Annotated in this window: 27 protein-coding genes and 1 pseudogene; 3 read left to right on the top strand and 25 right to left on the bottom strand. The window is 72.9% G+C overall.

The genetic code is table 11. The features are described 5' to 3' along the window. Positions 1-1441 (top strand): annotated as a pseudogene (locus tag NBZ83_RS06800) (WD40 repeat domain-containing protein); the annotation flags it as partial. An 18-nt stretch (positions 1442-1459) separates the two neighbouring features. Here NBZ83_RS06800 and NBZ83_RS06795 read toward each other — a convergent pair. Both NBZ83_RS06795 and NBZ83_RS06790 read right to left on the bottom strand, forming a co-directional pair. Continuing rightward, positions 1460-2488, bottom strand: coding sequence for a DUF916 domain-containing protein (locus NBZ83_RS06795; protein ID WP_261569038.1), 1029 nt, complete (start codon positions 2486-2488; stop codon positions 1460-1462). Positions 2489-2501: 13 nt separating this feature from the next. After that, positions 2502-3041, bottom strand: a complete 540-nt coding sequence (locus tag NBZ83_RS06790; protein ID WP_261569039.1) for a hypothetical protein — start codon at positions 3039-3041, stop codon at positions 2502-2504. 264 nt (positions 3042-3305) lie between these two features. Here NBZ83_RS06790 and NBZ83_RS06785 point away from each other — a divergent pair, with 264 nt between their 5' ends. Further along, a complete protein-coding gene (locus tag NBZ83_RS06785) occupies positions 3306-3839 on the top strand; it encodes a hypothetical protein (RefSeq protein ID WP_261569040.1) in 534 nt (177 codons plus the stop codon). 100 nt (positions 3840-3939) lie between these two features. On the opposite strand, the gene NBZ83_RS06780 is transcribed toward NBZ83_RS06785, so the two are convergent. The 22 genes from NBZ83_RS06780 to trpC form a co-directional block, all read right to left on the bottom strand. Next, positions 3940-6447, bottom strand: a complete 2508-nt coding sequence (locus tag NBZ83_RS06780; RefSeq protein ID WP_261569041.1) for an Hsp70 family protein — start codon at positions 6445-6447, stop codon at positions 3940-3942. Between the two features lie 183 nt (positions 6448-6630). Next, positions 6631-7689 carry a methylmalonyl Co-A mutase-associated GTPase MeaB gene (gene meaB, locus NBZ83_RS06775; RefSeq protein WP_261569042.1) on the bottom strand — a complete coding sequence of 353 codons (1059 nt, stop codon included), beginning with the start codon at positions 7687-7689 and terminating at the stop codon, positions 6631-6633. Positions 7690-7736: 47 nt separating this feature from the next. Then, the gene (scpA, locus tag NBZ83_RS06770; RefSeq protein WP_261569043.1) at positions 7737-9986 is read right to left on the bottom strand and encodes a methylmalonyl-CoA mutase; all 2250 of its coding nucleotides are present in this window, start codon (positions 9984-9986) and stop codon (positions 7737-7739) included. Then, complete coding sequence (locus NBZ83_RS06765) at positions 9986-11902, bottom strand: methylmalonyl-CoA mutase subunit beta (protein ID WP_261569044.1); 1917 nt, start codon at positions 11900-11902, stop codon at positions 9986-9988. The genes scpA and NBZ83_RS06765 overlap by 1 nt, the downstream gene beginning before the upstream one ends. Positions 11903-12004: 102 nt before the next feature. Beyond that, positions 12005-13210, bottom strand: coding sequence for a type IV toxin-antitoxin system AbiEi family antitoxin domain-containing protein (locus tag NBZ83_RS06760; protein WP_261569045.1), 1206 nt, complete (start codon positions 13208-13210; stop codon positions 12005-12007). Between the two features lie 256 nt (positions 13211-13466). Next, positions 13467-14747: a lipase family protein gene (locus NBZ83_RS06755; RefSeq protein WP_261569046.1), complete on the bottom strand. Its 1281-nt coding sequence runs from the start codon at positions 14745-14747 to the stop codon at positions 13467-13469. 54 nt (positions 14748-14801) lie between these two features. Then, a complete protein-coding gene (locus NBZ83_RS06750; protein ID WP_261569047.1) occupies positions 14802-15488 on the bottom strand; it encodes an SCO family protein in 687 nt (228 codons plus the stop codon). Continuing rightward, entirely contained in the window at positions 15485-16759 is a 1275-nt protein-coding gene (locus NBZ83_RS06745; protein ID WP_261569048.1) for a glycoside hydrolase family 6 protein, read from the bottom strand. Before NBZ83_RS06745 ends, NBZ83_RS06750 begins: the two co-directional genes overlap by 4 nt. Before the next feature lie 181 nt (positions 16760-16940). After that, positions 16941-18065: a glycoside hydrolase family 6 protein gene (locus tag NBZ83_RS06740; protein ID WP_261569049.1), complete on the bottom strand. Its 1125-nt coding sequence runs from the start codon at positions 18063-18065 to the stop codon at positions 16941-16943. 92 nt (positions 18066-18157) lie between these two features. Then, positions 18158-19867, bottom strand: a complete 1710-nt coding sequence (locus tag NBZ83_RS06735; RefSeq protein WP_261569050.1) for a kelch motif-containing protein — start codon at positions 19865-19867, stop codon at positions 18158-18160. After that, a complete protein-coding gene (locus NBZ83_RS06730) occupies positions 19867-22308 on the bottom strand; it encodes a glycosyltransferase family 2 protein (protein ID WP_261569051.1) in 2442 nt (813 codons plus the stop codon). The genes NBZ83_RS06735 and NBZ83_RS06730 overlap by 1 nt, the downstream gene beginning before the upstream one ends. After that, positions 22298-22948, bottom strand: a complete 651-nt coding sequence (locus tag NBZ83_RS06725; protein ID WP_261574547.1) for a hypothetical protein — start codon at positions 22946-22948, stop codon at positions 22298-22300. Before NBZ83_RS06725 ends, NBZ83_RS06730 begins: the two co-directional genes overlap by 11 nt. Before the next feature lie 451 nt (positions 22949-23399). After that, a complete protein-coding gene (locus NBZ83_RS06720; protein WP_261574546.1) occupies positions 23400-24197 on the bottom strand; it encodes a sulfite exporter TauE/SafE family protein in 798 nt (265 codons plus the stop codon). A gap of 215 nt (positions 24198-24412) precedes the next feature. Then, the gene (locus NBZ83_RS06715) at positions 24413-24868 is read right to left on the bottom strand and encodes a tellurite resistance TerB family protein (RefSeq protein WP_011606075.1); all 456 of its coding nucleotides are present in this window, start codon (positions 24866-24868) and stop codon (positions 24413-24415) included. A gap of 169 nt (positions 24869-25037) precedes the next feature. Then, positions 25038-27314, bottom strand: a complete 2277-nt coding sequence (locus NBZ83_RS06710; RefSeq protein WP_261574545.1) for a phosphoinositide-specific phospholipase C-related protein — start codon at positions 27312-27314, stop codon at positions 25038-25040. Positions 27315-27422: 108 nt separating this feature from the next. Continuing rightward, on the bottom strand, positions 27423-28019 hold the full coding sequence (locus NBZ83_RS06705; RefSeq protein WP_261570114.1) for an adenylate kinase: 597 nt from the start codon (positions 28017-28019) through the stop codon (positions 27423-27425). A gap of 183 nt (positions 28020-28202) precedes the next feature. Further along, on the bottom strand, positions 28203-29645 hold the full coding sequence (locus tag NBZ83_RS06700) for a glutamate synthase subunit beta (RefSeq protein ID WP_261570107.1): 1443 nt from the start codon (positions 29643-29645) through the stop codon (positions 28203-28205). 104 nt (positions 29646-29749) lie between these two features. Further along, positions 29750-34333: a glutamate synthase large subunit gene (gltB, locus tag NBZ83_RS06695; RefSeq protein WP_261570106.1), complete on the bottom strand. Its 4584-nt coding sequence runs from the start codon at positions 34331-34333 to the stop codon at positions 29750-29752. 536 nt (positions 34334-34869) lie between these two features. Continuing rightward, complete coding sequence (gene lgt, locus NBZ83_RS06690; protein ID WP_261574544.1) at positions 34870-35943, bottom strand: prolipoprotein diacylglyceryl transferase; 1074 nt, start codon at positions 35941-35943, stop codon at positions 34870-34872. A gap of 102 nt (positions 35944-36045) precedes the next feature. Next, the gene (gene trpA, locus NBZ83_RS06685; RefSeq protein WP_261570100.1) at positions 36046-36873 is read right to left on the bottom strand and encodes a tryptophan synthase subunit alpha; all 828 of its coding nucleotides are present in this window, start codon (positions 36871-36873) and stop codon (positions 36046-36048) included. A 48-nt stretch (positions 36874-36921) separates the two neighbouring features. Continuing rightward, positions 36922-38244, bottom strand: coding sequence for a tryptophan synthase subunit beta (trpB, locus tag NBZ83_RS06680; RefSeq protein WP_261570098.1), 1323 nt, complete (start codon positions 38242-38244; stop codon positions 36922-36924). A gap of 56 nt (positions 38245-38300) precedes the next feature. Next, positions 38301-39104 (bottom strand): indole-3-glycerol phosphate synthase TrpC, encoded by an 804-nt coding sequence (trpC, locus tag NBZ83_RS06675; protein ID WP_261570096.1) that lies wholly within the window; start codon positions 39102-39104, stop codon positions 38301-38303. Between the two features lie 243 nt (positions 39105-39347). Between trpC and NBZ83_RS06670 the strand changes: the two genes are divergently transcribed. Further along, the gene (locus NBZ83_RS06670; protein WP_261574543.1) at positions 39348-39740 is read left to right on the top strand and encodes a hypothetical protein; all 393 of its coding nucleotides are present in this window, start codon (positions 39348-39350) and stop codon (positions 39738-39740) included. Here NBZ83_RS06670 and NBZ83_RS06665 read toward each other — a convergent pair. After that, positions 39741-40399: Trp biosynthesis-associated membrane protein (locus tag NBZ83_RS06665; protein WP_261574542.1), on the bottom strand; the 659-nt coding region annotated here is incomplete at its 5' end.

Below are 40399 nucleotides of genomic sequence, written 5' to 3'. Positions count from 1 at the left end.
GCCCCGCACCCCGCCGCCCGCCGGGTCGCCGGGTTCGGTGCCGTCCCTTCCGCCGAGCGCATCGGTTCCGCCCCGGACGCAGGGGCCGGGCGGTGCGTCCACGCCACCGGTCGGTCCGGCGGACGGCGCGCCGCCCGCCCGGCGCAGGCGCCCTCGCCGCGCGCTCGTGCTTGCCGGGGTGTTCGCCGTCCTGCTCGCCGCGGCGGTGGCGATCCCGGTCATCGTCCTGGGGGGCGACGGCGAGCCGGGCGCTGCGAACCCGGCCGAGCGGGCGGCCGCGTCGACGCGGCTGGCCACCGACGCCGCCGCGCGTCGCGCCCAGGATCCGCAGCTCGCCGCCCGGCTCAGCCTCGCGGCCTATGCGATCGCCCCGACCGCCGCCGCCCGTGACGCGCTGATCGCCTCGTTCGGGCAGTCGACCGCGGTGCGGGTGCCCGCCGGCGCGTCGGCGTACTCCGATCTCGCGCTCAGCCCGGACGGCACGACGCTCGCCGGCACCGACGACGCCGGCCGGCTGCACCTGTGGCGCCTCGACGCCGACGGCCGGCCGTCCGTCGCCGCGCAGGGCTCGGCCGGGGACCGCGCCAGCGGGGTGGTCTTCGACAGCAGCGGCCGGACACTGGCGACCGGCGGGGCCACCGACGCCGGCCGGCTGTGGGACGTCAGCGACCCGGCGAGTCCCCGCCCGCTCGGCACACTCGGCACCCAGGCGACGCCGGTGCACCGCCTGGCCCTGTCGACCAGCGCCCACCTGCTCGCCACGGCCGGGGTCGACTGGTCGGTGGGGCTGTGGGACGTCACCGACCCCGGCCGGCCCACCTCCCTGCAACTGCTGATCGGACGGTCCGGGCCGGTGACCGGGGTGGCGCTGCGCCCCGACGGGGCCGTGCTCGCCATCGCCGGGGTCGGTGGCACCGTGCAGCTGTGGAACGTGCGCGACCCGCGCCACCCCGCGCAGATGGGATCGGTGCCGGGCCACACCGGGGCCGTCAACACGGTGGCTTTCAGCCCGGACGGCAGGATGCTGGCCACCGGGGGCGACGACCGGAACCTGCAGGTGTCCGACGTTGCCGACCCGAATCGCCCTCGGGTCGTGCACCGCCTGCCCGGCCACGGCGCGCCCGTGACCACCGTCGCCTTCGCCGCCGGCGACCGCCTGCTGAGCGCGGACAGCGCCGGCAGCGTCGCCTACTCGGACCTCGCCCTCTCCGCGCCCGCACTCATCCCGGTGGGCACGCTCGACTCGCCGGTGCGGGCGATGAGCGCGACCGCCGCGGGGAGCGTCGCGCTGACCGCCGACAGCGGCACGATCCTGCTCGGCACACTGGACCCGCAGAGGCTGCGACGGCGGGCCTGTGCCAAGCCGGCGGTGGCGTTGAACCGGGCCGAGTGGGACCGGTTCGTCCCCGGCATCCCCTGGTCCGACGCCTGCGCGAGCTGATCACCGGCCGACCGCAGGTCAGGGGGCCGACCGGCGTCGGCGCCACCGGCGCACGAACATGACCACCATCCCGACGCCGAACAGCGAACCGCCGGTGACGACCGCGGAGGTGACCGCGACCCGGCGGGTGGAGGCACCAGCCATCCGGACCCGTTCGGTCGCGCCGCGGCGGTCAGGGAAACGGATCACCGCCGTGGCGGTCCCCTCGACCAGCCCGCTGTGCAGCTTCACCGTGGCGGTCCATGGCCCGGCCGGTATCTGCCCGTCGAGTGCGAACGAGACCGGGCTGACCTCCCCGGGCGCGATCGTCGTCCCGAGGTTCGCCCGGAACGGTCCGGCCTGCAGGCCGCCGGGGCCCTTGGTCAACGTCAGGTCGCCGGACATGTCCAGGGCCCGCCCGCCGGTGTTGTGGATCTCGGTACCGATCGTCAGTCGCCCGTCGAGCAGGCGGCTCGCGGTGAGCGCGGCGATGGTGAAGCCGGCGGCGGGCGGTCCGCCGGGACCGATGTCCAGGTACATCCGGATCCCGACCCGGTTGACCATCGCGAACCCGCTGCCCTTCGGCGCCCCGCTGCCTGCCTGCGCCCAGAGCACGCCGTAGTGCTCGCCCGGCGAGGCGTCACGGGGGACGACGACGGTCACCTCAGCCTTTTCCCGGGAGTGCGCGCCGACCTCGATCGCGCTCCGGTCCAGGCTGACCCAGGTGGTCAGCTCGTTGGGCTTGCGCCCCTCGGCGAAGTGGAACGCGCTCCCGCCGAGGCTCGCGGCCCCCGGATAGAGCTCGATCCGCATCGGCTCGTCGGTGTTGTTCACGACCTCCACCTGACGGCGCATCGTGGTACCCGGGTTGAGGTGGTCGACGATGTACTGCCTGGCCCGGGGATCCTTCCATAGCGACGCGGTGACCTCGCCCAGCCTGATCCCGAACGTCCCGTCGGAGTTGACGGTCCCGCTGCGGGGCGCGGCCGACACGGCAGGAGCGGTGATGGTCGGGATGAGCATCCCGACCATCACCGCCAGGGCACCGAGGAGGGTGCCTCTATTCATCCCGCAGCCCCGATCACGGCACCGTGGAATGGGTGATCGTTGCAATGTAGTTGGTGCCGGCGACGGCGGTGGGCGGGATGTCCACCGTCAGCGTCGGGTTCCACGACGCCGAGTTGATGCCGGCGCCGCCGGTGGCCGTCACCGTCGGGACCGCAACGAATTCGCCGGTGAAGTTGACGTCGGTCGCCGTTCCCGTGTTGTTCACGCGGGTGACTGTCCCCGGAGCGTAGTGGATGTTTGCGACCGGGATCGCGGGGAGACCGGATCCCCCCGGCGCGTTGAAGTTGGTGGTGGACACGCTGGCCACCCAGGACGGCGCTTCGATGCCCTGCGTGTCGGTGACCGTGACGAGCCCGAGGGGGCCCGACACGGGCGTCGTGCCGATCGCGCCGGTCAGGGTGGCGGTGGCCGGGGCCGTAATGTTCACGGCCCCTCCGGTGAGGGTCAGGGTCACCGTGGTGTCGGCGGTCGCGGCACTGGCCGGCAGCGCCGTACCGAGGAGCGCGGCGGCAGCGGCGACCGCGCTCAGAAGAAACAGCGATGGCTTACGCAATGGAGCTACTCCCCTATGTGAGGCCGGAGCGCCCGAGCTGCGGAACCGTGAGGTCCGATCCGCGGGGCACGTCGCGCAAGCTATCACCCTGAGTAGCAATTCAATACGCACAGCGACGACCGCGTGTCTCGACAGTCTTCCCCGGACACTGCTCGCCCCACACCAGCCGGACTCGTCCCCGCCAGGCCCGAGATCCAAGCCCGCCCTCGCCCGTCGTGGTAGCAAGCCAGCATCGTGCTGCGGACCTGGTCAGGAGTCGTCGAGATGCGGAGCAGCCTCCCCCCCTCGAGGCGCACGACAGGCAGGTTTTCGGCACTCACGGCCCTCGTGATCCTGCTGGTCGCCTGGTCCGGCAGTCCGGCCCGGGCGGCACTGTCCATCACCGCCCCCGCCACTGCGAACCTCGGTTCGCACGCGTTCGGCGGCGGCACGCTCAGCGTCCAACTGGCGACGACGACCGTCACCAGCACTGACCTGATCGGCGCCTGGACGGCCACCGTGACCTCGACGAACTGCACGACCGGGGCCGGCGCGTCCTACCAGACGATCCCCCGGGCGTCGCTGACCTACTGGTCCGGCCCCGCCACCGCTACGACCGGCCTGCCGTCCCTGGTCAGCCCCGGCCAGCCCACCGCCGCGAGTGCCGTGACGCTGGCAGCCTCCCGCACCGCCTTCTCCGCCACCACGATGGATCTCGACACGAGCACCGTCTCGTGGGAGCCGACACTCAGCGTGGCCATCCCCACGAACGTGATCGTCGGCACCTACACCTGCACCATCACCCACTCCGTGGCCTGAGAGCCCGTAGGCTCACCGCACCGTGCGACAGCACGGCTGGCGTCCCCCGCCCTGCCACGGAGATCGACCGGCCCGCGCGCTCTGCGGGCCGGTCGCCCGGTCAGGCGGGTACCGGCGCCACCCCCGCCGTCAGCTTCCCCAGCCTGGCGACGTTCTCCCCGACGGTGTTGTCGCTGCGGGGCACGTAGTGCGCGTCGAAGGCGATCTTGCGGCCGTTCTCCAGGAAATAACGCAGGAAGGAGGCGGTGGCCGGCTGGCGCAACGCGTCGGTGCGGGCGTAGACGAACAGCGGCTTGCACAGCGGCAGGTAAAGCCCGGTGCCGACGGCCACCGCGGTCGGCGCGACGCACCCCTCGCCATTGTTGATCTCCACGCCACGCAGCCGGTCGCCGAACGTCGCATACGTGGGGTAGTCCAGGAAGCCGATGGCCGACCGGTCACCGGCCACGTCGTTGGCAACCCCGCTCAGGTCCGCCTGCCGGTAGGCGCGCGAGCGGTCGCTGGCGTCGCTGATGGTCGCGTTGAAGACCTCCGCCTGCACAGAGTTGTGGGGCGGACCGACGAACGCGATCGGTTCGTCCGGGAACGAGCGGTCGATCTGGCTCCAGCGGGTCACCGACGAGTCGGCGCCCCAGACCTGCTTGACCTGCTTGAGGCTGAGGCAGCGCAGCCAGGTGTTCTGCGGATTGACCACGATCGGCAGAGTGTGGTGCGCAACCTCGAAGCCGACGACCTTCTTCGCGCAGCCGGGATCGGCGAGGATTCCCGGGGTGAGCTCGAAGGAGGCGTCGGCAAGTTCGGCCTTGCCGCTACACAGGGCCGCGAAACCGTCCTCGGTGCTGGTCGCCTCGATGCTGACGGTGACGTTGCGCTGGGTCTGACGGAACTCGTTGTAGGCGGTTTCGGTGATGGGGGCGACCTCGGAGGAGCCCGCGACCCGGACGAGGTTCGCCTCGGGCGCCGGCTCGGCGGTCGGCCTGGACGGCGCCGGGATCGGATCGGTGGTCGGAAAGGCAGTGGCGGCGGCCACGGAGTCCGAGCCCGAGTCGCGTCCCGTGAGCACGACCCCGGCGGTCGTCCCGACGGCGACGAACAGGACGGCGATGATCGCCGCGGCCACCATCACCCGACGGGACCCGAAGATCCCGCCCCCGCCCCCCTGCGCGGCGCGATGCGACCCCCCGGCATCCGCGGCGGCGCCCGCGAGTGAACCCGCGGCGTCCGCGGGGAGCAGCCCGGTCTCGTCGGCGCTCGCGGCCGCGGCATGGGCACCGGGGCCCGCGAGCGGCTGGCCGAGCACGCCACCGTCACCCCCACCCGGCGGGCCGGTGGCGACCGTCACCCCGTCCTCGCCGGCCGCGCCGCCGGCACCGGCCCCCGGCGGTGGCGTCCCGCCCCCGGACAGGAACGGGGGCAGCGACGTGAGGCTGGCGGCGTCTGGCGGGCGGATGACCGCGGTGACGTCATACGGCTCCTCCACGGCCCCGGCGCCCGCCGCTCCCACGGCGCCGAACACCGCCCCGCCGGTCCGGGCGGAACGATCGGCGAGGTCGGCGGCGATCAGCGCCGCGCCCATCGCCACGTCCGCATCCGGACGGCGTTCGACCCGGCCGGTCTCCGGGAAGGCCGCCCGCAGCCGGCGCGCCACCAGCGGCAGGTGCGCGACCCCACCGGACAGCAGGATGCGGGACAGATCCCCGGGACCCGCCGGCACCGAGCGCAAGGCCCGCCGGAAGATCTCGACGGTGTCGTCGATGATCGGGCCGGCGAGTGTCTCCAACTCGCCGCGGGTCAGTGTGACCGGGGTGTCGACACCGGGCAGCTCCACCGCCAGGTCGACCTCGTCCTCCTCGGCGAGGATCTCCTTCGCCTGGGCGACCTCGCGGCGCAGCCGGGCGAGCGCGGTGCGGGTGGCGGCGTCGGCCCGGTCGAGCCGGGCGGGCTCGACGTCGGCCGCGGCCAGCGCCCGGTCCACCAGCAGCCCGTCGAGGTCGAGCCCGGCGCCGTGGCGCAGCCCCGCCGGGGTGCCGACGACCTGGAACCCGAACGGCGAGAAGGACAGGATCGCGGTGTCGAGGAATCCGGCGCCGAGGTCGTACCAGCCGACGAGGTCGACCGTCTGGGTCACCGAGGCGCGGGCGAGCAGCGTCCCCATCGCGTCGGCCGCGGGAAGGGCCACGACCGGCAGCTCCAACCCGGAGAGCTGGGTGATCGCGTCGGCGAAGGTCTCCCGCCGGCCCGGAGACCAGAACGTCGGGAAGGTCACCACCACCTGGTCCGGCGGGCCGCCGAGCTGGTCGGCGGCCAGGGCGACGAGATGGGCGACCAGGCGGGCGAGCAGACCCTCACGGCTGTAGGCGGCGCCGCCGAGCAGGATCGGACCGCCCTCGCCGAGTTGGCGCAGCAGGTCGGTCCCCGCCCGGTCCGGATCGGCCTGGGCACGCCGCGCCGCCGCGCGGGCGAACTGCAGGCCACCACCCGGTGGCGCGTAGACCACGGACGGCAGCCGGCGCTGCCCGCCGAGTTCGAGCACGCGAGGCCAGCCGCCGTCCGCGACCGCGACAATCGTGTTCGCGGATCCGATGTCGATACCGAGCTGATAACCCACCGCGACTCCCGACCCCGCCTGATCACCTAAACGCCCCGGGGCACCTGGACCGCCCCCGGTCACCGGAGACCTTGCCCCTCCGTATGGTGCGATCATCGTAGACGCTTGACCAGGCAATCTTCATGTCCGGTGTAAGACAGGAAATAACCAGAACCGAAGTCAGCCGCGGGACAACGGGAGCAGTTATCGCCCGGTGTCGGAGGGTGGCGCGGGTTCACCGAAGGCGGTGAGGATCGCGTCGGCGGCGAGCGCGGGGGTGAGCGTGCCGTCGCGGACGCGGCGTTCGAGGTCGGGGGTGAGCTCCCGGACGCGCGGGTGCGCCCGCAGCTCGGCGAGCAGGCGGTCGTGGACCATTGCCCAGGTCCAGTCCACCTGCTGGCGCCGGCGGCGGGCGGCGAGCTCACCGGTGGCGTCGAGGGTGTCCTGATGCTTGATCACCTGCGCCCAGACGGTGTCGAGGCCTGTGCGCTCGGCGGCGCTGCAGGTGAGTACGGGAGTGTTCCAGTCGCGCGGGCCCGAGGAACCCTGCAGCATGCGCAGCGCCCCGGCGAGCTCGCGGGCCGCGCGGCGGGCGTCGAGCTCGTGCGGGCCGTCGGCCTTGTTCACCGCGATGACGTCGGCAAGCTCCAGCACGCCCTTCTTGATCCCCTGCAGCTGGTCGCCGGTGCGGGCCAGGGTCAGGAACAGGAAGGTGTCGACCATGTCGGCCACCGTCGTCTCCGACTGGCCGACGCCGACCGTCTCGACCATGACGACGTCGTAGCCGGCCGCCTCCATGACGACCATCGCCTCGCGGGTGGCCTTCGCGACCCCGCCGAGGGTGCCCGCGGTCGGCGAGGGCCGGATGAACGCCGCCGGGTCCACCGACAGCGCGGCCATCCGCGTCTTGTCACCGAGGATGCTTCCGCCGGTCCGCGTCGAGGACGGGTCGACCGCAAGCACCGCCACCTGGTGGCCCCGCCCGGTCAGCGTGGTGCCCAGCGCGTCGATGAACGTCGACTTGCCCACGCCCGGCACCCCGGTGATGCCGACGCGGCGCGCCTTGCCGGCGTGCGGGAGCAGGGTCACCAGCAGCTGCTGGGCGAGCTCCCGGTGGTCGGGCCGGCTGGACTCGACCAGCGTGATGGCCCGCGCGATCCAGGTCCGCGACGAGGCCAGCACGCCGTCCGCGTACTCGGTCAGATCGATGCGCCGGGTCACGACGTCAGCGACGCCATAGCCAGCGGCGCCGGCACCAGCCATGCCGAAACCGGCGGTGCCGTTGCCAGCGATGCCACAGCCCGGCCCGCTCAGGCGGCGGAGTGGCCGAGCTGCGCCGACAGGGTGGCGAGCAGCTCCAGCGCCGCGTCGGCGATGACCGTCCCCGGCGGGAAGATCGCCGCCGCGCCGGCCGCTCGCAGCTCGTCGAAGTCGCCCGGGGGGATGACGCCGCCGACCACGATGAGGATGTCGGAGCGGTCCAGCGTGGCGAGCTCCTCGCGCAGCGCGGGCACCAGGGTGAGGTGCCCGGCGGCCAGCGACGACACGCCGACGATCTGCACGTCCGCCTCGATGGCCTGGCGGGCGACCTCGGCGGGCGTCTGGAACAGCGGGCCGACGTCGACGTCGAAGCCGATGTCGGCGAAGGCGCTGGCGATGACCTTCTGGCCGCGGTCGTGGCCGTCCTGGCCCATCTTCGCGACGAGGATGCGCGGTCGGCGGCCCTCCGCGCGTTCGAATTCGGCGGCGGCCTCGCGGGCGGCGGCGACATTCCCGGCGGGTCCAGCCTCGTCCCGGTACACCCCGGAGATGGTACGGATCTGACCGGAATGGCGCCCGTAGACCTTCTCCAACGCATCCGAGATCTCACCGACCGTCGCCTTGGCGCGGGCCGCGTCGACGGCCAGCGCCAGCAGGTTCTGCTCCAGGCCGGGGCCGCGGCGGCCGTCGCGGGCGGCGTCGGCGGCGGCGGTCAGCGCGTGCAGCGCCGCCTCCACCACCGCCGGGTCGCGCTCGGCGCGCAGCCGGTGCAGCTTGTCGATCTGTTCGGTGCGCACCGCCGAGTTGTCGACCTTGAGGACCTCGATCGCCTCGTCGGCGTCCACCCGGTACTTGTTCACCCCGATGAGCGGCTGGCGGCCGGCGTCGATGCGCGCCTGGGTGCGCGCGGCGGCCTCCTCGATGCGCATCTTGGGGATGCCGGCGTCGATCGCCTGCGCCATCCCGCCGGAGGCCTCGACCTCGCTGATGTGCCCCCACGCCTTGCGGGCCAGGTCGTAGGTGAGCCGCTCGACGTAGTGGCTGCCGCCCCACGGGTCGATCACCCGGGTGGTGCCGGACTCCTGCTGCAGCAGCAGCTGGGTGTTGCGGGCGATGCGGGCGGAGAAGTCGGTGGGCAGCGCCAGCGCCTCGTCGAGGGCGTTGGTGTGCAGCGACTGGGTGTGGCCCTGGGTGGCGGCCATCGCCTCGACGCAGGTGCGCACCACGTTGTTGAACACGTCCTGGGCCGTCAGCGACCAGCCCGACGTCTGCGAGTGGGTGCGCAGCGACAGCGACTTCGCGCTCGTCGGGGAGAACTGGTTGACCAGCCGCGCCCACAGCAGCCGGGCCGCCCGCAGCTTGGCGACCTCCATGAAGAAGTTCATCCCGATCGCCCAGAAGAACGACAGCCGCGGGGCGAACGCGTCGATCGCCAACCCCGCGCCGAGGCCCGCGCGGATGTACTCGACGCCGTCGGCGAGGGTGTAGGCCAGCTCCAGGTCGGCCGTCGCGCCGGCCTCCTGCATGTGGTAGCCGGAGATGGAGATCGAGTTGAACTTCGGCATCCGCTGCGAGGTGAACGAGAAGATGTCCGAGATGATCTGCATCGACGGCTGCGGCGGGTAGATGTAGGTGTTGCGGACCATGAACTCCTTGAGGATGTCGTTCTGGATGGTCCCGGCGAGCTGCTCCGGGGCCACCCCCTGCTCCTCGGCCGCCACGATGTAGAGCGCGAGCACCGGCAGCACCGCGCCGTTCATGGTCATCGACACGCTCATCCGGTCCAGCGGGATGCCGTCGAAGAGCTGGCGCATGTCGAGGATGGAGTCGATGGCCACCCCGGCCATGCCGACGTCGCCGGTGACCCGCGGGTGGTCGGAGTCGTAGCCGCGGTGGGTCGGCAGGTCGAAGGCGACCGACAGGCCCTTCTGGCCGGCGGCCAGGTTGCGCCGGTAGAACGCGTTCGACGCCGCCGCCGTGGAGAACCCGGCGTACTGGCGAATCGTCCACGGCTGGGTCACGTACATCGCCGGGTACGGGCCGCGCAGGAACGGCGCGACGCCCGGGTAGGTGCGCAGGAAGTCGAGGTTCGCGGTGTCGCTGGCGGTGTAGAGCGGCTTGACCGCGATGCCCTCGGGGGTGTCCCAGGTCAGGGCGTCGACGTCCTTGCCGGTCGCCGCCTCCAGCGCGGTGCGCCACTCGGCCTCGGGGGTGTCCGCGCCGGCCGGCGGGCCGCCGAGCTCCACCTGGGAGAAATCCGGGATGGCGGCGGCGCGCCGGTTCGAACTGTCCACGGACATCAGCGCACTCCCGCCTCGGCCTGCGACGCCTGGAGCACGGCGACCGCATTGCATCCTGTGAAGACGTACCCGTCGATGCCCGCCTCGGCGTCGGCCTGGGCGCGCGAGCCGGGCTGGCCGGCGAGCCACACCTGGCGGGCACCCGCGTCCCGCAGCGCCCGGGCCACCGCAGCGGCATGCTCGGCGTACACCTTGTCGCCCGAGCACAGGCAGGCCACCGCGGCGCCGGAGGCGGCGAAGGCCGCCGCGATCGTGGCCGGGTCGGTACCCGGGCCGGACGTCGGGGTCTCGAACCCGCCCGCCTGGAACAGGTTCGCGGCGAACGAGGCGCGGGCGGTCGACGCCGCCGCGCTGCCGAGGGTCGCCAGGAACACCACCGGGCGGGCCGCCGCCGCGGCATGGGCGTCGGCCCGTGACCGCAGCGCCTCGAAGTCGGCGTCGTAGTGGATCTCGGGTAGGCCGGGGGTGCCACCCGTGGGGGCCGCGAGCGGCTCGACCGAGGCCGGCGCCGGGGCCCGCGTGGGGAGGGTCTCGGCCAGATTCGGGAACTCGCTGACGCCGGTGAGGGGATCCCGGCGATGGGCGATCGCCTCGGCACGCGTCGCCCAGGCGGCCGCGATCCGCTCGGCGACGAGACCGGAGCGCAGGGCCGCGACGATGCCGCCGGCCCGCTCGATCTCGGTGAACCAGGCCCAGGCGGCCTCGGCGAGCTCGGCGGTGGCCGACTCGACGAACCAGGAACCGCCGGCCGGGTCGATCACCCGGATCAGGCTCGACTCCTCCTGCAGGAGGGTCTGGGTGTTGCGGGCGATCCGCCGGGAGAAGTCGTCGGGCAGGCCGAGGCGGGTGTCGAACGGCAGGACCGTCACCGCGTCCGCGCCGCCGACGCCGGCGCCGAAGCAGGCCAGCGTGGTGCGCAGCATGTTCACCCAGGGGTCGCGTCGCGTCATCATCGCCGCCGAGGTGACCGCGTGCTGACGCTGGGCCCGCTCGGCCGGCTCGGCCCCACACACCTGCGCGACCCGCGACCACAGCCGGCGCGCGGCGCGCAGCTTCGCGATGGAGGAGAACTGGTCGGCGGTGACGGCGTAGCGGAACTCCACCTGCCCGAGGGCCTCGGACAGGCTCAGCCCGGCGTCGGTGAGCGCACGCAGATAGGCGACCCCGGTGGCCAGTGACGCGCCGAGTTCCTCGGCGTCGCTGCCGCCGGCGCGGTGGTAGGGCTGGGCGTCGACGACGAGCGCGCGCACGCCGGGGAACTCGGCGACGCAGCGCGCCGCCAGGACCGTTGCCTCGGCGAGCCCGGTCGGGCCGTCCGCCGGCAGGCCCGACCGGGCCGCCAGGCCGATCGGATCGGCGCCGAGGCTGCCCGCGAGCGCAGAGCCGGGCACGCCGCGGGCGGCGGCGAGGCGGAAGAGCTCCTCGGCCGCGGCCTGGGTCTGCGCGCCCGCGTCGACGACCACGGGGGCCAGGTCGAGGTAGACCTCGCCGAGCACCGTGGGCAGGGCGTCGATCGGCAGCCCACCGGGACCCAGACGCAGCCACACCGAGGTGACGCCGTTCTCCAGGTCGGTGAGAATGGCGTCGGCGGCGAGCTTCACATCGGGACCGGCGTGCAGGGCGCGGACGTCCCAGCCGGTGGCGCCCGCACCCTGGGGCCGGGCGCCCCGCACGAACGGGGCGAGGCCCGGCAGTCCCACGCCGCCGGCCGGCAGGTCGTCCGCCGTGTAGAGCGGTCGGATCAGCGGGCCGTCATAGGTCCGCGTCGCCAGCAGCTCCTCGACTTCGCCGGCGGCGGTCGCCTCGGTCGCCACGCCGGACTTGCGCAGGACGCCCAGGACGAGCTTCTGCCACTCGGCGCGGGTGGCCTCCGGAAAGTCTGCGGCCAGCGACAGCCCGGCCGTTGGAACGCTCATGTTCCGGATCGTAGGCGTGGGACGCCCAGGCGGCTTGGAATGTACTTCCTGTCACAAGTCCTTGCCCGCCTTTGCGTGGATGGTGGCAATGTTCACCAGGGTTCACGAGGCCTGCAGTTCCTCCCGATCCCGCACGGCCGGGCCGGCGAGGACCCGCTCGACGGCCGCGACGATCCGCTCCGGGTACCACGCGACGTCGAGCGCGCTGAACCGCAGCACCGTCCATCGCAGGGCGGCGAGCAGGTTGCCACGCAGCCGCTCCAGGTGGAATGCCTCGGCGGAGCTCGTCGTGGTGTAGGTGTCGGCCTCGACGTCGAGCCGGTGCTCCGGCCAGGCCAGGTCGAGCCGCGCGATCGACTGGCCGCTGGCGTCCCGGACCGGCCACTGCAGCTGGGGTGGCGCGAGCCCCGCGTCGATGAGCATCAGCCGCAGCCGGGTCTCCAGCCCCGATTCGGCCCTTCCATCGGCCAGCGGCCACCAGTCCCGCGTCGGCCGGAAGCCCCGCCGACCGGCCGCCGCCTCGCGGGCCGCACGCAGGTTCGACACGGCCCCGCTGCGCAGGGCGGCGTCCATCTCGGCGACGGCGGCCTCCCGGTGGGGCGCCGCGAGCACGAGATCGGCGAGAGTACGCGCCGGCGAGGTCACGGGGATCCCGGCCAGGTCGACCTGCTCGTCGGGGCCCAGCTCGGTGAAGTGCAGCCGGATTCCCCGCGGTTGCGCCCGGGTGAGCCGAGGCGGCAGCAGAAGGTGCACGGGCTCGGCCGGATTCTCCGGCTCCCCACCGGGGAAACCGAGCAGCCGGGCGGCGGTGATGCCGCAGACCACCGCATGGGGGCGGCCGACAAGTGCCGCCCGCACGCGCGCCGACAGGGGAAAGGGAGGCCGCGCGAATACCCCCGGGCAGGCGCCGCCGCTGGGAAGCACCGGCAGGAGTGGACCGCCCTGCGCCACGAGGTGACCGCCGCGCCACCCGTCGTCGGCAACCGCGGGGACCTCGCCGCCCGGCCGCGACGGCTCCGGTGCCCGTCCCGATCCCCAGCGCCCGTCCCCGGGTGCGACCACGTTCCCGCCGACGTCCCCGGTCAGGGGGCCGACCGGGACGACGAAGGCGCCGCGGACAGGGTGACTCCACTGATCGGACTGGACGAGCTGGCGCAGCTGACCGCGGGTCAGGCCGGCGGACATCGCCTGCTGGAAGGTGATCACCCCGCCCTGCCGACGCGCCAACGCGACGGCGGAGTCGAGACCGGGGTAGCGACGGATGACGGGTCGGGTCGGCGGGGACGAGGCCGAAAGGGAAAAGGTCATGAACCGAGAATCCAACAGAATCGGCCCTCCGGCCAGAGGCAACATGAAAGCTGTGGATAACCGCCGCAACGATGGACGGTCAGCAGATCAGGAATCCCGGGAACAGCGCCAACCACTTCCTACTTGCGTCGCATCCTTATTCGAAGAAATGGTCGGGAATGGCATCCGGTGACAGCCGGAACACCAGCGCCACGCGAGTCCGCGCAGCCCGGTCCGCGCAGCCCGGTCCGCGCAGTCCGGTCGGCGCAGTCCGGGGTCAGCAGTTTCCGCGGGTCGGGATGCCGGCGAAGCGGTCGGCGAGGAACTGCAACGCGTCCGCCGTGCGCCCCACCCCGTCGAGATGATCGCCGGGGAAGGGTACCCAGGTCACCGCGACCCGGCGGGCGCAGTACGCCGCCCGCAGCCCCGCCGCCTGGCCGAACGCGACCAGGCTGTCCGATGTGGCGTGGTAAAGGTAGAGCGGGACGCGAGGCGCGACCCGTCCCAGCGTGTTCTCGGCCAGCCGCGCCCGCCAGCGCGGCAGCGTCATCGGGTCGGTTGTCGTCAGATCGGCTATCCGCTCGCCGGCGTACCCGATGACCAGGGCGAGCGCGCAGGCGGTGCGGACGGTGGCGAACACGCTGCGGCCGGGCGTGGTCAGTAGCGCATCCAGCCGCAGCTCCGGGTAGGCCGCGTCGAGGCCGACCGCGGCTGCCAGCCCCAGCCCGGCGGCCCCCTTCCCGTCCAGGGCCCGTTCGACGGCCTCCAGGTCGGCCGGTACGCCGCCGGCGGCGACCCCGCGCACGTCCAGGTCCGGCGCGTAGGCGGGGGCGAGCTGCGCCGCCCATACCGCGGCGCCCCCGCCCTGCGAGTAGCCGGTCAGTCCCACCCGCCGACGCGCCGGGCCGGTGAGCCCCGCGACCCGCGGGGTGGCCCGCACGATGTCGAGCAGGGCATGCCCCTCGGCGGGGCCGACGACGTAGGTGTGCTCGCCCGGGGTGCCGAGACCCTCGTAGTCGGGTACGGCGACGATCCAGCCCCGGCTCAGCGCCCCGCTCAGCGCCCCGACGGCGAGGTTGACCCCCACGGCGAGACCCTTCGACGCCGCGCAGTCATCGCCGAGCCCCTGGGTGCCGGGCGCGTAGCCGAGGATCGGCGCGTCGGCGGCGGGGCGGGCGGGGACAAGCACGGTCCCGCTGACCGCGGTCGGCCTGCCCAGCGCCCCGCTGGACAGGTACAGCACCTGGAACACCCGGGCGCCGAGCGCGGCGAACTGCCCCGCCGCCGGCACGGAACGCCACCACAGAACGTCCCCCGGACGGCCGGCGGGCAGCGGCGCCGGCGGGCGGTAGAACGCCTCACCTGCCGGGGCGGCCACCGGCCCGGCATAGGCGGGCGAGGCAGGCGAGGCAGGCGAGGCAGGCGAGGCAGGCCCGCTGGCATCGGCTGGCGGACGACCGCCCCACGCCCGATCACCCAGCCCGCAGCCGGCGAGTGCCGGCACCAGAGCCAGGGCCACGAGCGCCCCTCGGAGACGACGCAGCGCGCTGTCCGGCATCCGGGCCGCTCCCCTCGCCACAGTTGCCTGGCGCCGGGCGGTCAGGCCCTGCGCTCAGCTTTCTCCCGCGAGCAGCAGCGGGATGTCGTGGGCGTAGTCGGCGACGGCGGTGCCGGCGAGGTAGCCGACGCGGGCGACGCCGTCCGGGCCGATCGCCGTGACCTGGCTGCCGTGCGGCACGACGATGGTCCCATCCGCGGCGGGCGTCGCCGTGCTGAAGGTGACGCCCGCCGTGTCGGCGAGGCGGGTCACGGCCGTGGCCGGCCCGGTCAGGCCGACGAACGAGCGGTCGAACTGGTCGAGCCAGTGGCGCAGGACCGGGCCCGTGTCGCGGGTCGGGTCGGTCGTCGCGACGACCACCCGAACCCGGGCACGCTGCGCTGGTGTGAGCAGCCCGACCGCGGCGGCGAGGTCGGCGACCGTCGTGGGGCAGACGTCCGGACAGGAGGTGTAGCCGAAGAACAGCAGGGTGAGTCGGCCGTCGGCGACCGCGGGCAGGGTCCACGACCGGCCGGCGGTGTCGGTGAGCGTGCTGCCGGAAAGGCGCACCGGGGGGTCGAGGCGCACGCCCCTCACACCTGCGGCCCCACCGACGTCGTCAAGGTGCACCGGCCCCGCGACCGCCGACCGGGAGCCGCCGGCGGGTCCGCAGGCGGCGAGCAGGATCAGCAGCGCGGCGAGGCAGCCGATCAGGGCTGCCGTGCGACCGCGCCCTGGTGACCCGCCGCCGCGGTTCGTCACCCGGCCCTGCTCGCGAGGCCCATCGCGTAGTCGAGCCACCACCGGCCGGCGGCCGGGCCGCCGTTGCACGCGCCGTCCGATTCCCCAGGCACCTTGATCCACAGATAGGCATCCGCCCGGGGATTGCCGGTTCTGCCGGTGGGTGCTGTGCCCAGGCCGCGGCCAGGCGGGTTGCACCAGGCGTTGTCGGCGGCCGGGCCATGACCGTTTCGGGAGGTGTCGACGACGTAGTGGGAGGCGCCGCCGAGGGCCGCGACGACCGCGTCGCCGTAGGCCGTCTCGTCGGCGGTCTCGTCGAAGTTCGACACGTTGAGGGCGAAGCCCCGGGCCCGGGAGACGCCGGCCTGCCGCAGCCGGACGGCGGTGTCCGCGGCGGAATGCCAGGATGCGTTGCCGGCGTCGAGGTAGACGTCGACCCCGACCGCGGCGAGCTGGTCGACGGCGTAGCCGAGCATGGCGTACCGGGCGGTGGCCGCGGCCGGTGCCAGGCAGTCGACCTGGGCCAGGGCGTCGGGTTCCAGGATGACCGCGGCGGGGCCGGCGCCGATGCCGGCCGCGAAGGCGGCGATCCACGCCCGGTAGGCGGACTCGTCGGCGACGCCGCCCGCCGACTGGCCGCCACCGCAGTCGCGCTGCGGGATCGCGTAGGCGACGAGCACCGGCAGCGCGCCGGCCGCCCGCACCACCCGAACCCGGTCGGCGACGCGGGTGCGCACCGTGGCGGGATCCGGATCGCCGAACCAGTCCGCGTGGGAGCGGTCGGCCAGCCGGGAGAGCGTCTGCGCTCCGGCGGGATCGCTCTGGCGCAGCGTGCGCACCGCCTGGGCGGCATCCCCGGCGGGATCGACGTAGAGGGTCGCGGCCGCGAACGGGTCACCCGCCGTCGCGGTGACGACCGCGGTCAACGCGGCGGCACCCGTCGACACGGCGGCACCGGCGGACGCGGCGGTCCCCGCGGCGGCGAGCCCGCCCGCCGTGGCCGCCGAGCTGGCCGACGCCGCCGGACGGGGGGAGGGTACCGGCGTGAGTGCCACGCCGACCTTCGCCGGCGCGGCGGTGCCCGGCGAGCCCGGCGTCGGACCCGGCCACGCCGGGGCGGGTGTGAGGGTGAAGATGCCCGGCTGCGCGACGACCGTGCTCGATCCCCCCGAAGCCCCGTAGGCCGGCTCGATGACGAGCTGCTCCAGCCCGAAGCCGGCGAACACCATGAGCGCCGCGAATGGCCAGAGCAGCGCGAAGAACCGGCGACGGTGGCCCGAGGCGTCCGACACACGACCTCCGAATGCACGCGACCGCACGCGCTTGACGCGCAGTGCCCCGATGTCGGAAAGAGCATATCGGCCGCGACAATGGCAACCAACCGGTGGGTATCGGAAATCTCCCGCTCCGGGAGATTTTCTCCCCCGCCCGGGGGTGCGCGCCATCCGGCAGGTGCGCGTCAGTGACAGGTGTTCAGTCCGCGGCGTTGCGCACCAGTTCCGTGGCCTGTTCCTGCCACCACTTGCCCGCCTCCGGATCACCCCGGCCGCATTCCCCGTCGCTCGCGCCGGGGGTCTTCACCCAGAGGAAGGCGTCCGCGTGCGGATATCCCGTGCTGGTCGTCGGCTTCTCGCCGAGGCCGCGACCAGGCGGATTGCACCATCCGTTCGTCAGCCCGACCGCCGGGCCGCGGCCGTTGCGGGAGGTGTCGACGACGTAGTGAGCACCACCGACGAACCGGGAGAGGATCTCGGCGCGGGCCGCCTCGTCCTCGGTGCGGTAGAAGTTCGCCACGTTGACGGCGAAGCCGCGGGCGTGCGCGACCCCGGCCTCGGCCAGCCGCCGGGCCATGACCGCCGGGGCGATCCAGCCGCAGTTCGCGCCGTCGAGGTAGACGCTGGTCGCCGGCAGCGCGCCGTACACGTCGACCGCGTCGCGCAGCAGCGTGTAGCGCTCGGCGGCCTGGGCCGCGTCGAGCTGGTCGATCTGCCCGAGCGCGTCGGGTTCGAGCACGATGACCGCCGCCGCGCCGCCGATGCCCGCGGCGATCTGGCGGGTGAACTGGCGGTAGGAGGCGGCGTCGGGCAGCCCGCCGGCGGAGAAGACGCCACCCACGTCCCGGTGCGGGATGCCGTAGACCATGAACACGGCGGTGCCCGCGGTCGCCGACGCCGCCGCGGCCCGGCTGTGGACCTCACCGACCACATCGGTGATCCAGTCGCCGACCGGGAAGGCGGTCGGGGTCTGCACGAGCGGGGCGATGGCCGCGGCGTCGGCCGGGCGGTCCTGCGCCTGCTGCGCCGCCTGGCTGTGCGGGTCGACCAGGAACGGGCCGTGGGGCGCGCGGCCCCGCGCGGCGGCCTCGTCGGCGGCAGGCGACGGACCGCTCCCGGCGCTACCGCCCATGGGGCAGCGGCTCGGGTCGGGTGCGGGCACCGCGGTCCCGGTGTCGGCCCCGCCCGTCACGCCGCCGGCCGACTTCCCGCCGCCGTCCGGGCCGCACCCGACCAGCGCCACGACCAACACCACGACCGCTGCGAGGACGGCGGTGACCCCGCGGGGACGGCCGCAGGCGCGCGGGTACCTGGACGTCGGCACGAAGGCACTCCTCTCGACGGTGGCCTCGCCGACCCTGCTGTGGGGTGGCCGCCACGGGAGACCCACTCCCCTGTCGGCCGCGGCGGCAGCCGTCAGGGGGTCACGTGCACCCAGGTCGCGACCGACGGCACGTTCGCACCGTTGTCGACGAAGAGCATGTACCAGTCACCCGGCAGTACGTTCGGGTTGTCCGGCACGCTCACGGTGACCGTACCGTCCGCCTGTTCGGTGATCGGCAACGCCACCGATCGTTGTTCGGTATCGGTCACATGGGTGTACGCGCCGGGCCGCATCAGTCGGACCTTGCCGATCTTCTGCGAGGTGCGCAGGGTGATCGTGGTGCCTCGGGTGATCGTGTCCGGAGCGCTGCGAATCACCGGGCGTTCTCCGGCGTAGAGGTAGGGCGGCGAGTAGACCTCGACGCGGGTGTCGAAGGTGTTGTCGTCGCTGAGCGGGTTGGAGCCGAACACCGCGACCCGGCCGTCGGGCAACAGCAGGTACTCGGAGTGGTAGTCGCGGCCGACGTGCGGGTCGGCCACCGGGCGGAACGTCTTCGTCGCCGGATCGTAGATCTCGGCGGTGAGGGTGTCCTTCGCCCGGTAGCGCTGCGACCCACCGGAGACCAGCATGGTGTCGTCGGGGAGCAGCACCGCGCCCGGGTACCGCTTCGGCGCGCGCAGGTCAGGGCCGCGCTGCCAGACCGGCTGCGGCTTGGACAGGTCGACGATGGCGGTCCGGTCGGTCGTCACCTGGGTGTCACCGACGCCGCCGCCGCCGATGAACATCACCTTCTGGTCCTGCGCCGGAGCGAGCAGCACGGTGCCGGCCGTCTCGTTGACCTCGGGCAACGGCAGCCCGGGAACAGCCTGGAACTGATTGTTCGTCAGGTTCCACAGCCCCGACTGACGGGCCTCCAGCGACGCCGGGCCATAGCCGGCGTTGGCCCCGGAGAAGAACAGCCGGCCGTCCGCGGCGAGCAGGAGCGACGGATAGGTCGGAAACTCCTTGCGCAGCTCCGGATGCTCGATCCAGGCCGAGTTCGCGATGTCGAAGGACTCGGTGTTGCCCGGGTCGATGTCGCCGTTCTCGTTGAGTCCGGAGACGGCGACGACGGCCCCGTTCGCGAGCGTGACCAGCGTCGGGTACCAGCGGGCGTGCTGCAGGAACCCGGTCTTGACGTACCGCTGGCTGATCGGGTCGAACAGGTAGGAGTCCTTCAGCCCCTCATATTCCTTTTTCTTGCCGTCGGGGGCGTCCTGGGCCAGTACCTCGTAGGCCTTCGTCCCACCGGCGATGAGCAGGTCGCCGTTGGGCAGGAACGCGTGGCCGGCGCAGAAGACGTCCCATGGCGTGTAGATCTTCTGGAAGCTGTTCGCCGTCGGATCCCACAGGATGGTCTCGAACCGCTTGGCGTCGAAGTTGTTCTTGTCGTTGCCGGAGCCGGCCATCAGCAGGACCTTGCCGGTGCGCAGCAGCGCGGCGTGAATCGAGCGCGAGCCGCTGTCCGCGACGATGTCCCATCGCCCGTTGTCGCGCATGTAACCAGGCTGGTGGGAGCGCCAGTCGTCGTAGCGATCGGACGCCCAGGAGTCCATGTACGGGAAGTTGCCGGCGATGACGACGAGCACGATGATCGTCGCCTGCAGGAGCCGCCGACGCCGCCGGGAGGCCGTCGGCGTGGCGGCGACAGGCGCCATCCGCGGGTCGTCGAGCGGCCGCGGTCCGCCTGGCGCGGGCAGGTCGGAGACGGTCGGCGGGCCGGGATCAGGCGGCGGGCCGGATCGCCGGGGACGGTCGGCCATCAGTGCAGCTCCTCAAGCGTGCCGTCGAGGGTGACGCGGCGGCGGCGCGGGGTGAGCCTCATCGTGACGTCCTCGGCGTAGGCGGGCAGCTCGCCCGCGGCGGACACCCCGGCCAGGTCCTTGTCACGCTGGGTCAGAACCGTCTCCTGCTCGGCGTACACCGGCTTGTCGTCGGCGTACACCGGCTCGTCGTCGGCGTAGGCGGGCTCGTCGTCGGCGTAGGCGGGCAGGTCGGCCGGCAGCTCGGCCGCCCGGCGCTCTCGGCGCCGCTCGCGCCCGTCCGCACGCCGATCGTGATCCCGTGCTGGCCGCCCACCGGAAGCGGGCAGCGTGCGGGTGATGACAGTGTCCTGATCGATCCCGCTGCCGCCACCACCACCGGCACCGGCACCGGCACCGGCTGCAGCCCGGGCCACGGCGGCGGCCGCCGCGGGGGCGGACAGCAGGATGGTGGGACCATCCACACCCGTGGGATCGCCCGCACGGCCGGCTGACTTCGCCGACGCGGCGGCCGGCACCTTCGCCCCGACGATCGTCACGGTCTCGTTACCGACGCCCGGCGCGCCGGCGTCAGCCAGCTTCGCGGGAATCGGCACGTGCTCCGTGGCGGGGTCGGCGAACATCCCGACGACGGCGGCCGGCACCTCCTCGGTGACCGGGTCGAGGGCCGACGGGTACCCGGCCGCGGCCGCGCGGATGGGTACGGGCCTGGCGGACCCGACGGTCCGCGGCGTCGGCACGTGCGCGGCGGGCAGCGGGTTCGGCGCCGTCGCGCGCCGCGGTGCCAGGATCGGTTCGAGGCGCCACAGCCCGATCGGCAGCAGGCAGGTCACCAACGACAGCGAGACCCAGATCATGTTCGCCGGATACAGGTGGCCGAGGGCTGCGGCGGCGGCGATCGACCCCGCCGACCAGATGGCCCAGAACAGGTGTTTGCGGAACGTCAGCAGCCGGTCGGGACTCACCTGATCGCCCTTCGGCGTCACGACGAAGCCGAGCTTGCGCCGGAAGATCGCCCCGACGAACGCCGTCGAGTAGAACGGCGTGCACAGCACCGACACGAAGATGCCGGACATCCCGGCGCTGCCCGCCTCCTCGTGCGGGCTGGTGTTGAACCGGCGCAGCCAGAAGTAGAGCAGCAGCCGGGCGGCGAACACGTCGATGTAGAGCGCCAACCATGCCGAGACGTGCACGACCACCCCGGTGGAGCCGAGCGCCATGTAGGTCGTGGTGAGGATCATGCCGAGGATCCAGGTCAAAGCGACCGTCGGGTAGTGGAGCATGAGCGTGGCGTAGTGCAGCCGCGGGCCCCAGGCGAGCTTGCGCATCCGACCGGCGGCCTCGGTGACGAGGACCTCGTTGGCGCCGCGCGCCCACCGCAGCTGCTGGCTGAAGAAGTCCGTCCAGGTGGCCGGGCCCTCGCCGACGGCGATGACGTCCGGGGTGTAGACCGACGTCCAGCGGTGGTTCGTCTGCGGGTTGCGAGCGCCGTGCACGGCGAAGGACGTCGCGAGATCCTCGGTGATCGAGTCCTGGAAGCCGCCGATCTGCCGCCAGGTCTCGACCCGGTAGGCGTGGTTCGTGCCGACGAACATTCCCGAAGCGAACCGGTTCGCGGCCCGCTGGACGACCGAATGGAACATGTAGTTCTGCGCCTCGGCACCGCGGGTCAGGTAATGGCGAAAGTTTCCATAGACCTGCGGGCCGACGACGAAAGCGACGTTCGGATCCCGGAAATAGCCGAGCATGCGTTCCGCGAAGTTCGGCAGCGGAATATGGTCCGGGTCGACGGAGAGCACCACGTCGTAGGTGTCGCCGTGCGCGTCGAGCCACGAGTTGTGGTTACCGTGCTTGGTTTTGGCCCGGAACCGGCCGCGGCCGGTGTTCCAGCGTTCCACGCCCTTGCGGGAGAAGTGGTTGACCCCGATCTCGGCGCACATCGCGCGCACCGCCGGGTCGTCGCCCTCGTCGAGCAGCCAGACGTCGATCGTCGCGTCATGGCGGATGTTGCGGGCCGCGATGAGGGTGTCCCGGACGACGTCGATGGGTTCCTTCGCCGGCACGATCGTCGTCGTGAAGGCGACCCGCAGTCCCTTCGGCGGTCGCACGGGCACCGGATTGCGCATGATGTACGCCGACCAGCACAGGGTGATCGAGTTCAGCAGCCGGATACCCTCTGTCACCACGATCAGCCAGAACATCACGGCGTTGCCGACCTGGACGACGGTCGGCAGGTACTTCGAATGCGGGTAGTGCTGCGGCTGGATCAGCCACACAAAGAACAGCGACGACACACCCACAGTGGCGATGAGCTGCGGCAACACCTGGTGGAGCGCACGCCCGACCATGACTTTGCGGTAGGCGACGTGGTACTCCCCACGGGCGGGGGGCTCCTGGAGCGGTCCGGCGAGCGTCGAAAACGACGCATAGTCATAGGCCATGATCGACCCCACGTTCCGCGGCCCCGCTGCCGCCCTGGATCCCACCGGAGATCTGCGGCCCTGCGACGCCGACGGTGCCGGCCTCGGTCACCGCGACGGAACTCGCCCGCCCGCCGGCCGCCGAGGCATGGGTCTCGCCCGCGGCCCGGCGGGTGAGCAGCAGCCAGCTCACAGCGGCCACAACCACCACGATTCCGGCCAGTGTCGCGACCCACAGGCCCACGCCGACGCTGCCCGCCGCGACCGGTTCGTCGGTCTGGAAAGTACCGATGCGCAGCCGGCCGATCTTGTGCACCAACGGATCGGCGGCGTCCAGCCGGCTCAGCGCGAGGCCCGCGACCCCGGCACCCAGCGCGGCCAGCGGCGCGCCGAACGCGGCCCGGCCGCTTCGGTGCGCCAACAGGCAGATCAGTGCCGTGAGCAGGCCACACGCAACCACCAACGGCCCGGTCGGGCGCAACTGCCAGCCCGATCTGGTCACCACGAGCAGCGCCGCGCCGCGGTCCGACAGCGTCGCGCGCGCCCACGTGCGCGTCACGGCGACCGCCGCGATCAGGCCGGCCAGCGCGCACAGCGCCAGTGCCCGGTCCGACCAGCGGGCGACCCCGGCCGACGCTCGAGTGGGAACCGGGTCGCTCACCCGCGGCGCCCCGGACCGCGGCCCGCCGGGCCGCCCACCTGCAATCGGTTCATCGTCGAGCACGAAACCCCTCCCGGCGGACCGCTCATGCGAGTCGGCGCCTGGGCCGACCGCACTGGCGTGCCGCGATACCGCGCCACCCCCTGGCGCGACAGGACCCACCAACCCGCGCGGACGCGTGGCAGTAGCCCCGCTGATAGACGCTCAGCGGCGCGATAATGTTGCCCCATCCGCACAGGATTGCCGTTACGTGAGCGTTCCTCGGGAACGCTGTGTACACAGATTATGCGGAGGCTCCGAATACCGCTCCGCCGGGCCCGGCCCGTCCGGCTGCCATTGTGACAGTGACGTGAGGGTCATTCGGGGAACGGGCTGGCGAGATTAATCGAGACGGGAGGAGGCGTTGTCCGGCCGGTTGTCCCGCGGAGAGATGACGCCCGTGTGCCGCTGATCAGTTACGGACGATGAGCGCGATCGCCACGGTGACCCCGAGCGTGATTACTGCCGTGCGCAGGAGAGCCGGGCGCAGCCGCCGGGCGATCCGGGCGCCGAGCAGGCCGCCGAGCAACGAGGCGACGACGAGGATGCCCGCGTATCCCCAGGCGACCCTGGCGGTGACCAGGAACACAGCAACGCCCAGGGCGTTCACGCCGAAGGCGAGCAGCGTCTTGAGCGCGTTGGTCCGTTGGAGGTCGTCGACGAGCAGGATGCCCAGCACCCCGAGCAGCAACACGCCGAGCCCTGCGCCGAAGTAGGAGCCGTACACGCCCGCGACGAAGATCCCGATCCGGGTGGGCCAGGTGACCGTGTTCCCCGACCCGCCGTTCCCCGACCCGCCGTTCCCCGACCCGCCGGCCGCGGCCCGCCGACGCGCCACGAGGGCGGCCAGCCGGGTCTGCGCCGCCAGCAGCAGGCATGACACCAGGACGAGATACGGGACCAGGGCCCGGAAGCTGTCCGACGGGGTGGCCAGCAGCACGATCGCGCCGACGATGCCGCCGAGCATCGCGGGCGGTCCGAGCGCCCGCAGCCGGTCAAGCTGGTCGGCGAGCTCACGGCGGTAGCCCAACGCGCCGCCGGCATAGCCGGTGAGCAGGCCCACCGAGGAGGTGATGTTCGCGGTCAGCGCGGGCATCCCGGTGGTGAGCAGAGCCGGGAAGGCGATCAGGGTGCCCCCGCCGGCAATGGCGTTGACCGCTCCCGCCAGCAGGCCCGCCCCGGCTGTCAGCAGGGCATCGGCTGGACCCACGCATCCTCCTCGGCACACACCGTCGCACCGGATGCGCCGAGCCGGCGTGGGCGGCACAGTCCGCGCCGGCCTACCGGCCGGTTCCCCGGACAAGCCACCTGCACCTGCGCGACGGCGCACCCGGGTGATGTGCCCGAGCATCCGACTCCGGCGGCGAAGATGGGCGGCAGTGTGACGAGGCAGGTGCGCGGCGAGCGCCGCGCTCCGAGGCGAATCTACAGATCGAACTCCTCGGGGCTGATGCCGACGGCGAAGCAGGCCTCGCGCACGACGGCCTGCTCGCTCTTGTCGAACGTGCCGTCGGCCCCGCCGATGACGATCCCGATCTGGATGACGGCGCGCGCCTCGGCCGGCTTCTTCTTCGTCTTGCCGATGTCCTGCAGGACTGACACCTTGCCGAACTCGAAGTCCGCCTGCAGCTTGCCGACGTAGTCGTTGAAGCGACGCTGGAGATCGTCGGCCGGGAAGTTGTTGAGCACGTCATTGGAGATGATCAACGACGCGACCCGCTGGCGCTCCGCCGGGTCGATCGTCCCATCCGCCGCCGCCACCAGTGCGCAGATCGCCATGCTGGCGTCGCGGAAGGCACCGCTTTTCAGGTCGTTCTTCTTCGCGGCCAGCTGGCCCTGCATCGTCTGGGCGGACTGCCGCAGCTGGTTCCAGATGGGCACCTGAGCTCCCTTGCGCGGGTATGAGTCGGACGGACCATCATCTCGCGAGTTGCAACGCACGATGGCCGGCTCATGCTCCCACCACCACCACCGCCCCGCCCGCGCCAGCCCCCCGCCCGCGCCAGCCCCCCGCCCGCGCCAGCCCCGGCCGCGTCGGGCCTGCGCCGCATCAGCCTCCGGCGGCGGTGGCACGTGAAGCGGGAAGACGGTTGAGCCGGTCCACCGCGGGCTGCGCCGCGCCGATGGTGGAAAAGTCGACCGCGACAAACGTCGGCGTCCGTCCCTGCTCCGCGCGGCAGCGTTCGGCCCGCCCGACGATGGTGTCGGTGGCGTTGGAGGTCAGCGCGGCCCGCCGGCTGGGCGCGGCGTCGGTGAGCCAGTGGTTCATCAGCAGCAGCCCGGCTCCGGCTGCGCCCCGGTTGCGCACGCAGCCGCGCAGGTCCTCGGGCCGCTTCGCGTCGAAGGGCGTGTCGGCGGCGTACCGGTAGAAGCTGCGCAGGAACGTGCCCGGCAGGTCCTGGCGCTCGGTGAAGACCACCAGCCGCCGGCCCGAATCGATCATGGTTCGCAGCGTCGGCCAGCGCCCGTGCGGGTCGTCCGGCGGTGTCGCCACCATCGCCGCGAGTCCGGCCGACGCCACCCCGCCCGCGATCTCGCTGGCGGGGACGTCGTCATCCTGGATGATCAGACTCACCACCTCGGTGGGGTTGCGGGTCATCCAGTCCCGCACCCGGCCGAGTTCCGCGACGAAGTCGAGCGAGCCGAGCTGGCACAGGTTGTGGCACAGCCAGACGCCGGGCCGCGTCGAGACGGCGCCCTGGGCCAGCGGCGCCAGCGCCGCGCGGGTCGCCGGCGCCAAGGTGGCCAGGTACGCCTCGACCTGCGCCGGCGGCGTCCAGTGATGGACGTCGATCAGCAGCGTCCGGACCCCGAGGTCGAGCTGGTGGACGATCGTGGGGTCCTGGGACGGGCCGAGGAACCGGTCCTCGCTGTTCGCCATCGCGTTGTGGGTCGCGAGATAGGTCACCTGGTCGTAGCGCCGGTCGCACAGCGACGGGCTGCTCTCGCACAGCTCGCGGGGCTCGGCGGCGGCGCCGGGGAAGGCGGTCCAGGTCACGGTCACCATCACCGGCACGGCCAGGACGAACGCGGTGGCGACCCGGCGGCGGCGACCGGTCCGACTCCACCGCGCCGACGCCGCGACCAGCAGCGACAGTCCGGCTGCGACGATGCCGACGACGAGCGTCCAGGCCACGACCCGCAGGTAGTCGCTCTCCACCGTTCCGTAGGCCTGCCGGGAGAAGTCGACAAGCACTCCGCTCGCCCCGGGGGGCAACGGCGAGTGCGGCCCGGCGAGCGAGGTCAGCGGATTGGGCAGGGCGAGGCGCAGCACCACGCCGAGTCCGGCCGCGCCGAGCCCGGCCGCGATCACCGCCCCGGCTGCCGCCCGCACCTGCGACACCCCCCGCCGCCCGGCCAGTACGACAATGGCGGCCAGCGCACCTGCCATGATCAGGCTGAGCAGAACGGTCGCCCAGGTCAGGGCGGCGGCGACGTCGTGCAGGCGGTCGATCGCGCTGATCGCCGGGGAGTCGCGCAGGTCCGACAGGCGGAGCCCGAGGTCGAGGGTGGAGCCGTGCAGCGATGTCTGGAGCCGGGCGGTGGCCCGCTCGTCGCCCTGGAACACCTGCGGGCCGATGAGGGCCAGCGCCGCGGCAACGTCGCCGGAGCGCAGCATCGCCCGCAGCTCGGGTCCGACGCGGTCGCGGGTCGCCGGGTCCACCCGGTCGAGCACGAGGGGCAGGATCCGGTCGGTGTCCTGCGGGGTCAGCTCGATCGTGGGCAGCGACGCCGGGGGGCGACCCGCCGCGATGTCGTCGAGCGCGGTCAGCACGCCCTGGGTGAAGTCCTGCACGGAGGTGACCCGGTACCTGGTGCCGGCGCCGAGCTCACCGGCAATGTAGCGATTGGCCAGGCCGGAGATGTTGCCGAAGATCGGACGCAGGTCGACGGCGAGCTCGACGTCGCCGGTACGGGCACGCAGGTAGTCGACGATCCGGGTGATCTGCTCGTCGGTCATCTCCTGCACCGTCGCCGGCGGCAGCACCGTCCGCAGGTTCGAGGTGACCAGTGAGCTGTCGATCGGCAGCCCGGCGAGCAGGGTGTCGACCGCCGGGTCGGGCAGAACCTCGGTGTAGATGCGGTCGTAGGCATGCGCCCGGGTCAGCGACTGGGAGTAGAAGGCCGGGTGCAGCACGGTCCGCGACGCGGTGAGGATGACCACCAGCGGCAGCCAGCAGACCACGACGAGGGCGACAAGACCGGCGTGCGCGGCGCGGCGGCGGGCCGTGTTCCGCGGCCCGGCGACGGCCGGAGCGACGCCCGCGGCCCCCTCGGCCCGCGCCGACGAGTTCCGTTCATCTGCGCCCTGGCTCACCGCCGTCAAGATATCGCGCCCGGCGCATCGGCATCGCGGGCGGCGGCGAGCGGCGTCTCCTCAGGGCTCCCCCGCCGGGGTGCCCTCCGGCGCCGGCTGACGGGCCGGGCGCTGCCGTCAGCCGAGCAGGGGCAGCTCGGGGTGGGCGGTGTCCGCCAGTACTCGCTCGATGCGGGCCGCCACCTCGTCAGGGGTGCCCGCGCCGTCCACGGTGCGCAGCAGACCGCTGCGACCGTAGTAGCGACGCAGCGGCGCGGTCTCCTCGGCGAAGACCTTCAGGCGACGGCGTGCGGTGTCGTCGGCGTCGTCGACGCGGTCCTCGGTGTGCGCGCGGCGCCGGATGCGGTCGAGCACCTCGTCGATGTCGACGTCGAGGTCGACGACCGCGTCGAGGGGTCCGCAGCTCGCGGCGAGCATCCGGTCCAGCGCCTCCGCCTGCGGGTAGGTGCGGGGAAAGCCGTCGAGCAGGAAACCGACCTCGCAGTCGACGTCGCCGGCGAGCCGTTCGGCGACCATGTCCAGGACGATCTCGTCGGGGACGAGCTCGCCGGCACGGACGTAGCGCTCGGCACGCCGGCCCAGCTCCGTGCCCGCGGCGATCTGCCGGTCGAACAGCTGCCCGGTGGAGATCGCGGGGATGCCATGCCGGGCACCGATCCGCGCACCCTGCGTTCCCTTGCCGGAGCCCGGGGGGCCGAGCAGCACGAGCCTCATATGACAGGACGGTACCGCCACCAGCGCCGACCCCCAGCGCAGATCTCGGTCAATCGGAACAGATCCGGCAGGGAGCAAGGCACATCACAGCGAAATGTCACCGAACGCAAACACCCGGCCCACGCAGCCACACCCGTGGCATGGGCCGGGACCGGCCGCCCCACGCAGGGGCGGCCGTCACCGTCAGCGACGGGTCGGGGTGATCGGCTCGGGCAGGTCGGTGCGGCCCATGAGGTAGCGGTCGACCGCCGCGGCCGCCGCACGCCCCTCCGCGATCGCCCAGACGATCAACGACTGGCCGCGGCCCATGTCCCCGGCGACGAACACGCCGGGCACCGACGACGACCAGCCGGCATCGCGGGCGACGTTGCCCCGGGCGTCGAGCTCGACGCCGAGATCGGCGAGCAGGCCGGGCCGCTGCGGGCCGGTGAAGCCCATGGCCAGCAGCACCAGCTCGCAGGGCAGCTCGACGTCGGTGCCCTCGACCTTGACGAACTTCCCGTCGGCGAAACGGACCTCGTGCATGCGCAGCGCCCGCACGTTGCCCTCGTCGTCGCCGAGGAACCGCTCGGTGGAGACGGCGAACACCCGCTCGCCGCCCTCCTCGTGCGCGCTGGAGACCCGGTAGACGATCGGGTACGACGGCCACGGGTTGGCCGGCGCCCGCAGCTCCGGCGGGCGCGGCATGATCTCGAGCTGGTGCACCGACGCCGCGCCCTGCCGATGCGAGGTGCCCAGGCAGTCCGCGCCGGTGTCGCCACCGCCGATGATGACGACCCGCTTGCCCCGCGCTGAGATCGGCGAGGTCTCCAGGTCACCCTGGGCAACCCGGTTCGCCGGGACGAGGAACTCCATGGCCAGATGGATGCCGCCGAACTCCCGGCCGGGGACCGGCAGGTCACGGCCGACTGTCGAGCCGCCCGCGAGGACGACCGCGTCGTAGGAGGACCGCAGCTCGTCAGCGGTGATGTCGACCCCGACATTGCAGGAGGTGACGAACGAGGTGCCTTCGGCCTCCATCTGGGCGAGCCGCTGGTCGACGACCCTCTTCTCCATCTTGAACTCGGGAATGCCGTAGCGCAGCAGTCCGCCGGCCCGGTCCGCCCGCTCGTACACGGCGACGTCGTGCCCGGCGCGGGTGAGCTGCTGGGCGGCGGCGAGCCCGGCCGGCCCGGACCCGACGACCGCGACCCGCCGGCCGGTGCGCACGCTCGGCGGCACCGGGACGACGGTGCCGTCCGCCCAGGCGCGGTCGATGATGCTGACCTCGACCTGCTTGATGGTCACCGGGTCGTCCCCGATGCCCAGCACGCAGGCCGCCTCGCAGGGCGCGGGGCACAGCCGGCCGGTGAACTCCGGGAAGTTGTTCGTCGCGTGCAGCCGCTCGATCGCGTCGGTCCAGTCCCCGCGCCGGGACAGGTCGTTCCACTCGGGGATGAGGTTGCCCAGCGGACAGCCGTTGTGGCAGAACGGGATGCCGCAGTCCATGCACCGGCCGGCCTGCTCGCGCAGATGCTCCTCGGGGAAGGACTGGTAGACCTCCTGCCAGTCCTGGAGGCGGAGATCGACCGGCCGGCGCTTCGGCAGCTCCCGGCGGTGCTTGAGGAAGCCTGTCGGGTCAGCCATGACACTCCTGTCGGATCCGTCCGGGCCGCCCGGCCCGCTGTGCGATCAGCTTCTGAGCGATCAGCCGCTGGCCGGCCGGCCAGCGGCCGCGCGCGACGCGCCGGTCAGACACGACTCGCCGCCATGATCACGTCTTCGGCGACGAGGCCCTGCTCTTCGGCCTGGCGGATCGCGGTGAGCACCCGCTTGTAGTCGCGCGGCATGACCTTGCAGAACGCACCGCGCACGTTCTCCCAGTCGGCGTGCAGGCGCGCGGCCACCGTCGAGCCGGTTTCCCGGCGGTGCCGGACGAGCAGGTCGCGCACGACCGCCTCGTCGGCGGGGTCCAGGTCCTCGACGTCGACCATCTCGGTGTTGATCCGGGCCTTGACCGGGTTGTAGAGGTACGCCACGCCGCCGCTCATGCCCGCGGCGAAGTTACGCCCGATCGCGCCGAGGACCAGCACCGTGCCGCCGGTCATGTACTCGCAGCCGTGGTCGCCGACGCCCTCGACGACCGCGGTCGCCCCGGAGTTACGCACGCAGAACCGCTCGCCGACGATCCCGCGGAAGAACGCCTCGCCCGCCGTCGCCCCGTAGAGCAGGACGTTGCCGGCGACGATGTTGTCCTCGGCGCGCAGCGGCGACTCCTTCGGCGGGAACACGAAGATCTTGCCACCGGACAGACCCTTGCCGGTGTAGTCGTTCACGTCGCCTTCGAGGGTCAGCGTCATGCCCCGGGGGGCGAAGGCGCCGAAGCTCTGCCCGGCGGACCCGGTGAAGCGCAGCTGGATCGTGTCGTCGGGCAGCCCGGCCGCGCCGTACCGCTTCGTCACCTCGTAGCCGAGCATGGTGCCGACGGTACGGTTGACGTTGCGGATCGGCATCTCCAGCCACACCGGCCGGCCGTCGTCGAGCGCGCCCTCGCAGAGCTGGATCAGCGAGTTGTCCAGCGCCTTGTCCAGCCCGTGGTCCTGGCTGGAGGTGCAGTTCAGCGAGCCGCCGAACGGCCGCTCGGGGCTGTGCAGCAGCGGGGTGATGTCGAGCCCGGAGGCCTTCCAGTGCTCGACCGCCGCGCGGGCGTCGAGCAGGTCGACCCGGCCGACGGCCTCCTTCAGCGTGCGGAAGCCCAGTGCCGCGAGGTAGGCGCGGACCTCCTCGGCGATGAAGGTGAAGAACGCCTCGACGAACTCCGGCTTGCCGGTGAACCGTTCCCGCAGCGCCGGATTCTGGGTGGCCACGCCGACGGGGCAGGTGTCGAGGTGGCAGACGCGCATCATCACGCAGCCGGCGACGACCAGCGGTGCGGTGGCGAAACCGAACTCCTCGGCGCCGAGCAGCGCGCCGACGATGACGTCACGGCCGGTCTTGAGCTGGCCGTCGACCTGCACGACGATCCGGTCGCGCAGCCCGTTGAGCAGCAGCGTCTGCTGGGTCTCGGCCAGGCCCAGCTCCCAGGGGGCGCCGGCGTGCTTGAGCGAGGTCAGCGGGGACGCGCCGGTGCCACCGTCGTGCCCGGAGATCAGCACCACGTCGGCGTGTGCCTTGGAGACGCCGGCGGCGACAGTGCCGACGCCGACCTCGGCGACCAGTTTGACGTGCACCCGCGCCTTCGGGTTGGCGTTCTTCAGGTCGTGGATGAGCTGGGCGAGGTCCTCGATCGAGTAGATGTCGTGGTGCGGCGGCGGGGAGATGAGCCCGACGCCCGGCGTCGAGTGCCGGGTCCTGGCGATCCACGGATAGACCTTGTGAGCCGGTAGCTGGCCGCCCTCGCCGGGCTTCGCCCCCTGCGCCATCTTGATCTGGATGTCGTCGGCGTTGGCCAGGTACTCGCTGGTCACGCCGAACCGGCCGCTGGCGACCTGCTTGACCGCCGAGCGGCGCAGGTCGCCGTTGGCGTCGGGGACGAAGCGCTCGGCGTCCTCGCCGCCCTCGCCGGTGTTCGACTTGCCGCCGAGCCGGTTCATGGCGATGGCCAGCGTCTCGTGGGCCTCGGCGCTGATCGACCCATAGGACATGGCGCCGGTCGCGAACCGCTTGACGATCTCCGAGACCGGTTCGACCTCGTCGATCGGCACCGGCGGGCGCACCCCGGTGCGCAGCTCGAACAGCCCGCGCAGGGTCGAGTTCTCCCTGGACAGACCGTCGACCTTGCCGGTGTACTCCTGGAAGACCTCGTACCGGCGGGTGCGGGTGGCGTGCTGGAGCAGGAAGACGGTCTCCGGGTTGAACAGGTGGATCTCGCCCTCGCGCCGCCACTGGTACTCACCGCCGATCTCCAGCCCGCGGTGCGCCAGCTCGGAGGGGACCCGCGGGTGCGCGCGGCGGTGCCGCGCGGCGACCTCGTCGGCGATCACGCCGAGGCCGACGCCGTCGAGGCGCGACGGGGTGCCGACGAAGTAGGCGTCGACCAGCTCCTGGGACAGCCCGATCGCCTCGAAGACCTGCGCACCGGTGTAGCTGGCCACGGTGGAGATGCCCATCTTGGACATCACCTTCAGCACGCCCTTGCCCAGCGCCTTGATCAGGTTCTTTTCGGCCTGCTCCCGGGACACGCCGACGATCTCGCCCTCGGCGATGAGCGCGTCGATCGACTCGAACGCCAGGTACGGGTTGACCGCCGCGGCGCCGTAGCCGGTGAGCAGGGCGATGTGGTGGACCTCACGGGCGTCGCCGCACTCGACGATGAGGCCGACCTTCGTCCGGGTCCGCTCCCGGATCAGGTGATGGTGCACGGCCGCGGTGAGCAGCAGCGACGGGATCGGCGCCTTGCGCTCGTCGGAGTCGCGGTCGGAGAGCACGACGACGCGCGCCCCGTCGGCGATGGCCTCGCTGACCCCGGCGCAGATCTCGGTGAGGCGGGCCGCGAGCGCCTCACCGCCGCCGTCGACGTCGTAGAGGCCGCGCACCGTCACCGAGGCGAAACCGGGCATGTCCCCGTCGTCGTTGATGCCGATGATCTTCGAGAGCTGGCCGCTGGAGATCACCGGGTAGGGCAGGTGCACCATCCGGCACGACGCCGGCGACGGCGCGAGCAGGTTTCCCTCCGGGCCCAGGGTGCGCCCGAGGCTGGTGACCAGCTCCTCCCGGATCGCGTCCAGCGGCGGGTTGGTGACCTGCGCGAACAACTGGGTGAAGTAGTCGAACAGCAGCCGGGGGCGGCTGGAAAGCACGGCGACGGGCGTGTCGGTACCCATCGAGCCGATCGGCTCGGCGCCGGCCCGCGCCATCGGCGCGACCAGAACGCGTAGTTCCTCCTCGGTGTAGCCGAACACCTGCTGGCGGCGCAGCACGGAGGAGTGGCCGTAGATCATCTGCTCGCGGTCGGGCAGGTCGTCCAGCGAGATCAGCCCGGCATGCAGCCACTCGGCGTAGGGGGCGGCGCTCGACAGCTCCGACTTGATCTCATCGTCGCTGACGATGCGCTGCTGCGCGGTGTCGACGAGGAACATCCGGCCCGGCTGCAACCGCCCCTTCTGGACGACCTTGTGCGGCGGGATGTCGAGCACGCCGACCTCGGAGGCCATCACGACCAGCCCGTCGTCGGTCACCCAGTACCGCGACGGGCGCAGGCCGTTGCGGTCCAGCACCGCGCCGATGACCGTGCCGTCGGTGAACGCGATCGACGCCGGGCCGTCCCAGGGCTCCATCAGAGCGGAGTGGAACTCGTAGAAGGCCCGCAGCGCCGGGTCCATCTCGGCGTGGTTCTCCCACGCCTCGGGGATCATCATCAGCACCGAGTGCGGCAGGCTGCGCCCGCCCAGGTGCAGCAGCTCCAGCACCTCGTCGAAGCTCGCCGAGTCGCTCGCGCCGTCCGCGCAGATGGGGAACAACCGAGCCAGGTCGCCGGGGATGAGGTCGCTGGCCAGCAGCGCCTCGCGGGCCCGCATCCAGTTCCGGTTGCCGCGGACGGTGTTGATCTCGCCGTTGTGCGCGACAAACCGGTAGGGGTGCGCCAGCGGCCAGCTCGGGAACGTGTTCGTCGAGAAGCGGCTGTGCACGAGCGCGATGGCGCTGGCGAACCGCGGGTCGTCGAGGTCCGGGAAGTACGCCGAGAGCTGATGGGTGGTCAGCATCCCCTTGTAGACCAGCGTCCGTGACGACAGTGACGCCAGGTAGACGCCGGTCTCCCGGCGGATCCGCTTGCGCACGCAGAACGCCCGACGCTCCAGCTCACCCGCGTCGAAGCCGTCGTCGGCACCGCCCTCGGCCGCCCCCCGCGCGATCGCCGCGCCCTGCGTCCCCGAGGTGGGCAGGCTGCCCGCAGGCGCGAGGAAGAGCTGACGCATCCGCGGCTCCACCTCGCGGGCGGCGTGCCCGACGATGTGGCTGACCGTCGGCACCTCACGCCAGCCGAGGACCCGCAGCCCCTCCTGGCGGACGATGCGGCTGATCGTGCGCACCGCGTCGTCGCGCTCCCCCGCGACCTGCGGCAGGAAGGCGATGCCGACCGCATACCGCCCGGGCTCGGGCAGGGCGAAATCGACCACGTCGCGCAGGAACAGATCGGGGACCTGGACCAGGATGCCGGCTCCGTCGCCGGTGTCCGGGTCGCTGCCCGACGCGCCTCGGTGATCGAGGTTGCGCAGCACGGTCAGGCCCTGGTCGACCAGTTCGTGGCTGCGACGGCCGTGCACGTCGACGACGAAGCCGACACCACAGGCATCGTGTTCGAAGGTGGGGTCGTAAAGACCTTGCGCACTCGGCATCCGGCGAAGTCCTGTCCATCTTCAGGGGCTGAAGGAGGTGCGGACGACGCTGTCCGAGGTGGAACGGGGGCACGACGGCGCTGGCCCAGCGTCGGCTGCCCTCCCGTCGAGTGTGCCACGCGCCGCGTCGAGACGCCGTGATCATATATGTCCAGGAGATCACGGCCGTATAACGTCACATTTCCAAGCACCACCGCGGTCGGACCGAGTAGGCGCGTATTTCGTTGAGATCATGCGGTCTTCGCGTGAGTTTTTTCGAGTTTCTTGATCGAGGTCCGCGGGCCGCGGGGTCCGCGAGCCGGTCGGTCGGCGGGTCGGTCGGTGGATCGCGGGTTGGCGGCGGATGCATGGGAGAGCAGCTCCATGGTCCTTCTGCCGGGTTCCGCGTCCGCTTTGTCCCTACAGAAGAACCCGACTGTCCCTTTCCCACGCACACCACCCGCGGCCGCAGGGCCACAGCCACCCGCCTATCCGATCCCGGCCAGATCGTGGCACCACGCGCACCTGCGATCCGGGCCGGCGACGCGAACGCCAGCTCAGGGAGCGGGCGGCCTGTCGACCTTCGTCCGCCCGGACGGCACCGCTCCCGCCCCGGCTTCGACCTCCGTAACCGGCTGCTCGCCATCCGCGATATGCGAGGTGTCGGCACTGGAGGTGTCGGCGCGGGAGGTGTCGGCGCGGGAGGTGTCATTGGGCTCGTCGGCGGCGTCCGCGGCGGTCCGGGCTTCCGCGACGGGCTTGGCTCCGGCACCTGCGGGCCGGCGCCGGGCCCGCTCCTGGACGAGGCCCAGTGCCCGCTGCTCCTCCGGAGACACGTCCGGATCCACCGGCCGGCGCACGACCAGCAGCGCCACCACGGCGCCGATGCAGACGATCGCGGAGGTCCAGATGTTCACGCGCAGGCCGAGGATCTCGTCCGCGGTGTCGATGCGCAGCATCTCGATCCACAGACGGCCGAACGTGTAAAGCGCGACGTACAGGGCGAACAGCCGGCCCCGGCCGAGCCGGTGGCGCCGGTCGACGAACAGCAGGATGCCGGCCACGACGAGGTTCCACAGGAACTCGTAGAGGAACGTCGGCTGGTACGTCGCCACCCCCGGGTCGGCCCGGTGCGCGGGGTCGATGCGCACCGCCCAGGCAAGCGTGGTGGGCTTGCCGTACAGCTCCTGGTTGAACCAGTTACCCCAGCGCCCGATGGCCTGCGCGAGGATGATCCCGGGCGCGGCGGCGTCGGCGAACAGGGGAAGGCTGATCCCGAGGCGACGGGCGGCGAACCAGGCGCCGAGCGCGCCGCCGGCGATGGCCCCCCAGATCCCCAGCCCGCCGTTCCAGATCTTGACTACGTCGGCGACATGCCCGTTGTCGCCGAAGTAGGCGTCCGGGGTGCTGAGGACGTGGTAGATCCGGGCGCCGACGATCCCGAAGGGGACAGCCCAGTAGGCGATCTCCCCGGCGATCGCCGGATCCATGCCCCGGGCGCGCAACCTGCGTCCGGTGACGACGACGGCGACCACGATGCCGATGATGATCATCAGGGCGTAGGCGCGCAGAGGCACCGGCCCGAGATGCACCACACCACGGGAGGGGCTGGGGATGGCGGCGAGTACCACGTTCGTCAGGCTATCCCGCGGGCCGCGGCGGGCCGGTGGGGGGCGGTGGCGCCACTCCGGTGGAGGTACCCGCCGATGCGGGTGCCGGCGGGACCGGGATGCTCAGGCCGAGGCCGGGACGGGGGTGCGGACCCCGGCGGCGAGCTCGGCGGCGAGCCTGCCGATGCCGTCGAGGGCGGCGGCATCGCCCGCACCGGAGCGCTGCGCGTCGACCAGGACCTTGACCAACGCCGAGCCGACGATGACCCCGTCGGCGAAGCCGGCCACCTTGGCGGCCTGCGCGCCGGTGCTGACCCCGAGGCCGACCGCCACCGGCAGCTCGGTGGCGGTCCGTACGCGGGCGACCAGATCGGCGGCCTGCGTGCCGACCGCGGCCCGGGTGCCGGTCACGCCCATCAGGGAGGCGGCGTAGACGAAACCACCGGAGATCCCGGCGACCAGCCGGATCCGGGCGTCCGAGGAGCTGGGCGCGACGAGGAACACCGGGGCGAGGCCGTGCTCCGCGCTCGCCTCGAGCCACGGGGCCGACTCCTCGGGCGGCAGGTCCGGGGTGATCGTCCCCGCTCCGCCGGCCGCGGCGAGGTCGGCGGCGAACCGCGCCGGGCCGTAGCGGTCGATCGGGTTCCAGTAGGTCATGACCAGAACGGGTGCGCCGGTGGCGGCCACCGCCTCGACGGTGCGCAGCACGTCCGTGGTCGTCACCCCGCCGCGCAGCGCCGCGTCGGCGGCGTCCTGGATCACCGGACCGTCCATCGTCGGGTCGGAGTAGGGCAGGCCGACCTCGACGACGTCGACGCCCGCCGCGACCATGGCCCGCATCGCCGCGATTCCGCCGTCAACCGTCGGATAGCCGGCCGGCAGGTAGCCGACCAGCAGGGATCGGCCCTCCTCGCGGGCGGCCGTGAAACGCTCGTCCAACCGACTCTGCACCGTGCTGCGTCCGTTCCGTCGAGCCCGAGGGCTGGCTGTGCGCCGGCGTCAGCCGCGCGGGTCCGCGCCGGCGGCGGCGCCGCCCGCGTCGTCGAGCAGGCCGAACCAGCGGGCCGCCGTGTCGACATCCTTGTCGCCGCGGCCGGAGCAGTTGACCAGGACGGTCGCGTCCGGGCCGAGCTCGCGGGCGACGTCGAAGGCACCGGCGAAGGCGTGGGCGCTCTCGATCGCGACAAGGATGCCCTCGGTGCGGGCGACGAGCGCGAGCGCGGCCATCGCCGCGGCGTCGTCGACGACGCGGTAGCTCGCCCTACCGGTCTCGTGCAGCAGCGCGTGCTCGGGGCCGATGCCGGGGTAGTCCAGCCCGGCGGAGATCGAATGGGACACCTGCGTCTGACCGAACTCGTCCTGCAGCAGGAAGGTCCGCATGCCGTGCAGCACGCCCGCGGACCCACCGGCGATCGCCGCGGCGTGCCGGCCGGTGGCGACGCCGTCCCCGCCGGCCTCGCAGCCGATCAGGGCGACGGCGGTGTCGGGGATGAACGGGTGGAAGATGCCCATCGCATTGGAACCGCCGCCGACGCAGGCGACGACCGCGTCGGGCAGCCGGCCGGTACGGTCGAGCACCTGGGCCCGGGCCTCCACGCCGATGATGCGCTGGAAGTCGCGGACCATCATCGGGAACGGGTGCGGGCCCATCACCGAGCCGATGCAGTAATGGGTGTGCTCGACGGTGGCGACCCAGTCGCGCATCGCCTCGTTGATGGCGTCCTTGAGGGTGCGGCTGCCGGAGGCGACCGGGACGACCTCGGCGCCGAGCAGGCGCATCCGGGCGACGTTGAGCGCCTGCCGGCGGGTGTCCTCTTCGCCCATGTAGACGACGCAGTCCAGGCCGAGCAGAGCACTGGCGGTGGCGGTGGCCACACCATGCTGGCCGGCGCCGGTCTCGGCGATGACCCGGGTCTTGCCCATCCGCTTGGCCAGCAGGCACTGGCCGAGCACATTGTTGATCTTATGTGAGCCGGTGTGGGCCAGGTCCTCGCGCTTGAGCAGGATGCGGGCGCCGCCGACCTGCTCGGTGAGCCGGTGGGCGTCGGTGAGCGGCGTGGGCCGGCCGGCATAGGTGGCGAGCAGGCGGTCGAGCTCGGCGACGAAGCCCTCGTCCGCCCTGGCCTGGTCGTAGGCCTCGGTCAGCTCGTCGAGGGCCGCCATGAGTGCCTCGGGCACGAACCGCCCGCCGAACCGGCCGAAGTGCCCCGCGGGGTCGGGGAACGCCTGCCAGTTCTCCGCCTGCTCCCGGACGGCGCCGACGGACGGCGCCGCGGTCGCGGTCTCGGCGGGAGCTGGCTGGGCAGCGGTTCGGGTAGCCACAGTGCGACTGTATCGGTCCGCACCGACAGGTTGGGCTGACCCGGCCGGCCCGGCCGCTAGCGGCCGACCCTGGCAGCCGGATGCGCCCCCGCGGCCACGAGGTCGGCGATGGTCTGGCGGGGATCGCCGGTCACCGCCGCCTCGCCGACCAGCACCGCGTCGGCCCCGGCGGCGGCGTAGGCGAGCAGGTCGTGCGGGCCGCGCACGCCGGACTCGGCCACCGCGAGCACCCCGGCGGGCACCATCGGCGCGAGCCGGCCGAACGTGGCCCGGTCGACTTCCAGCGTGCGCAGGTCGCGGGCGTTGACGCCGATCAGCCGGGCGTCGGCGTCCACCGCGCGGCCGAGCTCCGCCTCGTCATGCACCTCGACGAGCGCGGTCATGCCCAGCGACTCGATCCGTTCGCGCAGGCCGACCAGCCGTGGCTGGTCCAGCGCGGCGACGATGAGCAGCACGATGTCCGCCCCGTGCGCGCGCGCCTCGAAGACCTGGTAGGGCGAGACGATGAAGTCCTTGCGCAGCAGCGGGACGTCCACCGCGCGGCGCACGGCGTCGAGGTCGGCGAGCGACCCGCCGAAGCGGCGCCCTTCGGTGAGCACACTGATGGCGGCAGCGCCGCCGGCCTCGTAGTCGAGGGCGAGGGCCGCGGGATCGGCGATGGCCGCCAGCTTCCCCTTCGACGGGGAACTGCGCTTGACCTCGGCAATCACCGAAACCGGGGAGTTACGGAACACGGCGAGCGCGTCCCTGGGGTCGGGGACGCGCTCCACGCGCTGCTTGAGGTCGGCGAGGGGGGTCTGCTGCTCGCGGATGGCCAGGTCGGCCCTGACCCCGTCGAGGATCTCGGCGAGGACGCTCATCGACCCGCGCTCGCGGCTGTCGCGGTCATGCCGCCGATGGTAGGCCAGGCCCGGCGGCCCGGCCCGGGGCCCCCACAACTTGCTACGACCAACAACTCCAAGTAGTCAACATTCGGGCAACGGCGGCCCACCTCACACTCGGCGATCACACCCCACCCCGCCACGCCGTCGGCGTGGCGGGGTGGCGACACACGCCTTCGATCCTCTATAGTCGAACACGCGTTCGACATCGAGGGAGTTCCCATGGACACTCGCCGCACCTCCTTTCCACTGATCTTCGGTATTTCCCCGGTCTCCGGTATGCCGCCGGTCTCCAGCTCGGCCCCGACGCCCCGGGCATTCCCCGCTGGGCCGGCATCGGCCCCCGCCCGGGTGGAGGACCACGACCCGGCCGGCGCGGCGGCCGTACCGGCCTGGGAGGAGCAGCTCGACGCGCTCGCCCGCTGCCTGTCGCGGATGGACGCGCTCATGGCCATGCTGGAGGCCGACCTCGAGCGCCACACGCGGATGCTCGCGGCGCTGGCCGACCCGCTCCCACAGCTCGAGTCCGTCGCCCTCGCGCCTTTGCCCCCGTTGCCCCCGTATCCCGACCTGCCGGCGGGCGGCGGCGGATCCGGCCCCGGCGGGCAGCGATGATCAGGTCGGGTCGTGGCCCCTCTCGATCGCGTCCCAGGCGTCGACCGGTCTGGCTTCGCGGGCCTGGTAGCGGCCGGACATCCCCGGCCAGGATCGGCCTCGCAGGACAGCGAGGCCGCCGGCGGCGGTGAGCAGCACGCCGCCCAGCATTGCCAGCCACGGCGCGGCGGTGCGGTGCACGCCGCTGATCTCGGCCCGCCCGCCGGGGGCGAACTGGCGGACCTGGTCGGTGTCGCGCAGGGCGGCCAGCGGATCGAAGCCGACGTGCGCCGCCACGTAGGCGATGCCGATCCCCGCGGCGACGGCCAGCAGGCCGACGATCGGGCGGCCGATCCGCCGGGTTGCGACGATCGCGACCGCAGCGGCGAGGCCGACCAGGGCGAGCGCGGTCGCCGCCGAGGCGATGTCGCCGCCGGTCCAGTGCACGGCGAGCGGCGCGGCCACTGCGGTGGCGTCCAGCCCGCCGCGGGGGGTGCCCACCCGGGCGGAGACCCAGGTCGCCCCGCTGCACACCAGGACAAGGCCCGCGCCGAGCAGGCAGCCGACCACCGCGAGCACCCGTTCCCTGCGGCCGCGGCGAGCCGCCCGCATGGCGCGGAGATCGTCGACGGCAGCCGGGGCGTCCGTGGGCAGCCCGTCGCTCCCGGCCGAGGGGGAAC

The organism is Frankia gtarii, assembly GCF_025403375.1.
Taxonomy (GTDB): domain Bacteria; phylum Actinomycetota; class Actinomycetes; order Frankiales; family Frankiaceae; genus Frankia; species Frankia gtarii.
Note: the sequence above shows the minus strand (reverse complement) of the source record. Positions and strands in the feature narration are given on the sequence as shown.

Coding starts and splice junctions, on each gene's coding strand:
- NBZ83_RS06795 (WP_261569038.1), bottom strand. CDS start 2,488: ATGAATAGAGGCACCCTCCTCGGTGCCCTGGCGGTGATGGTCGGGATG.
- NBZ83_RS06785 (WP_261569040.1), top strand. CDS start 3,306: ATGCGGAGCAGCCTCCCCCCCTCGAGGCGCACGACAGGCAGGTTTTCG.
- meaB (WP_261569042.1), bottom strand. CDS start 7,689: ATGGCTGGTGCCGGCGCCGCTGGCTATGGCGTCGCTGACGTCGTGACC.
- scpA (WP_261569043.1), bottom strand. CDS start 9,986: ATGTCCGTGGACAGTTCGAACCGGCGCGCCGCCGCCATCCCGGATTTC.
- NBZ83_RS06765 (WP_261569044.1), bottom strand. CDS start 11,902: ATGAGCGTTCCAACGGCCGGGCTGTCGCTGGCCGCAGACTTTCCGGAG.
- NBZ83_RS06760 (WP_261569045.1), bottom strand. CDS start 13,210: ATGACCTTTTCCCTTTCGGCCTCGTCCCCGCCGACCCGACCCGTCATC.
- NBZ83_RS06755 (WP_261569046.1), bottom strand. CDS start 14,747: ATGCCGGACAGCGCGCTGCGTCGTCTCCGAGGGGCGCTCGTGGCCCTG.
- NBZ83_RS06735 (WP_261569050.1), bottom strand. CDS start 19,867: ATGGCCGACCGTCCCCGGCGATCCGGCCCGCCGCCTGATCCCGGCCCG.
- NBZ83_RS06730 (WP_261569051.1), bottom strand. CDS start 22,308: ATGGCCTATGACTATGCGTCGTTTTCGACGCTCGCCGGACCGCTCCAG.
- NBZ83_RS06705 (WP_261570114.1), bottom strand. CDS start 28,019: ATGAGGCTCGTGCTGCTCGGCCCCCCGGGCTCCGGCAAGGGAACGCAG.
- NBZ83_RS06700 (WP_261570107.1), bottom strand. CDS start 29,645: ATGGCTGACCCGACAGGCTTCCTCAAGCACCGCCGGGAGCTGCCGAAG.
- gltB (WP_261570106.1), bottom strand. CDS start 34,333: ATGCCGAGTGCGCAAGGTCTTTACGACCCCACCTTCGAACACGATGCC.
- trpC (WP_261570096.1), bottom strand. CDS start 39,104: ATGAGCGTCCTCGCCGAGATCCTCGACGGGGTCAGGGCCGACCTGGCC.
- NBZ83_RS06670 (WP_261574543.1), top strand. CDS start 39,348: ATGGACACTCGCCGCACCTCCTTTCCACTGATCTTCGGTATTTCCCCG.